47 protein-coding genes, 14 tRNA genes and 2 rRNA genes (2 of these 63 cut by a window edge) are annotated in these 57671 nt (G+C 41.1%); 53 read left to right on the forward strand and 10 right to left on the reverse strand.

Annotated elements, in window-relative coordinates:
* The 17 genes from MHB58_RS01165 to MHB58_RS01245 all read left to right on the forward strand — a co-directional run.
* Nucleotides 1-1709, forward strand: a 23S ribosomal RNA gene (locus tag MHB58_RS01165); it begins 1220 nt to the left of the window's first position.
* 63 nt (nt 1710-1772) lie between these two features.
* Nucleotides 1773-1888, forward strand: a 5S ribosomal RNA gene (gene rrf / locus MHB58_RS01170).
* 9 nt (nt 1889-1897) lie between these two features.
* Nucleotides 1898-1973: transfer RNA gene (locus MHB58_RS01175), tRNA-Val, on the forward strand.
* A gap of 9 nt (nt 1974-1982) precedes the next feature.
* Nucleotides 1983-2058, forward strand: a tRNA-Thr gene (locus MHB58_RS01180).
* Nucleotides 2059-2064: 6 nt separating this feature from the next.
* Nucleotides 2065-2140: transfer RNA gene (locus tag MHB58_RS01185), tRNA-Lys, on the forward strand.
* Nucleotides 2141-2190: 50 nt separating this feature from the next.
* Nucleotides 2191-2265, forward strand: a tRNA-Gly gene (locus tag MHB58_RS01190).
* Nucleotides 2266-2269: 4 nt separating this feature from the next.
* Nucleotides 2270-2358, forward strand: a tRNA-Leu gene (locus MHB58_RS01195).
* Nucleotides 2359-2385: 27 nt separating this feature from the next.
* Nucleotides 2386-2462 (forward strand) — tRNA-Arg (locus MHB58_RS01200).
* Between the two features lie 23 nt (nt 2463-2485).
* Nucleotides 2486-2562 (forward strand) — tRNA-Pro (locus MHB58_RS01205).
* 8 nt (nt 2563-2570) lie between these two features.
* Nucleotides 2571-2646: transfer RNA gene (locus tag MHB58_RS01210), tRNA-Ala, on the forward strand.
* 19 nt (nt 2647-2665) lie between these two features.
* Nucleotides 2666-2758, forward strand: a tRNA-Ser gene (locus tag MHB58_RS01215).
* 26 nt (nt 2759-2784) lie between these two features.
* Nucleotides 2785-2860: transfer RNA gene (locus MHB58_RS01220), tRNA-Asp, on the forward strand.
* Between the two features lie 10 nt (nt 2861-2870).
* Nucleotides 2871-2946 (forward strand) — tRNA-Phe (locus MHB58_RS01225).
* A gap of 6 nt (nt 2947-2952) precedes the next feature.
* Nucleotides 2953-3029 (forward strand) — tRNA-Ile (locus MHB58_RS01230).
* 9 nt (nt 3030-3038) lie between these two features.
* Nucleotides 3039-3114, forward strand: a tRNA-Asn gene (locus MHB58_RS01235).
* A gap of 2 nt (nt 3115-3116) precedes the next feature.
* Nucleotides 3117-3188 (forward strand) — tRNA-Glu (locus tag MHB58_RS01240).
* Nucleotides 3189-3302: 114 nt separating this feature from the next.
* Nucleotides 3303-3725, forward strand: coding sequence for a hypothetical protein (locus tag MHB58_RS01245; protein WP_014824988.1), 423 nt, complete (start codon nt 3303-3305; stop codon nt 3723-3725).
* Between the two features lie 414 nt (nt 3726-4139).
* Here the strand turns inward: MHB58_RS01245 and MHB58_RS01250 are convergent, their stop codons facing one another.
* Both MHB58_RS01250 and MHB58_RS01255 read right to left on the reverse strand, forming a co-directional pair.
* Nucleotides 4140-5264 (reverse strand): cupin domain-containing protein, encoded by a 1125-nt coding sequence (locus MHB58_RS01250; RefSeq protein WP_008407936.1) that lies wholly within the window; start codon nt 5262-5264, stop codon nt 4140-4142.
* Nucleotides 5265-5321: 57 nt separating this feature from the next.
* Nucleotides 5322-6272: a fumarylacetoacetate hydrolase family protein gene (locus MHB58_RS01255; RefSeq protein WP_008407937.1), complete on the reverse strand. Its 951-nt coding sequence runs from the start codon at nt 6270-6272 to the stop codon at nt 5322-5324.
* A 239-nt stretch (nt 6273-6511) separates the two neighbouring features.
* On the opposite strand from MHB58_RS01255, the gene MHB58_RS01260 reads away from it, so the two are divergent.
* The gene (locus MHB58_RS01260) at nt 6512-7726 is read left to right on the forward strand and encodes an FAD-dependent monooxygenase (protein ID WP_014824987.1); all 1215 of its coding nucleotides are present in this window, start codon (nt 6512-6514) and stop codon (nt 7724-7726) included.
* Nucleotides 7727-7755: 29 nt separating this feature from the next.
* Here MHB58_RS01260 and MHB58_RS01265 read toward each other — a convergent pair whose 3' ends face one another.
* Nucleotides 7756-8517, reverse strand: coding sequence for an IclR family transcriptional regulator (locus MHB58_RS01265; RefSeq protein ID WP_014824986.1), 762 nt, complete (start codon nt 8515-8517; stop codon nt 7756-7758).
* A gap of 52 nt (nt 8518-8569) precedes the next feature.
* On the opposite strand from MHB58_RS01265, the gene MHB58_RS01270 reads away from it, so the two are divergent.
* Nucleotides 8570-9079 (forward strand): DinB family protein, encoded by a 510-nt coding sequence (locus MHB58_RS01270; protein ID WP_065217556.1) that lies wholly within the window; start codon nt 8570-8572, stop codon nt 9077-9079.
* Nucleotides 9080-9206: 127 nt separating this feature from the next.
* Nucleotides 9207-10202 (forward strand): MBL fold metallo-hydrolase, encoded by a 996-nt coding sequence (locus MHB58_RS01275; RefSeq protein ID WP_014824984.1) that lies wholly within the window; start codon nt 9207-9209, stop codon nt 10200-10202.
* Between the two features lie 42 nt (nt 10203-10244).
* Here the strand turns inward: MHB58_RS01275 and MHB58_RS01280 are convergent, their stop codons facing one another.
* Both MHB58_RS01280 and MHB58_RS01285 read right to left on the reverse strand, forming a co-directional pair.
* Nucleotides 10245-12398, reverse strand: a complete 2154-nt coding sequence (locus tag MHB58_RS01280) for a leucine-rich repeat domain-containing protein (protein ID WP_340734525.1) — start codon at nt 12396-12398, stop codon at nt 10245-10247.
* 141 nt (nt 12399-12539) lie between these two features.
* Nucleotides 12540-13601 (reverse strand): S-layer homology domain-containing protein, encoded by a 1062-nt coding sequence (locus MHB58_RS01285; RefSeq protein WP_014824982.1) that lies wholly within the window; start codon nt 13599-13601, stop codon nt 12540-12542.
* A gap of 137 nt (nt 13602-13738) precedes the next feature.
* Here MHB58_RS01285 and MHB58_RS01290 point away from each other — a divergent pair, with 137 nt between their 5' ends.
* From MHB58_RS01290 to MHB58_RS01300, 3 genes are all read left to right on the forward strand, one after another.
* A complete protein-coding gene (locus tag MHB58_RS01290; protein WP_014824981.1) occupies nt 13739-13912 on the forward strand; it encodes a hypothetical protein in 174 nt (57 codons plus the stop codon).
* 134 nt (nt 13913-14046) lie between these two features.
* A complete protein-coding gene (locus tag MHB58_RS01295; RefSeq protein ID WP_041865806.1) occupies nt 14047-15492 on the forward strand; it encodes an S-layer homology domain-containing protein in 1446 nt (481 codons plus the stop codon).
* 233 nt (nt 15493-15725) lie between these two features.
* Complete coding sequence (locus tag MHB58_RS01300; protein ID WP_008407946.1) at nt 15726-16655, forward strand: AEC family transporter; 930 nt, start codon at nt 15726-15728, stop codon at nt 16653-16655.
* A gap of 290 nt (nt 16656-16945) precedes the next feature.
* On the opposite strand, the gene MHB58_RS01305 is transcribed toward MHB58_RS01300, so the two are convergent.
* Complete coding sequence (locus tag MHB58_RS01305; protein ID WP_014824979.1) at nt 16946-18436, reverse strand: catalase; 1491 nt, start codon at nt 18434-18436, stop codon at nt 16946-16948.
* Between the two features lie 318 nt (nt 18437-18754).
* Here MHB58_RS01305 and MHB58_RS01310 point away from each other — a divergent pair, with 318 nt between their 5' ends.
* Nucleotides 18755-20602, forward strand: coding sequence for an SLC13 family permease (locus MHB58_RS01310; protein WP_340734526.1), 1848 nt, complete (start codon nt 18755-18757; stop codon nt 20600-20602).
* A gap of 47 nt (nt 20603-20649) precedes the next feature.
* Here the strand turns inward: MHB58_RS01310 and MHB58_RS01315 are convergent, their stop codons facing one another.
* From MHB58_RS01315 to MHB58_RS01325, 3 genes are all read right to left on the reverse strand, one after another.
* Complete coding sequence (locus MHB58_RS01315) at nt 20650-21612, reverse strand: fumarylacetoacetate hydrolase family protein (RefSeq protein WP_014824977.1); 963 nt, start codon at nt 21610-21612, stop codon at nt 20650-20652.
* Between the two features lie 169 nt (nt 21613-21781).
* A complete protein-coding gene (locus MHB58_RS01320) occupies nt 21782-22990 on the reverse strand; it encodes an MFS transporter (RefSeq protein ID WP_340734527.1) in 1209 nt (402 codons plus the stop codon).
* Nucleotides 22991-23263: 273 nt separating this feature from the next.
* The gene (locus MHB58_RS01325) at nt 23264-25090 is read right to left on the reverse strand and encodes a helix-turn-helix domain-containing protein (protein ID WP_014824976.1); all 1827 of its coding nucleotides are present in this window, start codon (nt 25088-25090) and stop codon (nt 23264-23266) included.
* 449 nt (nt 25091-25539) lie between these two features.
* Between MHB58_RS01325 and MHB58_RS01330 the strand changes: the two genes are divergently transcribed.
* From MHB58_RS01330 to MHB58_RS01425, 20 genes are all read left to right on the forward strand, one after another.
* Nucleotides 25540-26739 (forward strand): acyl-CoA dehydrogenase family protein, encoded by a 1200-nt coding sequence (locus MHB58_RS01330; protein WP_340734528.1) that lies wholly within the window; start codon nt 25540-25542, stop codon nt 26737-26739.
* 101 nt (nt 26740-26840) lie between these two features.
* Complete coding sequence (locus MHB58_RS01335) at nt 26841-27833, forward strand: VOC family protein (RefSeq protein ID WP_014824974.1); 993 nt, start codon at nt 26841-26843, stop codon at nt 27831-27833.
* An 11-nt stretch (nt 27834-27844) separates the two neighbouring features.
* Nucleotides 27845-28699, forward strand: a complete 855-nt coding sequence (locus MHB58_RS01340) for an alpha/beta fold hydrolase (RefSeq protein WP_340734529.1) — start codon at nt 27845-27847, stop codon at nt 28697-28699.
* 68 nt (nt 28700-28767) lie between these two features.
* Entirely contained in the window at nt 28768-30252 is a 1485-nt protein-coding gene (gene tcuA, locus MHB58_RS01345; RefSeq protein WP_014824972.1) for an FAD-dependent tricarballylate dehydrogenase TcuA, read from the forward strand.
* Nucleotides 30253-30265: 13 nt separating this feature from the next.
* Nucleotides 30266-31123, forward strand: a complete 858-nt coding sequence (locus tag MHB58_RS01350; protein ID WP_014824971.1) for an alpha/beta fold hydrolase — start codon at nt 30266-30268, stop codon at nt 31121-31123.
* A 20-nt stretch (nt 31124-31143) separates the two neighbouring features.
* Nucleotides 31144-32352, forward strand: a complete 1209-nt coding sequence (locus MHB58_RS01355) for an acyl-CoA dehydrogenase family protein (RefSeq protein ID WP_014824970.1) — start codon at nt 31144-31146, stop codon at nt 32350-32352.
* A 32-nt stretch (nt 32353-32384) separates the two neighbouring features.
* Complete coding sequence (locus tag MHB58_RS01360) at nt 32385-33338, forward strand: VOC family protein (RefSeq protein WP_008407963.1); 954 nt, start codon at nt 32385-32387, stop codon at nt 33336-33338.
* 70 nt (nt 33339-33408) lie between these two features.
* A complete protein-coding gene (locus tag MHB58_RS01365; RefSeq protein ID WP_173364567.1) occupies nt 33409-33885 on the forward strand; it encodes a flavin reductase family protein in 477 nt (158 codons plus the stop codon).
* Between the two features lie 14 nt (nt 33886-33899).
* A complete protein-coding gene (locus MHB58_RS01370) occupies nt 33900-34670 on the forward strand; it encodes a 2-keto-4-pentenoate hydratase (protein ID WP_014824968.1) in 771 nt (256 codons plus the stop codon).
* Nucleotides 34671-34687: 17 nt separating this feature from the next.
* On the forward strand, nt 34688-35575 hold the full coding sequence (locus MHB58_RS01375) for an acetaldehyde dehydrogenase (acetylating) (RefSeq protein ID WP_014824967.1): 888 nt from the start codon (nt 34688-34690) through the stop codon (nt 35573-35575).
* Entirely contained in the window at nt 35572-36567 is a 996-nt protein-coding gene (gene dmpG, locus MHB58_RS01380) for a 4-hydroxy-2-oxovalerate aldolase (RefSeq protein WP_014824966.1), read from the forward strand. Before MHB58_RS01375 ends, dmpG begins: the two co-directional genes overlap by 4 nt.
* A gap of 133 nt (nt 36568-36700) precedes the next feature.
* The gene (locus MHB58_RS01385) at nt 36701-37651 is read left to right on the forward strand and encodes an SMP-30/gluconolactonase/LRE family protein (protein ID WP_014824965.1); all 951 of its coding nucleotides are present in this window, start codon (nt 36701-36703) and stop codon (nt 37649-37651) included.
* A gap of 132 nt (nt 37652-37783) precedes the next feature.
* Nucleotides 37784-38734, forward strand: coding sequence for a VOC family protein (locus MHB58_RS01390; protein WP_014824964.1), 951 nt, complete (start codon nt 37784-37786; stop codon nt 38732-38734).
* 56 nt (nt 38735-38790) lie between these two features.
* Complete coding sequence (locus MHB58_RS01395) at nt 38791-39576, forward strand: FAD synthetase family protein (protein ID WP_014824963.1); 786 nt, start codon at nt 38791-38793, stop codon at nt 39574-39576.
* A gap of 14 nt (nt 39577-39590) precedes the next feature.
* Complete coding sequence (locus MHB58_RS01400) at nt 39591-40454, forward strand: isocitrate lyase/PEP mutase family protein (protein ID WP_340734530.1); 864 nt, start codon at nt 39591-39593, stop codon at nt 40452-40454.
* Between the two features lie 22 nt (nt 40455-40476).
* Nucleotides 40477-41895 (forward strand): FAD-dependent oxidoreductase, encoded by a 1419-nt coding sequence (locus MHB58_RS01405; protein ID WP_014824961.1) that lies wholly within the window; start codon nt 40477-40479, stop codon nt 41893-41895.
* A gap of 10 nt (nt 41896-41905) precedes the next feature.
* Complete coding sequence (locus MHB58_RS01410; protein ID WP_014824960.1) at nt 41906-42640, forward strand: SDR family NAD(P)-dependent oxidoreductase; 735 nt, start codon at nt 41906-41908, stop codon at nt 42638-42640.
* Nucleotides 42641-42661: 21 nt separating this feature from the next.
* Nucleotides 42662-43108, forward strand: a complete 447-nt coding sequence (locus MHB58_RS01415) for a GlcG/HbpS family heme-binding protein (RefSeq protein ID WP_008407978.1) — start codon at nt 42662-42664, stop codon at nt 43106-43108.
* Between the two features lie 5 nt (nt 43109-43113).
* Nucleotides 43114-44493, forward strand: coding sequence for an FAD-dependent oxidoreductase (locus tag MHB58_RS01420; protein WP_014824959.1), 1380 nt, complete (start codon nt 43114-43116; stop codon nt 44491-44493).
* A complete protein-coding gene (locus MHB58_RS01425) occupies nt 44490-45335 on the forward strand; it encodes an aspartate/glutamate racemase family protein (RefSeq protein ID WP_340734531.1) in 846 nt (281 codons plus the stop codon). The genes MHB58_RS01420 and MHB58_RS01425 overlap by 4 nt, the downstream gene beginning before the upstream one ends.
* 325 nt (nt 45336-45660) lie before the next feature.
* Here MHB58_RS01425 and MHB58_RS01430 read toward each other — a convergent pair whose 3' ends face one another.
* Nucleotides 45661-47133 (reverse strand): response regulator transcription factor, encoded by a 1473-nt coding sequence (locus MHB58_RS01430; protein WP_340734532.1) that lies wholly within the window; start codon nt 47131-47133, stop codon nt 45661-45663.
* Between the two features lie 157 nt (nt 47134-47290).
* Here MHB58_RS01430 and MHB58_RS01435 point away from each other — a divergent pair, with 157 nt between their 5' ends.
* From MHB58_RS01435 to MHB58_RS01475, 9 genes are all read left to right on the forward strand, one after another.
* Nucleotides 47291-48625: a YjiH family protein gene (locus MHB58_RS01435; protein ID WP_014824956.1), complete on the forward strand. Its 1335-nt coding sequence runs from the start codon at nt 47291-47293 to the stop codon at nt 48623-48625.
* Between the two features lie 25 nt (nt 48626-48650).
* Nucleotides 48651-50312: a urocanate hydratase gene (gene hutU, locus MHB58_RS01440; RefSeq protein ID WP_340734533.1), complete on the forward strand. Its 1662-nt coding sequence runs from the start codon at nt 48651-48653 to the stop codon at nt 50310-50312.
* Nucleotides 50313-50357: 45 nt separating this feature from the next.
* Entirely contained in the window at nt 50358-51587 is a 1230-nt protein-coding gene (gene hutI, locus MHB58_RS01445; RefSeq protein WP_231918741.1) for an imidazolonepropionase, read from the forward strand.
* Nucleotides 51584-52552, forward strand: coding sequence for an agmatinase family protein (locus MHB58_RS01450; protein ID WP_014824953.1), 969 nt, complete (start codon nt 51584-51586; stop codon nt 52550-52552). Before hutI ends, MHB58_RS01450 begins: the two co-directional genes overlap by 4 nt.
* Nucleotides 52553-52894: 342 nt before the next feature.
* A complete protein-coding gene (locus MHB58_RS01455; RefSeq protein WP_014824952.1) occupies nt 52895-53161 on the forward strand; it encodes a hypothetical protein in 267 nt (88 codons plus the stop codon).
* Entirely contained in the window at nt 53154-54359 is a 1206-nt protein-coding gene (locus MHB58_RS01460; RefSeq protein ID WP_014824951.1) for an RNA-splicing ligase RtcB, read from the forward strand. The genes MHB58_RS01455 and MHB58_RS01460 overlap by 8 nt, the downstream gene beginning before the upstream one ends.
* A gap of 223 nt (nt 54360-54582) precedes the next feature.
* A complete protein-coding gene (locus tag MHB58_RS01465; protein ID WP_008407991.1) occupies nt 54583-56166 on the forward strand; it encodes an ATP-binding protein in 1584 nt (527 codons plus the stop codon).
* 5 nt (nt 56167-56171) lie between these two features.
* Nucleotides 56172-56861, forward strand: coding sequence for a response regulator (locus tag MHB58_RS01470; RefSeq protein ID WP_014824949.1), 690 nt, complete (start codon nt 56172-56174; stop codon nt 56859-56861).
* Between the two features lie 176 nt (nt 56862-57037).
* On the forward strand, nt 57038-57671 hold the 5' portion of the coding sequence (locus tag MHB58_RS01475) for a tripartite tricarboxylate transporter substrate binding protein (protein WP_340734534.1). 386 nt of this gene lie beyond the right edge of the window; only the first 634 of its 1020 coding nucleotides appear in the window; its start codon is at nt 57038-57040; its stop codon lies beyond the right edge, outside the window.

Below are 57671 nucleotides of genomic sequence, written 5' to 3' on the forward strand. Positions count from 1 at the left end.
GAGTATGCGTGGTAGGAGAGCGTTCTAACAGCGTTGAAGTCAGACCGGAAGGACTGGTGGAGCGGTTAGAAGTGAGAATGCCGGTATGAGTAGCGAAACATGGGTGAGAATCCCATGCACCGTATGACTAAGGTTTCCTGAGGAAGGCTCGTCCGCTCAGGGTTAGTCGGGACCTAAGCCGAGGCCGATAGGCGTAGGCGATGGACAACAGGTTGATATTCCTGTACCACCTCCTCACCGTTTGAGAAATGGGGGGACGCAGTAGGATAGGGTAAGCACGCCGTTGGTTGCGCGTGTTCAAGCAGTAAGGCGTGTATGTAGGCAAATCCGCATACTATAACGTTGAGCTGTGATGACGAGCTCGTATGAGCGAAGTTCCTGATTTCACACTGCCAAGAAAAGCCTCTATCGAGGTGAGAGGTGCCCGTACCGCAAACCGACACAGGTAGTCGAGGAGAGAATCCTAAGGTGTGCGAGAGAACTCTCGTTAAGGAACTCGGCAAAATGACCCCGTAACTTCGGGAGAAGGGGTGCTTCTTTGGGTGCATAGCCTAGAGAAGCCGCAGTGAATAGGCCCAGGCGACTGTTTAGCAAAAACACAGGTCTCTGCAAAACCGTAAGGTGACGTATAGGGGCTGACGCCTGCCCGGTGCTGGAAGGTTAAGAGGAGCGGTTAGCGCAAGCGAAGCTGTGAATTGAAGCCCCAGTAAACGGCGGCCGTAACTATAACGGTCCTAAGGTAGCGAAATTCCTTGTCGGGTAAGTTCCGACCCGCACGAAAGGCGTAACGATCTGGGCACTGTCTCAACGAGAGACTCGGTGAAATTATAGTACCTGTGAAGATGCAGGTTACCCGCGACAGGACGGAAAGACCCCGTGGAGCTTTACTGTAGCCTGATATTGAATTTTGGTACAACTTGTACAGGATAGGTAGGAGCCAGAGATCTCGGAGCGCCAGCTTCGAAGGAGGCGTCGGTGGGATACTACCCTGGTTGTATTGAACTTCTAACCCATGCCCCTTAGCGGGGTAGGAGACAGTGTCAGGCGGACAGTTTGACTGGGGCGGTCGCCTCCTAAAGAGTAACGGAGGCGCCCAAAGGTTCCCTCAGAATGGTTGGAAATCATTCGTAGAGTGTAAAGGCATAAGGGAGCTTGACTGCGAGACCTACAAGTCGAGCAGGGTCGAAAGACGGGCTTAGTGATCCGGTGGTTCCGCATGGAAGGGCCATCGCTCAACGGATAAAAGCTACCCCGGGGATAACAGGCTTATCTCCCCCAAGAGTCCACATCGACGGGGAGGTTTGGCACCTCGATGTCGGCTCATCGCATCCTGGGGCTGTAGTCGGTCCCAAGGGTTGGGCTGTTCGCCCATTAAAGCGGTACGCGAGCTGGGTTCAGAACGTCGTGAGACAGTTCGGTCCCTATCCGTCGTGGGCGTAGGAAATTTGAGAGGAGCTGTCCTTAGTACGAGAGGACCGGGATGGACATACCGCTGGTGTACCAGTTGTCTTGCCAAAGGCATCGCTGGGTAGCTATGTATGGACGGGATAAGTGCTGAAAGCATCTAAGCATGAAGCCCCCCTCAAGATGAGATTTCCCATTACGCAAGTAAGTAAGACCCCTGAAAGACGATCAGGTAGATAGGTTCGAGGTGGAAGTGCGGTGACGCATGCAGCTGACGAATACTAATCGGTCGAGGACTTAACCACATTTTATTGCGCAATTCAATGAAACGTTTATCCAGTTTTGAAAGAATGAAATTCTTTCAATAGTGAAGTGATGATGGCAAAGAGGTCACACCCGTTCCCATACCGAACACGGAAGTTAAGCTCTTTAGCGCCGATGGTAGTTGGGGGCTTCCCCCTGTGAGAGTAGGACGTCGCTTCGCTAGAATATTGGAGGATTAGCTCAGCTGGGAGAGCACCTGCCTTACAAGCAGGGGGTCGGCGGTTCGAGCCCGTCATCCTCCACCATTTCTAAATGCCGGTGTAGCTCAGTTGGTAGAGCAACTGACTTGTAATCAGTAGGTCGAGGGTTCGACTCCTTTCGCCGGCACCATTTAGAGAGCCATTAGCTCAGTTGGTAGAGCATCTGACTTTTAATCAGAGGGTCGAAGGTTCGAGTCCTTCATGGCTCACCAGTTTTATAAAATTATACATACTGTCAGAATAAATAGATCTTAAGCATTTTGCGGAAGTAGTTCAGTGGTAGAACACCACCTTGCCAAGGTGGGGGTCGCGAGTTCGAACCTCGTCTTCCGCTCCAAAATGCCGGGGTGGCGGAACTGGCAGACGCACAGGACTTAAAATCCTGCGGTGAGTGATCACCGTGCCGGTTCGATTCCGGCCCTCGGCACCATTTTATAATTCTTATCTCTAATAATGCGCGCCCGTAGCTCAATTGGATAGAGCGTCTGACTACGGATCAGAAGGTTGTGGGTTCGACTCCTGCCGGGCGCGCCATAATATATTTTTACTGACATATTCGGAATGTAGCTCAGCTTGGTAGAGCACTTGGTTTGGGACCAAGGGGTCGTAGGTTCGAATCCTGTCATTCCGACCATTATTTATGGGGCCTTAGCTCAGCTGGGAGAGCGCCTGCCTTGCACGCAGGAGGTCAGCGGTTCGATCCCGCTAGGCTCCACCATTTATATTTTATTCCCTTTGGAGGTATACCCAAGTCTGGCTGAAGGGATCGGTCTTGAAAACCGACAGGCGGGTAACACCGCGCGGGGGTTCGAATCCCTCTACCTCCTCCATTTTTAATATTTTTACTTTAGATGTTGGTCCCGTGGTGTAGCGGTTAACATGCCTGCCTGTCACGCAGGAGATCGCCGGTTCGATCCCGGTCGGGACCGCCATTTTTTTTATGGGTTTGTAGCTCAGTTGGTAGAGCATTAGATTGAAGCTCTAAGTGTCGGCGGTTCGATTCCGTCCAAACCCACCATACTATGGGCCTATAGCTCAGCTGGTTAGAGCGCACGCCTGATAAGCGTGAGGTCGATGGTTCGAGTCCATTTAGGCCCACCATAGTATTATTCCGAAGTAGCTCAGTTGGTAGAGCATCCGGCTGTTAACCGGCAGGTCGCAGGTTCGAGTCCTGCCTTCGGAGCCATTGGCCCGTTGGTCAAGTGGTTAAGACACCGCCCTTTCACGGCGGTAACACGGGTTCGAATCCCGTACGGGTCATATACACTTGAAAGAAAACACATTGCAGATTTTGCAATGTGTTTTTTGTTATTTTAAAAATGAATTCAACATAGGGAATTATTTGAAATACTGAATGTTAAGGAGTTTGAAGAAATGAGTATGATAGCCTATATAGGCTTTAATTTTCCGATAAAACGAAATGAAGGTGATGTAGAACATGAATATGAAGTTGACTATGTTTGCCCCGATGCAGAACATCTTAACATAGTTAAACAAAAGCATTTTACGACACCCTATATCTTTGAGATTTTACAATTTGCAAATCCTATTTGGGAATTGACGGACTATAATAAGGCTTATTCTCCACATAACTATGAAAAATCTAAAAAAAATTTTCTCGATTTATGTCATTCTCTAAAAGAATTGCTCCCGAAGGGTGATATTTGTGAAATATACATCTGCTGGGATGGAGAAGAAAATGAAGACCTTGAAGTTGAATTGAAGATTAATTTAAATGATTTACAAATTGAAGCCATTGAAATATATGAAAAGTGCTTTATTCGTGTAGAAAACTAAAGGTTAAATTAGAGTATGAGTATTGTCATGAAAGGAAAATAATTAGAGGAACTTAATTTGCTGAGCTCCTCTAATTATTTATTTCAAAATCAACAATTAAATTTAACAGAGCCTTTTGTTTAGTAAAGGGAGGGCCATCAATAAAAATGAAGGTTACCTGGTAGACTGTCCAGCTGTAATGAGCGATACAAATAGTAAATCATACAGCTATTACAAATTTATACTTTAATAAAAAACATCCTACAGACAAATCGCTTTCGGCATGGACGATTTATCGATGTAGGATGTTTTTTGAGATATATTATAAAAGGGATGCGTGGAAAATTGTTCAAAGTTCAATTGTTATACTATGTGATTAAAAATGAAGAGTTTTACGTTCTATAAAAATTGGGCAGAATTTTTATAGATGCTGCATTAACGGAATGCAGCTTTAAATTCTCCAGTCACTTCCTGGTGACCATTATTCGACTCATACGCTTGCTCGATCTCTAATTCAAAACGATCCATAATTGGAATATCATTTACAGAGAATAAGTACGAATCTTTTGAAGCATAGTGCTCATACCAAGCCCAGTTTGGAACGACAAAGTAATCGCCTTTTTTCCAGTCAAAGCGTGTACCGTTAATAACTGTATAGCCTTCACCTCTATGCACTTGATAAACAGTAGAATGCGTATGGCGTAAAGCTTTTGTATGCATGCCAGCTGGTAAGTGCTGCATACGTGTACCTAATGTCGGGTTGGCTGCTTTACCTGTAGAAGGATTAATATATTCAACAGCAAAACCATGATGCGGGTCTGGATCAAATGACATTAAGCCTTTAATTCCTTCAACCGTACGATCCCATTTATAGTTGGCAAGTGGTGCTACTGTATACTTGTCATCTCCGACAGGGCGTACCATTCCTCCACGATAACGCTTTTCCGTGAAGTTATCCGGAATATTCGGCTCTTGTAAACCGCCTTCATAAGGATCGAAGAAAGTACCGCCGATTCCGTATAAAGTCGGGATATCCAGCGCGTCTGTCCATAACATCGGCTCATCGCCAACATGTTCATGCCCGTGCCATAAACCTTTAGGTGTAATTAAAAAGTCGCCTTCCTCCATGAAAATACGTTCGCCTTGTACGATTGTGTAGGCGCCTTGTCCTTCAGAAATAAAGCGCAATGCTGATTGAGAGTGACGGTGAGAGGGGGCTTTTTCACCCGGTAACAGCATTTGTACCGCTACGTAAATCGTTTGTGTAGTAGATGCCCAACCCCATGGCTGACGATATGTTAATCCTGGATTTTGGAAATAGATTGCACGACGTTCTCCACCACGATCTGGTGTAAAGATTTGTGCTGCTTCGCCCATTTTCTTTTTAATTAGTTCATCACTCCAAAGGTAAGCTTGTGCTTGTGGCTTTGGTGTATGATTCATAATTTCCGGAATGGCTTCCCAAAGTGGACCTAAATGATATTGTTCAATATCTTTTGTAAAATCTTTTACCGTATCACTTTTCATAAACTCTTTTACTTCTTCTGATACTCCTGCCATACATCTTCACTCCTTTAATAGTAATTGTGCATAAAGAATACTAGACCGTATTGAAGGTTATACACTAACTGGCACATTTGCAGCTGCTACTTTGTTTTCCAGAGCACCAACTTTATCAATTTCGATGCGGACAACATCGCCGTCTTTCAAGAAAGTCGGAGGATTCATTGCAACCCCAACACCACCTGGAGTACCTGTTAAAATTACATCACCCGGCTCTAATGTCATTAAGTTAGAAAGGAAAGCAACTAGCTTTTGTACAGAAAATACTAAGTTAGCCGTGTTCGTTTGCTGGCGTACTTCGCCATTCACTGTCAATACAACAGATAACCCTGATGGATCCGGTAATTCATCAGCTGTTAATAAATAAGGTCCCATCGGTGCAGAACCGTCTACTGTTTTACCTTGCAGCCATTGTAATGTACGACGTTGGATATCACGATAAGTCACATCGTTCGTAATTGTATAGCCGGCTACGTAATCCAGGGCGTCTTCTTCTGAAACATTACGGGCTTGTTTGCCAATAACAAATGTAAACTCTGCTTCATAATCAAGCTGTTCAGAAATCGGATAGAATGGAATATCATCATCAGGCCCTAAAAGTGTATTTGCAAATTTAGCGAAAATAACTGGATGTGTTGGTAACTCACGGCCCATTTCCAGAATATGCTCACGGTAATTGTGACCTACACAAATGATCTTTCCTGGATTTAATACTGGTGCTCCAACATGTACTTCGTTACGATCAAAAACCGCTTTTGTAATAGAAGCATTTGGATTCTCTAAAATGAAGTCGACAGCTTGTTGCGCCAATTCAATAGATTTTTTCCCGCCTTCATAAATACCATCTGTAGTTGCCGGCACATAAGCATGGGCAATCTCCTTATAACGATATTCACCTTCTGCTTGAAGTTTTGCTTCAAAAGCATGGTTTAAATCGATTACTTGTTCCTTCACAATCGCTCCAGCACGTGTAATACCGTTCACTGTATAGTTGACTAATTTCATAGTTATCCTCCTTTATCGAAATAGAATACAAAGTTCTCTATTTAAAGAAAATATAAAGTACTTTAGGTAGTAAAGTCAATATTTTTCAGAAAAATCTTTTAAATAAGTGATTTAGGACCTATTAAAATCAATTAATTATCAGTAAATTTAGAAATATTATTGACAAATGTTTCTCTTTTACGTTACATTTTCATTATAAGTAAACAAAGTTCTCTATTTATAGAATTGGAGGTAATGATATGACAAATATTAGTGATGTAATTGTAGTTGGTGGGGGAATTGGCGGTTTAGCGACAGCGCTTTCAATAGTACAACGCACAGATAAAACGGTAGCAGTATTAGAACAAGCACCTGCATTCGGAGAAATAGGAGCAGGTATACAATTAGCACCTAACGCACTGCATGTATTGGACCAATTAGGTGTTAAAGAAGAAATATTGAATGTAGCGGTCGTACCGAAGCGCTTAGTGCTAAAAGATATTTATACGGCAAAGGAATTAGCTGTACTTGATTTGACTGACGGTTTCCAGGAGCGTTTCAAGCAGCCGTACGTTGTATTGCACCGCTCGGATCTACACCGTGTTTTATATGAAGCATGTTTGAAAAATAACCGTATTTCATTTAAAAACGATGAGCAAATCCAAACAGTATCACAAACGCCAGATCAAGTAACGATTACAAACCAACGTGGTGAGTCCTATACAGCAGAAGCAGCAATCGGGGCAGATGGTATTAAATCAAATGTACGTAAGCTATTTTCTCAAGACGAAATGATCTGTTCGGAATATGTAGCATACCGTGGGACATTACCGATTGAAGAGATTACTGCTGAAGGCGATATTGCAATGGATGATGTGATTATGTGGATTGGACCGAACTTACACTTAGTACAATATCCTGTTCGTCGCGGTGAGTTATATAATCAAGTTGTTGTTTTCAAAACATATGACTATAAACCGGAAGGCGACTGGGGGACTCCGGAAGAAATGCAACAACGCTTTGAAGGTGCACATCCGGATGTAGAGCGTGCGTTAAAGTATATTTCGACTCAATTCCGCTGGCCGATGTTCCACCGTCTGCCAATAGAAAACTGGACAGATGAAAATGTAACACTATTGGGAGATGCAGCTCACCCGATGCTCCAATATTTAGCACAAGGCGGTGCACAGGCACTTGAAGATGCATATGTATTAGGAGAAGCTTTAGAAAATGAAGCAACGTACAATGAAGCATTTTTACGTTATCAAAAAGAGCGCCAACCGCGTTCAGCAATGGTACAAAATTCAGCACGTCGCTGGGGTGAAATTATTCATGCAGATACAGCTGACGACCTTGACCGTGCGCTTGTGTTATTACGTGATCATTTATTCGGCAGTCACAAGGAAACAAACTATGATGTAGCAGACTTTTTATATAATTACTTCAACACACGCAAAAGTGAAGTTAAGAGCTGAATAACGGAAAATTAAAAAGAGAAAGGGGATTAGTTCCCTTTCTCTTTAAAGCCATATACAGTCGACATTTCTTTACTCATATCAATAATTTGCTGCATCATTTCAGATGAAGTGTCTGTAGGTACGTCCTCTTCAAAGCCAACAACTGTGATGGCACCGACAAGCTCATTTTTGTAATTGAGTATTGGTAAACCGATAGAGGAAACATGACGGACAAGAGGCTCATGTGCAAACGAAAACCCGTTTTTGCGAATTCCTTTCAGCTCGCGTTGAAAAGCCGCAACATCAAAATTGGCAAGTTCATTTTGCTGAGCTTCAATCCAGTTCGTAATTTCCAAGGAATTAGCATAGGCCGCAAAAATTTTTCCTGTAGATGAATTAATCGGCAGTTTCGTACCGACTTGCGCACCGATACTTAAGCCAAAATTCGTATTCCAAATATTTGTGATTACAGGGGAATCATTTACCCAAAGCGATAGCAATGTCGTCATATTTGTGAGATTGCTAAGTTCTTTAAAATAGGGTGTAAGGCGTTCGATAAAATCGTCGTTTTGCATGGCAGCATTCCCGTATTCCAAAAATTTATAGCCGAGTGAATAGCTACCGGTCTTTTGATCACGATAAAGCAAATCTAACTGGATAAGTGTATTTAAATATTTATAGAGATTACTTTTAGAAATGCCTGTTTGTTCCTGAATATCGGAAAAACGTAGTGGGTGGTCGCTTTGCGCAACGACATCGATAATTTGAATACCTAATGCTAATGATCCGATTGTAGTACTGCTTGACATAGTATTCTATTCACCTTTCTTAAAAAGTCATTCAAAATAAGGAGATTATATCATGAAAACTAATGTTATGGAAAAGAAGTTTGAAAGTTTCGAGAAAAGCATCAATAGTATGGTTGATCTAATAAGTATAACAGAGACGGGAGTGCTGTATAAAAAACCATCCGAAGAAAAATGGTCGGTTATGCAAATCGCTACACACATCATCGAAGCAATCGAGTTTTGGGTAGCCGACTTAGAGGCACTCCTAGTCGTACCAGGAGCGAAATGGGGACGTAACCATGAACATGTCCGTCGTTTAGCTGCGGTAGATGAAAATTATGTAGCGACTGTTTCAAAGGAAAAAGCGATTGCAAGGCTCAATGCGCTCATTCCTTTAGTGAACGAAAGCTTTGCAAAAGTGCAACAGGAAGATTTAGAAAAAACTGCACCTAGCTACAACCCGAATTTTGATGGCAAGCCGTTATCATTTTTAATCAACCATCTAATTATTTTGCATACTGAAAGTCACGTAGGGCAAATGCAGCGCCATTTAGAATTGGTACAGCCGCAAAAGGTAGAGTAATAATGGAAGTATCCACTGTTTGATGTGCGTATAGTAAGGTATTATAAAGATACAATAGAGGGGCTGTCTGGAATGAATTTCGGGGCATGCCCTTTCTGCGTATAAAACAGTGGAAGCAGGTGGAAAAGTGGATGCAATAATAAAAACAGGGAATAAAGCAGTCTATCCGATTATTTTCCCTTCTGACTATAGTGGATTGGGGAGTATTAACTGTTATGTCTACCAAAATGGAGAAGACTATACATTAATCGATGCGGGCATCAAAAATGAGGAATTTGAGCAGTTTTTTTATCGGAAATTGAAAGAATATAATATAGAAATTAATCAAATTACCCGGATTATTTTAACTCATTTTCATAATGATCATATCGGAGTAGTCAATCAAATTGCGAATGAATACCCGATTCCTGTCTATGCAAGTGAAATCGCCATTCCCCGTTTGAAGTGTGAGGATGATTATTTACAGCAGAAGCTTAGCTTTTACTATGAGTTGTATGAGCAATACGGCGTACCGGAATTTGCCCGTGAACGAATGGCAAAAATGGAGAATACCCTTCAAAATAAAGAACATGTGATGATCTATCCGCCGATTCTGAAACTGGAAGACGGGCAAGCAATCGGAGGATTACGCGTAATGACTGCTCCCGGGCATTCACCGGATTCAATTTGTTTGTTTGATGAGGAGACAGGATGGCTATTCGCGGGGGACTTTTTATTGGCTACTGGTATGACGAATGCTTTAATCGATCATGACGAATCAGGAGACATAACGAACCCGATTAGCCAATATATAGACTCGATTGAGAAAATGAAAGCATACAATGTGCGCACCGTATTTGCCGGACATAAAGAGATTTATGAAAACTTGAATGAAGTGATGGAGAAAAGCTTAAGTAAAATAGAATACAAGCTGCAAAAGGTTGTATCCAAAATTAGTGAAGGAAATCATACGGCGAAACAATTAGGAGATGCAATCTATGGTGCCCGTTTTGCGAAGTATTTTACATTTATAATTTCAGAAATTATCGGATTAACGCTCCTGGCAGAACAGCGCGGTTTAATTGTGCGTGAGTTGCGGGGCGAGGATTGGTGTTTTTCAGTTACAAGTTTGATTGATCAATGAAAACAGCTGCCCGGGAGAGGCAGCTGTTTTTGTTATAGCGTATTATTTCCATCTCACATAAAGTGTCGTCGGAGTCGTTTGAGGTTGATTCCATTTTGCGAAAGCTTTTGTATACTTACTCGTTGTATAAAGATTGTTCAGCGGTTTTGTATTGATACCAAATTCATATTTAGCAGATGCTTTATTAATGTCGGCCGATTTAATAATCGTTGTTTTCTTACCTTGTAATGTAATGGTTTTCAGCGGATTCATAAGCACTGAACTGAACTCTACTGACTGGACATTTGCAGGAACTGTCAGCTTTGTTAGCTTGTTATTGAAAAAAGCACCATTGCTGATTGTCGTTACTTTCGAAGGGATCGTAATCGAATTCAGCGCATTGTTCGCAAACGCAGCTTCTTTCAATACTTTTATATTTTTAGAAATTTGGACTGATTTTAATTTGTTATTAGCAAATACATACGGTCCCATCGCTGTTACACTGTCCGGTATGATGATGGAAGTTAACCTGTTCATATCAAAGGCATGCTGGCCAATTGATGTTAACCCGTATTTTAATGAAACAGATGTTAAAGCATTGTCTATGAATGCATATTGTTCGATAACTTTAATGTTTTTAGGAATCGTCACTTTAGTTAACTTATTATCCGCAAACACAAAGCTTTCAATCTCAGTTAGCTTTGACGGAATGGTGATTTTAGTCAATTTATTATCGCTAAAGGCTCCGTACTTAATACTTTGCACATTTTCTGGGAGTGTTAGCGATGTTAATTCGTTTGTTTCAAAAGCTTGGTCACCAATTAGCTTTAATGTTGCCGGGAATTTCACAGATTTAAGTTTATTTGTATGAAAAGCGAAACTTTCAATGGCCACGACTGATTTTGGAATCGTTACATCTGTTAGTTTATTGTTCGCAAATGCATTGGCCGAAATAGTTTTTAATCCATCTGACAACGTTAATGCAGTCAAACTATTAAAGGCAAATGCATACTGTCCTATATTTGTTACGCTGTTCGGTAATGATAGGCGCGGCAGCTTATTGTACTGGAATGCACTTTGGCCAATTGTCTGTAATGAATTGGGTAAAGTTAAACTTGTAATTGCATTGTTTGCAAAAGCAAAGTCTGGAATGGTTTTAATGCCATTGCCGACTTTTACTTGTGACAAGCGGTTTGCGTAAAAGGCCTTTTTGCCAAGGTGCGTAACAGAGTCCGGGATCGAGACGCCGGCAATTTTATTCCTGCTGAATGCTTCCTTACCGATTTTTTTCAAGTTGTTCGGTAGTACAAGAGTTTTCCCTCCGAATATGTTTTCACTGAAGCTGAACGCATTGTTGCCGATTACTTCCAAACTGGCAGGAAGTTGAAGCGGCTTATTTTTATCGTAATTAACGGATGCAAATGCATAAGGTCCGATAACACGAATTGTATTTGGCAAAGTTACACTAAATTGCTCTTTACTCATTGCTTTGTTAGTAGCCGGAATGATGGAGTGTTTAGTTGTAAAGGCAAATGGTGCGATTTCGGTAACCGGAATGCCATTGATGGCAGCCGGAATATTGAACGACTCAGCGCCTGCATTTTCGTCAAAGCCGGTAATTTTAATTTCCTGCTTCCCGTTATGTTCCGTAATGGCATAATATAAATTTTCATATTGGTGGTCCTGATTACTTTGTAAATGAGCAGGTAAAATCAACTCTACATTACGCTCACTATATAGAGTGCCGACGATTGATGAACCAATTGTTGTGACTGAATCTGGAACAGTAAGGGATGAAATGGAATTCCCCATAAAAGCTTCTGTCCCGATTTCTTCAAGTCCGGCTGGTAATGTAACGTTTTGAAGGGAGTTGTTTATAAATGCTCCATCACCGATTCGTTTCAACGTTTTCGGAAAACTAACGGTATGGACGATTCTCTCTTCATAATCAGGCGCATCATAATTAAACCATTCTGTATCAATCGCAAAAGCATTATCCGCAATTTCCGTTACAGGAAAGCCGACGATTGTTTCGGGAATAGTTAAGTTTTTTGGTGCAGAAGAGCCAATAATTCGTACCTCTTGTTTTCCATTTTCAGCTGTAAAAATTACATAATAGAAATTCTTGTATGTCTCATATGGTGCAGCAGTTGCAGAACTGCAAAATCCGATAATAGAAACGAGCATTAACGCACAGGTAATAATGATTTTTTTCATAGGTTAAATCCTTTCTTTATTTTGGAATTAACGTACAGACGGATTAATTGGAAATAAGTTTCAAAATTAAATAAATATTTTTTAGTGGTAAATTACAACTTGAAAAGGTTCCTGCCACCTTATTAGACAAGAACCTTTTTGCTACTCTAAAGTGAGCGTTCCACTATATGTCGTTCCTTGATCACGGCCGGCTTCACAATAAAACTCGGTTGTTTTAATTGTCTTATTAGTAAGCCGTTCGAATTCAATAACACATCGATCACCATCCGCTGTTTTGGATAACCGCGCTTTTGTATCGGTTGTGAATGTCGCTGTTCCTTCAATCGTGCCGGATTCCCAGCCGTCATACGTATAATAGGTCAATTGGAAACCGGTTTTCGTACTATTAGAGATTGTTAATACACGCCCTTTTGAATCAAGGTCCCCTTTACCGTAAGTATGAAAATACGTATACTCGCCATTCCAAGATTTATTTGGCTTCTTGTCGGCGGTAGGGGACCAGTTTGAACCTGTGCGCAATGATTTATCAAGCATACTGCGGGCGGAGGAAGCACGTTCATAAAGCGGGCTATTACTAGCAAAGCTTTCTTCTGCCATGTCAGAACGATAAAAGAAGTTTTTATTTTGCATGTTATAGAAAAACAGAACGAGCTGTGCACGTGTTAAATTATTTGTTGTACCAAAAAAATGCTGTAAATTAGTTTGCTCATACTTTGCGTTTTGTCCGTTAGAAATATCATGATCCAGTAAAAAACGGATTGCTTTATTTAAAGTCGTTTGTCCATCCGCTATATAGGCAATCGCCTGTGCAACAGTTCCCCGTTTTACAGCTGCACCTCGAATACTGTTATGGAAATAGCCGTTTAAAGGTACTTGATAGGTGGCAAGCGTATTATAGTTAGCATCGGATGGAATCTCTTTCTTTGTGAACTTATCCAGTTCTTCCGAGACAGGTTCCAAATCAAAATAGCTAACTAAAATTTGAGCAAATTGTTGTTCAGTGACGGGTTGGTTTGGACGGAATGTACCGTTAGCATAGCCGTTTATAATATTAAAATCATATGCCCATTTAATTGCGTCATACGCATAATGGTTTGTCGGGACATCTTTAAACACTTGCTTCGCTGCCACCGAGTTGGTTGGAGAAATAAAAAAAGACAGCCCTACAATAATAGAGATAATTGTGAAGTAGAAGCGTTTCATAAAAAAACCTCCTCTTTATAATTGGATTATTTTTACTTTACCATGACTACCTCCAGTTTCCACTTACTTTTTATTCTAAAATATGTGATAAGAGCCGATATAATAGATATGGTATATAAAATGAGGTAGTGATACATATGAATAAATCAAAGTTAATGCTAGCTGCATTGGCCGCAATCCCGGTAAGTATTGGGATGATAGGGGAAGTAGAGGCAGAGGGGGCAGCTGCGCCTGATATTGTCGCAGCAGATAAAGTCAGAGAAATGATTCAAACGTTAAAGACGAGTCGACGCCTACTGAAATCAGTGTAGCACGTAAAGCATATGATGCATTAAACAGCGAGTCGAAAAAGCTAATTGAGAAAAAAGTAGTTGCAAACCTTGAATACTTCGAAAGCAGGTTAGCTGTTCAAAAGGCACAAACTGAAAAAGAAGCGAAAGTCGTGATGGACCGCATTAATCGAATCGACAAATTGGAATATACAGAAGTTCAAATTAAAAGTATACGTATGGCGTACAATGCGCTGAGTGATCTTGCGAAGTCGTCTGTAACAAACCTCCACATTTTAATTGACGGCGAGAATTATATTATTTATCAAAATACTGTTGTGAAACAGGCAAAGCTTGATGCCAACGCATTTGATATATATATGAACGATATTAGCCGCAGCTCGACGACACATGAAATTGCGAGAGCCCGGTCACTATACAACAACTTATCGGCAGAAGCGAAAAGACATGTAACAGCGTTGGAAAAGCTTGTTCGTCTTGAAACAACGTGGAGAGATCCGTATTATATTGAGCTTGTGTATCCGTATTATCCTGATTATATTCATGAAATAAAGCCGGGCGGAGTAGTCATTGAGAAGCCGGCATATGATTCGCTTTACATTCCGGATGATTCAAATACAGTTGCGACAACGATTCCGAAAACGCCAACTTGGTCACAATATGAAACGATGATCTATCAAAATGGCCGTTATACAACACAAATTACCACTTCTCAAGTGAAAAATATTACAGACCGGAATATGCGTTTAAAAGCGGGAGATATTGAAATCGTTATTCCTACATCGGAAATAAAGTCTTCTACAGCTAATGTTGGTGTGTCAGTAAATGTGGCGAATAATCAGCTGAACATCCAATTTACAGAAGGAAGTCGTGCAAAAACTTTTGAAAATACAGTAGAAGTTCATGTTCCGGTCTCTAAATTAAAGGCGAATACTTCACAAGTAATTCAACGTGTTCTATCAACTGGTACATCACCGGCATCATTTAAGGTAGATGGCTCGAAATTCATTATCCGTACAGCCACAGGTGGTACATTTAAAGCAGCGAATAGCAGCGTTATTTATACGGATATTCCAAACAATGACCAAGGACGTGCAATTCGAGAGCTGGCAAAGCGCGGCATTCTATTTAATACGAAAAGCCGTCTAGTTCAAACCTATAAACTAGTAAGCAAACTCGATGCAGCGGTAATGATTGCATCGGCACTGGATTTATCAAGTAACGCCAAATCGAAATATCTGGATATAGCAAATGCGCAGCAATTAAAACTAGTCCAGGGGTTATTGGAAGCAGGCATCATGAGTGGTGCAACATCGAGCCGTTTTACACCTAATGCTTCGGTGACAAAGCAAGAAGCAGCCATTATTATTGCCAACATGTACCGCTATTTAAATCAGGATTTGGCAAAAGTATACAATGAATTAAACATTAGCTATACGGATATTGCAAACCTGACATTTGAAGCGCGTCAAAGCATTGCAATTCTAGAGCTGTTTGGTGTTGTCGATGGGCAAGGTCCATTTAGTCCTGAGAAAACATTATCACGCGGCGAGTTTGCCGAACTTATTTACAATGCGTTAATAGCAATCGACTATTTATAAAATTGATTGGTCCTGGAGTGGAAATCAATTTTTACGTACATCGAAAAAACCCCCTTTTTCTCACAAAGAAAAAGGGGGTTTTTGGGGTATGTCTCGCACAGAGTGGAAAATTAGCAATAATAGGTTTGACTGCTAAGCTGAAAACAGAAAAATCCGTAGGAACTTCTGACAATTCCTTTACAAATACGCTATAATTAACTACTACAGCACACATGCACAAAAGGAGTTTTCGCATGGTCTATTTATCGATGATTTTCTTCAAAATTGTTGCACCGATTTTAATTTTACTTATTATAGGTGCTATTTTACAGCGCAAGTTTCAGTTTAACCTTAAAGCATTATCCCACCTCATTACATACTGTTTCATGCCGGCTGCGGTATTTATCAATATTTATGAAACATCCATTGAAATGAGCGTGCTTGGACAAATTACGATTTTTATTATTTTGTTTATCGGTGCGCAAATGCTGTTAAGTCAGCTGCTCACAAAGTTGTTAAAACTTGATAAAAAGGAAGCGGCTGTTTTTAAAAACAGTGTTGTCCTTATAAACTCCGGTAACTATGGGATCCCGGTTGCACAAATGATTTTCGCAACCCAGCCGATCGGGGTAGCGATTCAAGTTATTCTTGTTATTTTTCAAAATATGACGACGTATACATATGGCTTGTATAATTTAATCTCATCAACAAAATCAGGATTAGCGATTGTCCGGGACTTTTTGAAAATGCCGATCGTTCATGCGCTAATTATTGGTGCGGCATTAAATTATTTTAGTGTACCGATCCCGGAAACGTTTAGTATTCCGCTGGAGCATATTGCAGACGGATTTGTGGCGGTTGCACTTATAACATTAGGTGCGCAGCTTTCTACAATCGAAATGCGCTCGATGTTCAATAAAACGATTTTTGTCAGCTGCTTTACACGATTAATAGTCGGCCCTGCAACAGCACTAGTTATTATTTTTGCATTGGGTCTGGACGGAGTAGTGGCACAATCGCTATTTATCGCAAGTGCATTCCCGACATCAAGAAACAGTTCCAGCTTAGCACTGGAGTATGATATTGAATCGGCAACAGCTGCCCAGACAGTACTGTTTTCAACGATTATCAGCTGTTTAACCGTGACGTTTGTTATTTATTTATCGACGATTTTATTTGCTTAGAAAAGGGAATCAAATAGAATTAAAAGTTTGATTGGAAAAGGTTAAAACGAAACGGATATTTTTACGCACAGCTAAAAAACCCATTTTTCTCATAGAGGAAAATGGGTTTTTGGGTTATGTGGCAGCCCTTTTTGTATATAAAAAACCGCAAGTATCCCCTCAGATACTTGCGGCTGTAAGCGATTATAGTTGGATATCAATAACGCTTTCGTAATCTAGTAAACACTAAATCAATGAAAAGCTAGTGAATTTAACAATTTGAGCAAGAAGCTAAATTCATAGAGTACTTCTTAGTACATACTTACCGTATTAGAGTATGGGTTTGAAAGGTCCATACCATCTAATGAAAGACCCATTGCCTTCGCTACACCTTCACCATATGCTGGATCAGCTAAGTAGCAGTGTAAAATGTGACGACGTTTGATGAATTCTTCAACACCGTTCATTTCTGCAGCAGTTGTTTCGAATAAACGTTGTTGCTGTTCCGGCGTTTGAAGACGGAATAATTTACCTGGTTGCTCGAAGTAGTTGTTGTCATCTTCACGGAAGTCGTAGATGTCAGCTGGACCATCAAGAGCTAATGCAGGGTCTTTATATTGTGTTTGACCTTGTAATGCGCCATAGCTATTTGGATAGTAAGTAATTGCAGAACCACGGTTTCCATCAGCACGACCTTGACCATCACGGTGATATACCATGAATGGGCATTTTGGTGTGTTTACTGGAATTTGGTGGTGGTTAACACCTAAACGGTAACGAGTTGCATCTTGGTATGCGAATAAACGAGCTTGCAGCATACGGTCTGGTGAGAATGAAATACCAGGTACAACGTTTGATGGAGCGAATGCAGCTTGCTCAACATCAGCGAAGTAGTTTTCCGGGTTACGGTTTAATTCGAACTCTCCAACTTCTATTAATGGGTACTCAGATTTGTACCAAACTTTTGTTAAGTCGAATGGGTTGTCCTTAGAGTTGCGAGCTTGCTCTTCAGTCATCACTTGAATGTACATTTTCCATTTCGGGAAATCGCCTTTTTCGATTGAATCGAATAGGTCACGTTGTGAAGATTCACGGTCTTTACCGATAATTTCAGCAGCTTCTGCACCAGTCAGGTTTTTAATACCTTGTTGTGTACGGAAGTGGAATTTCACGTATACACGTTCGCCAGCTTCGTTGATCATTGAGTAAGTGTGAGATCCGAAACCGTGCATGTTGCGGTAACCTGCCGGAATACCACGGTCAGACATTACGATTGTTACTTGATGTAAAGCTTCTGGTAATGAAGTCCAGAAATCCCAGTTCGAGTTGCCGTTATGCATGTTTGTTTTTGGATCACGCTTAACTACGTGGTTTAAATCCGGGAAGTGTAATGGGTCACGGAAGAAGAATACAGGTGTGTTGTTACCAACCATATCCCAGTTACCTTCTTCAGTGTAGAATTTTAATGCGAAACCGCGAATATCACGCTCAGCATCAGCCGCACCGCGCTCACCTGCTACAGTTGAGAAACGTGCGAACATTTCTGTTTTCTTACCAACTTCAGAGAAAATTTTTGCTTTTGTATATTTTGTGATGTCATGCGTTACAGTAAATGTACCGAATGCACCAGAACCTTTTGCGTGCATCCGACGCTCAGGAATTACTTCACGGTTAAAATTCGCTAATTTCTCAATTAGGAATACGTCTTGTAATAAGATCGGGCCACGGCGACCAGCTGTTTGCGAATCATCGTTCGATACTACTGGAGCACCAGTAATTGTTGTTAAACGTTCGTTTGTCATGTATAGTTCCTCCTAAATCTTTTTGAAAAACTCTTCATAAATAATATAACAAATCTAAATGATAATTTCTACTAGATTATAATAATTCTTTTTAAGGAATCTTTGTATTAAAGAACTGGTTATTATATATGGATATTAATGAAAATTCCGATAATATAGTTTTCTAGTAAATTATACCTTTTTCCAGCTTAGAAAGATAAAGATTGCTCCACAATTTTTGGTCAATAACCACTTTTTACTTGTTTATCGACAAATATGGGTAGTTCTTCTATTATTACCTATATAGTAGAGGCAATTACTTTACGAAAGGACATAAGCATGCAACTAACATTAACTTTTATTATTTTAGCAGTTACGATACTTCTATTTACGACGAATCGATTGCGGGCAGATCTTGTCGCAGTAATGGCGTTATTATCATTTGTCATATTAAATATTTTGACTCCCGCTGAAGCGCTGGCAGGGTTTTCGAATTCTGTCGTCATTATGATAGCAGGACTATTTGTTGTCGGGGCAGGTATTTTAAGGACGGGTCTTGCAGGAATGGCAGGAAACCTTCTCTTGAAATGGTCGGGGGATAATGAGCTCCGTCTCTTCATTTTACTTCTTGTCATTGTCGCAATTGTCGGGGCGTTTATGAGCAATACAGGTACGGTTGCATTAATGCTGCCGATTGTAGTTTCGATAGCAATCAGCATCAAAGTAAGCCCGTCCAAATTTTTAATGCCGCTTTCGTACATTGCGAGCATGTCGGGGCTGATGACATTAATTGCATCGCCGACAAACCTGATTGCTTCGCAAACACTCGTTGATCACGGCTTTGAAAAACTAGGATTTTTTACGATAACTCCAATCGGAATTATCGCAACGATTACCGTCATTATTTATTTAGTATTAGTACGCAATGTGCTGTTGCCGAATGAGGATAACCGTTCGCAATCAAGTGCGGGGTATAAGCTTTCTCCCAAAAAAATTGCCAAGGAATATGATTTACATGATAAATTGTTCCGCGTTGTCGTAAGCGAGCATTCGACCATTTCGGAACAAAAGCTTGCTGATTTGAAACTTCCGGCAACCTATCATATTTACATTATGAAAATAAAACATGGCGCTGTGCAGGAAGGGCTTAATTTACGACCGATGACGTACCAGGAACTTGCGGGTCCGAATAGTGTTATTCATGTAGGAGATGAATTGTATGTTCAAGGTTTTGCCGATGATGTAGCACGGTTTGCCCATGATTTTGCGTTGACGGTTCAGCCGTTTGAAGATCATGCAAAAGAGCTCGTCACGAAAAAAATTGGTGTAGCGGAAGTATTGCTAACACCGCAGTCACGTCTTATCAAGGAATCTGTCAGTAAAATCGGGTTCCGTGAAAAGTACAATTTAAATATTCTGGGAATCAACCGTAAAGGTGATTACTTATTGAAAAACATGGCCGACCAAAAGCTGCGTTTTGGGGATGCGATTTTAGTGCAGGGAACATGGGATGAAATCGAGCTGTTGTCCCGAGAAACGCATGATGTTGTCGTAGTGGGGCAGCCGCGAGAGTTAGCGGGAGCAATTGCAGCAAACGGAAAGGCTCCGATTGCTGGTATCATCATGCTGCTGATGATCGGACTCATGGTATTTGAAGTGTTTGACGCCGTTATTGCTGTATTAATCGGAGCCGTTCTTATGATTATTACAGGCTGTCTGCGCAATATGGATGATGCTTACAGCAAAATGAACTTTGAAAGTATTGTGCTCGTAGCGGCAATGCTTCCGATGGCGACAGCACTCGAGAAGACAGGGGGAATGACGATTCTCGCGGAAGGGATTATCAGTTTGCTTGGAGATTTCGGATCATATGGTGTATTGATGGGGATTTATTTATTAACAGTTGTTTTCGGGCAATTTGTTAGTAATACTGCGACAGCGGTACTGTTTTCGCCGATTGCCATTACTGCAGCACTTGCTATGAATGCAAACCCGTATACATTTATGATAGGGGTAGCAACTGCTGCGAGTATGGCATTTGCGACACCGATTGCATCTCCGACAAACTCTCTTGTATTAACAGCGGGCGGCTATAAATTTATGGATTTCGTCAAAGTCGGTGTTCCATTACAGATTATTATGTTTATCGTCATGATGATTGCAGTACCGTTGCTGTTCCCATTTTAGTCGGTATAAAGGAGGTATTTGAATGGGATTGTCATTCAAATACCTCTTTATTTTATTGTAACAGCCTGTACAATTTTATTTTCCTGTACGCCTAAATCAATGACACCATCTTCACTTTTAATTTCAAGGCGCATCACATCACCAGGCTGTAAATAGCCGTTATCTTTTTGAGAATTGTAGAACGCCTCTATTTTTTCTTCAAAAGGGATGGAGTTATCATAAATGATTCCTAAAATCTCAGCATTCAGACGTAGACCTACACCAGCAGGAGTACCTGTTAAAACAAGGTCACCAGTTTTCAAATCAAAAATACTCGACATTTCGGTTAATGTTTCAGTCGGTTTAAACAATAGCTGATCTGTTTTCACCTGTTGACGCGTTTCACCATTTACAGATAAATGGAGCTCTAGCCTTTCTAAATAATCAATTTCGCCGTCTTCCAGTAAATATATATACGGTCCAGTAGGGCAGAAGCCGCGGTAGCTTTTTCCTTTAAACCATTGTTGTTCAACGATTTGTACATCCCGTGCGGAAACGTCATTCGTAATAACGAAACCTGCTATATAATCTTTTAAATTATGCTCCTTCACTACAACCGCTTCCGTTACATCCTGCTTCATAATAATGCCTAGCTCAATTTCATAGTCGAGTAAGCGAACATGTGCAGGGCATACGATATTTGCTGTTGCAGAAGTTAACGTACTAGGTGCCTTAGTAAATAGTAGATTATATGGCGGCTTTTGCTGTGAAAAACCGGCTTCCACACGGTGTGCGCTGTAGTTTGTACCCTGACAGTAAATATTTGCATCATCTGTTACAGGCGAAAGAATGGTAATGTCAGATTGATTGACGATTTGACCTGTTTGTTTGGCAGTAACAACATCCTCCATACCCGTTGTTAAAATATCCCGTAATGTTTGGTAAGAACCGTTGACTACATAAAGTTCATCCTCTAATACACCCCATTGATTCGCATCATCTTGCTGAAAGCGTACTAATTTAATTCCCATTGAAACCCCTCCTAAAATAGTGAAGTACCGTAATTGTAATTAAAAAAGTAAAAAATAGTTAGTTGTTAATTAATGGATTTATATGGGGAAATCAATAAAAACTTATGAAAAAATAAAACAAAGGCTGTTCAACTATGAGGTAAACTCATAGGAACAGCCTTTTAATAGGCTAAGCAACTTCAGTCTGACCTTCACTTTCATGAGTGGGAAGGGGTGATTTTCTTGTTGCAATAACCGCCCAGACAATGGCTAAAATAAACAGACCGATAGAAGATACAAGTAAAGTAGAACGCCCGCCTTCTAAGCCAAAAATACCTAAAAGAGTGGCAAACATGTAAGGGCTCACAATACCGCCCAAACCTTGACCGGCAGCAGCGATACCGACATAGGAAATCCCTTTTGCCAAGTTAGATAACTCCGATACACGTGCTAATACGCCGGGTAGAACGATTCCCAAGCCCATGCCTCCAAGTACACTTGCTACAAAGATCATCGTTAGACTACCTACTGCAGAACACCATAAAATACCCGTAGCTGTTAACAGTACACCTAGTGGTACGATCATGTTTGGCAACATAGAACGCAATCTGCCGAAGATGAAGCCTGTTATTAATGTACCTGTTGTAAAGAGCGATATTGCCAAACCAGCTTCCGTCGCATTTCCTAAACCTTCAGTTTGAATAATGATTGATATATTTGTTACATAGCCAAAAATGAATGCTGAAAAAATGATCTGTCCAATTGTAAAGCCGTAAACTGTTTTAGGTGCTTTAAATAAAACATCTTTAATTGACGCGTTTGGTACATCCTGTTTTTTCGGTTCCGGTAAAAACATGAACGTAATAGCTAAAATCCAAATAGGGAATAAGTACACTAGGAATCCATAATTCCAACCATAAGAGTCTGCCAGCATACCACCAACTACTTGGAAGAAGATTGCACCAACACATGCGATTGTCGATGTACCGAATCCGATCAGGAAATCACGTTCACGGCCATCAAAGAAACCAGTAATAATATCGATGGATAAAGGTAGAGTGATACCAACACCAAGGCCTAAAATACCACGGAAAACAATAATTGCGAATAGATTGCTTAAGAAGAATGGCATGATTCCGCCAATTATGAATAAGATTAACCCGGTCGTTAATAATGCACGTTTTGAAAATTTATTCGCTAGCTTACCATAGAAAAGGGAAGGGAAAATTTGAAGCAACCCGGGTATTGTCGCAATTAACATAACAGTAGTAGGGCTGAACTCCGGGAAGGCTACAATAAGGTCTGCCATAATCGATCCAGCTACACCAGCAGCTACGTCTTGGAAGGCAATCAGGACAATTAAAAACTTTAAAAAACCTCTGTTGGATGTTGGAAACATGAAATACCCCCTAATTTTTTATTTATTTGGAACTTAAAAACACAGCATGTTGTGCAAAATACCCCCTCAATCGATTGAATATTCAGATATTATCATGTAAGCCCTTTCACGGGAACGATAATAATTTACGGAAAAGTATTTTCTAATTAAACAAAAATTGTTAAATACCGGAAAAATATTGTTGACCGAATCAGCTTTTGGCGTATGAAATTAACAATTAATAAAAAAAGTACAAAACTACGGAAATTCCGCTGTTTTGTACTAGAAATTCGGTTATTCTATTTCAATTTCACCTAGAACGATTAACGACTCAATTAAAAGAATTAATTCAAAAAGGTTTTTTGAGCTCCGCAGGTTCCGGTCAAGCAGTTCCTCAATTTTTTGAATACGGTAAACAAGCCCGCTCATCGATAAATTCAAGTCAACCATTGTCAGATTAAGGTTTCCGTTATGATTTAAAAATGTGTATAAAGTCTTCAAAAATTCGTCTCTTTTATTTGGTTTTAATGACAAAATAGGATCCAGCTCACGTTGGGCCAATTTCACAATAATATCGCTGTTTTGATGGTTAATTAATGAGCCAAGTATATTCGTATTTTCAAAATATACGATTGTATCCCGCTTATTGATATTTAACGACGAAATAGCCTGGCGATGTGCTTCCGCAATGTCATCAATATCATTAATTACGCGGCTTAAGCCAATGCGGAAATCATGATTTCTGAATTTACGCTGTAAGTGCTTCAATATATTTTGATAAATATCCTCGGTATCATCCTTTTTAGGGAACAGAAATACAATTTCATCCTGGAATTCTGTAATGAAAATCGATGTTTGATGCATTTCCAAATAGACAATGACGGACTGAATAATTTTAGAAATAGTGGAAGCTTCATGAACAGGTATCCCCTTTTTGGAGACGCCAAGATTGCCGATATAAAAATCTTCATTTAGATCAATTTGTAGGAGGTAACTGCGGCTGATCATACTTTTCTTAGAAGTATACTGCTGCTGCAGTAACTGTTCAAAAAAGTATGCTTTAATATTTTCAGTCGCTTCCAGACTCGATTTTTCATTTAAATAGCAGAGGGAGATGGAAACGGCTGAGCGTTGTAAATAATGCATTTCTTCTTTATAATTTGTATCCTTCGAAAAATAGATGAAGGAAATATAGCCAATAATTTGCTTCTGTACGATAATCGGACTAATTAGCCGCGTATGATTCGGACAATCTACCTGACTTGGCTGCATAGGGTCGATTGGCTGAATTAAAATTTTTCCTGACTTTGTTTGGGGCATTTGCTGAATAAAATCCTCTTTAATAAATTCCAGCTGTTCCTGTGTCATCCCAATCGAGTGATGTGTATTAAAGCTTAAGTCCTGTACGATAGCAGGTATGTTCAGCGTATTGTAAATTGTTTCTAAAATCTGGTCGATGTGCATTCCTTGTGAAATACCAAGTGTTAGGTTGTTATGGAAAGTTGATACTTTTTCTGTATGTTTCTTCTCTTCGAAAAGCTCCATATATGTTTTGTTCAAATCATCAATCATACGTGTCTGACTAATTTTCCTTAAGTCGGCTTGAGTTTCGGGATCCCAGTGCTCCAACATGCGCATTTCAAATGCACAATGTTCATCGCCCTTGGCACGGCACGTCATTTCTACAATATATACTTCTTTTTTCGTTAAATAAGAGGTATAGCCACTTGAATAACCGGCCAGTGTATGGCAAATACAGGAATCACTTTGACTGAAATGTTTCAGGTGTTCTTCAACTTCATAAGAATTTACCCAAATTCCTTTAGCGTACATATACTTCACCGTATCATCAGGGTTTAAGTGTAAGACTCTTTCTGAAAGAAGATCTGTAATTTGCCCGGATGCAAGGTGGTATCCGACAGCACTATTTAATTTTTCGGTTAATGTGAGTGGTAAATAATCAACTTCTTTGGCATGAGTAATACCGATATTCCAGCCATAACGCTGTAAAAAAAATTTTGCGTATTCCAGGCCTAAGCTTTCAATCAGTTCCTTTCTTAAAATTCCAAATGTATTAGTAGTAGTATACAACGCTTTATCTACATAAGATGAGCCAGCCATTTTAAACCTCCTGAATATTCGGAATATTATCTATTTTAAAATGAAACATACCATACTTTACATAGAAATGAGAAGATACTTTTTAATATTTATTAAAAATTAGTAAAGAAATTACTATTTTCAACTTAATATTATTTTCTATAAAAAACTTAAATTTGGTCTGTTATTCCTGCTTTTTGTAATATAACTAAAGGGAATTATTATGTTGGAAAGTGGCTTTATACAGAAAAACGTTTATTTTAATTTGAAAATCGTTTTCCATAAAAATGAAACAAAAAGATTTGCACAATCCATAAAAACCGTATTTTTTATACGAGTGGACGTTTGCTGTCTGATCAAGATTCGTTAATTTTTACTTATATTTGATTGTAAATTCCATAGATATTCACCATATTATTCGAAATTTAAAACCGTAATATTGGATTTAACAAATATAAGGAGTTGAAATGATGACGACAGCGCTTACAGAAAGACAAATTGAAGTAATGAATAAAATGCAGGAGATTGCAGCGAATGTTCGTAAACGTGTTAAGGAAACAGAGGAGATTAGAAGAATACCAGAAGCGACAATGCAGGAATTGAAAGATTCTGGCTTAATGTATATTTTACGTCCGGAACAATACGGCGGTTTGCAGGCAAGTGTCGAAACTTACAGCCAGGTCATTATTGAACTATCGAAAGCATGTGCTTCAACTGGATGGATTGCTTCTCTATGTGCGATACGCGATATTATGGTGGCGGAATCATTCAATGAAAAGGCACACTTGGAAATTTTCTCTGACAATCCGCAAGATGTATTATTTGCGGGTGTTTACGAACCACGATCTTGTACGGTCCGTAAAGTGGAAGGCGGTTACCTTGTAGAGGAAGGTCACTGGATGTTCTGTTCTGGTTCACTGCATGCGACGTGGGGTTACTTTGGCATGTATACAAAAGATGAGAACGACAACATTTTAGAGCAGCTGTTAATGACAGTGCCGTTTGATGTACTGGAAATTGAAGATGACTGGCACACACTAGGTCTTCGTGGAACGGGCAGTAATGCTGTGAGAATGAAAAACGTTTTCGTACCGGAACACCGTGTTACATCATTTGTGAAAATTTTAGACGGAGATTTCCAGTCACCGCATTTACGCGATATTCCGTTATATAATTCTGCATTATTCCCATGTTTAATTTTATCTTTAGGTTTACCAGGTCTAGGTGTTGTAAAAGAGATGCTCGATAATTTTAAACAATCATTGCCTTATCGTACCGCTCAGCATATGGGTGTGAAAATGATTAAAGATGCGGCGAGCACACATCATTTATTAGCAACAGCCGAGTTAAAAGTAGAAACTGCTGAACTTTACTTTATGAATTTAGCAAAATCGATTGATGAGTGGGCAGCAAAAGGGGAGATTATGCCAAAAGATTTACGTCTGAAAGCGTTGGCGGATATTGGCTACGCAAATGAAATGCTGAATGACGCGGTTCAGGCAATTTTAAGAGCGAGCGGATCCGGCTTTGTGTATGATGCGAGCCCGATGCAACGTCTCCTTCGTGATTTCTTAACATTAAACTCCCACCGTTCATTGTCACCGGTTATTACGAGAGAAAACTATGGCAGACAATTAGCAGGTTTACAGCCAAATCAAATTCGTTATTAAGTAAATATTTACGGATTTTTCAGAAAAAACAAAAAAGTTTTCTTGTAGTTTGATAGTTGTGAAGTAAAGTACAGTTACTTTTAAGTAAGGGGGCTAAGTGAATGAAACAAGCAATAGCAAAATTAGGGTATGTCGCATTACAGTCTTCGAATGTGGAAGCATCATTGCATTTTTTCCAAGATGTTATCGGCCTTGAGCTAACAGAACAGATTGGAGATACGTATTATTTACGGGCGTGGGGAGACTTCCAACACCATACACTGTCCATTGCGCCAGGTGAAGCAGGTCGAGTAACCCATATCGGTTTCCGTACAAAGCGCAGAGAGGATGTTGCTTTATTTGCGGATCAATTAGGCGGCAAAGGTTATGAAATTGAGCATATCGCCGCTTGGACAACACCAGGAATCGGTGAAGCAATCCGTTTTACGGCACCATCGGGTCATCGGCTGGAGCTTTACTATGATATTGAAAAACCGGTTGTGGAAGAAAGCCGTCGCTCTGTTCTGAAAAACCAAACTTATAAATCATACAACAAGGGCGCTTCTCCTCGACGTCTTGACCACGTTAATATTCATACGGATGCGGATTCAAGTGTCACTTATAAATTCTTCACGGAAGAACTTGGTTTCCGGATCAATGAATGCGTTGAAACAGAAGAAGGGGATATTTTAGCCGGCTGGATGAGTGTAACACCATTAGTACATGATGTCGCTTTAGTATCTCATGAAAAACTTGAAACAACAGCGCGATTCCATCACATTTCTTACTGGCAAGATAACTCAGGCGATTTACTGCGAGCTGCGGATATTTGCAAGGAGCACGGACTGCAAATTATAGGACCTGGAAAACATAGTATTTCACAAGCAATTTACTTATATGTAATTGATCCTGGAAGTGGTTGCAGAGTGGAACTGTTTACAGGTGGTTATTTAATTTTCGAGCCGGACTGGGAAACAATCGTATGGCGTCCCGAAGAACGTGCATTTGGAAACACTTATTGGGGGGATAGCATTACAGGTAATCCGCTTATCGTGCCAACAATTGATGCCACAGGGATTAAAGAGACAAAAGCAGTTCCAGCATTAGAAGTATAGGAGGATGGAAAATGACAGTAGCAAATGAAGTGAAAATTAAATCAGGTCACGTGAAAACAGGTAAATATACATCATTTGTCCATGAGGCAGGTTCAAAGACAAATGAAACGATCTTATTTTTACACGGTTCAGGTCCTGGTGTAACGTCAATCGCCAACTGGAGTTATGCTTTAAATGACTGTGGGAATGACTTCCACTGTTTAGCACCTGACCTATACGGCTTTGCCGATAGTGATCATCCGGATGAACCGCTTAAGAATCGCCAATTGTGGATGGATTGCTGGGTAGAGCAATTAATTGAGCTGCTAGATTACTATGAAATCGAAAAAGCCCATGTAGTAGGGAACTCGTTAGGCTGTTCCATTGCGCTAGAACTGTTGCTTGAATATCCTGAACGTTTTGACCGCGTTGTATTAATGGGTCCAGGCGGCACACCTAATACGAAACTAAGCTTAGAGTTGGCACGCGCAAAATCGTTCTATGACAATCCTTCTAAAAAACGCCTACAGCAAATTATGGGCTGGTTCGTTTACGACAAGGATGCGATGCAACCGGCTATTGACGGTTTAACAGATGCACGCTATGCCAATGCGATGCGAGAAGAAGTAAAGCGCTCAAATAACTCGATTTTCTCGACGGCAGCTGTACCGATTCCAGTCGTAGCGTTAAACCGCATCGGCAATCAGATTTTATTAATCCATGGTCAAAACGATAAAGTATGCTCAATCGAATCAAGCTATTATTTAGCAGAACATATTCCAAACGCACAATTGCATGTATTCCCTCAATGCGGTCACTGGACACAAATCGAGAAAAAAGAGTCGTTCAATTATTTAATTCAACAATTCTTCAACCGTAAAATTTAAGTCTTTCTGAGTGTTTTCCGCTGAATGATAATAAAGCGCTTACAAAATGAAGTGGAAGTGATTTGAAAATGTTAAATGAACAAGCAGATATCGTCGTAGTAGGTGCCGGAAATGCCGCGTTATGCGCGGCCATTTCGGCAGCAGAACATGGCGCGAAAGTAACGGTACTGGAAATTTCCTCTGAAGAAGAAAAAGGTGGCAATACGACATATACGCACGGATCAATTCGCTTTGCTTTTAAAGATGGTGAAGAGGTTAGGCAATTGCTACCGGATATGACGGATGAGGAATTTGCGATGACGGATTTCGGCAGCTATCCAAGCGAACAGTTTTTTGATGACGTATGCACAATGTCGAACTTTCGTACAGATTACGATTTAACATCGGTCATGACCGACAAAAGCTTTGAAACGATGCAATGGTTACTCAATCACAATATTAAATTCATCCCGATCTATGGTCGGCAGGCATATAAAATAGACGGAAAATTCAAATTTTGGGGCAACATGGTCATCGAAGCAGTCGGCGGCGGAAAAGGCTTAGTTGATGCGTTACATAATGAAGCCAATCGTTTAGGTATTACAATCCATTACAATACGGCGGCTGTTGATCTCGTAACGGAACAGCGCAAAGTAAAAGGGATTATCGTCCGTCATGCCGGTGAAGAACGCCAGATTGATTGTCAGGCGATTGTACTGGCAAGCGGCGGCTTCCATGCAAATGTGGAAATGCGAACGAAATATTTAGGACCTGGTTGGGATACTGTTCATACGCGCGGATGTAAATATAACGTGGGAGACGGCTTGCGAATGGCAATGCAGCTCGGAGCCCGCACAACAGGAAACTGGTCTGGTGCACACGCGGTTGGAGGCGACCGTTATTTGCCGGATTATAAAGAAGGCTTCCAAAAATTAAGCTATCCATTTGGCATCCTAGTCAATAATGAAGGCAAACGCTTTATAGATGAAGGCTCCGATTTCCGAAATTATACGTACGCCAAACTTGGACGTGAAATATTAAAGCAGCCGGGGCAATGTGCATGGCAAATTTTCGATGCAAAAACAAAACCTTTCCTTCGGGAAGAATATGAAGGGCGTCACGTGTCAAAAGTGTCCGCGCCAACGCTGGAACAATTAGCGGAAAAGATGGACGGTATCAACAAAGACCGTTTCCTGCAGGAAGTTGATGCTTTTAATGCAGCGGTAAGCCGCGACACAGCATTCAATCCGAATATATTGGACGGCAAAGCAACTAGTGGTTTGGACGTTCCAAAATCCAATTGGGCAAACCCGATTGAAGAAGGTCCATTTGAAGCGTATGCCATCGGGTGCGGTATTACATTTACGTACGGCGGTTTGAAAATCTCGAAAAAAGCGGAAGTCATTCATAATGATTTCACAACGATAGATGGCTTATATGCAGCAGGTGAAATTGTCGGCGGTTTGTATTATGACAATTATCCGGGTGGTGCCGGCTTGACTTCCGGTGCAGTATTTGGACGCATTGCTGGGGAACATGCCGCAAAGTATAGCCAACAAAAAATGACGGTTTAGGGAGGAAGTTATTATGACTATTATTGAGCGCAAAGTAAAAACAGGCGATTACGAAACATTTATTTTAGAGGGCGGTATCGGGAATAAAGATGCGGTAATTTTAATTCACGGATCTGGCCCTGGAGCAAATGGTAAAGCGAACTGGCAATTTGTCATTGATGATTATGCGGAAGATTTCCATGTTATCGCCCTTGATCTCTTCGGTTTCGGCAACACGGACCATCCGGAAGAATATCCGGAAAACGGTGTGCAATGGATGTCGGTACGCGTGAAGCAAGTACTCGACTTAATGGATGCGCTGAACATTGAAAAAGCAAATCTGATCGGGAACTCTTTAGGCGGCGTTGTAGCAACATATTTGAACATGGCTGCTCCAGAGCGCTTCAATAAAATTGTTCTGATGGGTGCAGGTGTCTCGTTATCACAGCCAACACCGGAACTGTCAAAACTGGCAAACTTCCATTTAGACCCGACAAAAGAAAACTTGCGCAACTTACTGAGCTGGTTCGTCTATGACCTGAATCGTATGCAGGACTTTGTAGACCAAGTAGTAGAGGCGCGTTGGGAAGCATTCCAACGTCCGGAGATCCAACGTTCATACCGTGAAAACTTTACACGTTCAACAATGATAGAATTCCAAATTCCGCAAACGGCACTGGAGCGTATGCAAAATGAATTTTTACTAATCCATGGCTACCACGATCGTTTCGTGCCAGTACAAAGCAGTCTTTATGCGCTGGAACATTTACCAAATGCAGAGCTGCACATCTTAAAAAGATGCGGTCACTGGGCAATGATCGAACAGCGTGAAGAATTTTTACACGCGACAAAGCACTTTTTCACAAAGGATAAAAAAGAAGTACATTCTTAATCATATAAGGGGGCTATATCATGGGAGAATCAGTAGTAAGTACATTATCTGTAAGCGAAATGCTTGTTGAGAACGCTCGCCAGCTCATACCGAAATTACGTGAAGCAACATTGGAAATTGATAAAAACAGTCAAATTCCAGATGAAATCATTCAGGAAATGCGTGAAAAAGGATTATTGAAAGTTTTACGACCAAAAATTTTCGGTGGACATGAAACAAGCATGCAAAACTATTTTGATGTCGTAACTGAAATCAGTCGCGGAAATCCGTCTGCCGGATGGTTCACAGCGTTAAGCAATATTCGCGATTACATGATTTCCTATGTATACGGCGAAAAAGCGCTAGCAGAGATTTTTGGGCCAAACCGTGATAATGATGTGATTTTAGCAGGTAACTTCAAACCGATCCGTATCGATATTGAAAAAGTTGATGGCGGTTACTTCATTAAAGACGCACAGTGGCCATTCGTATCGGGTGCTCCGTATGCAGACTGGTTCTACTGTGGCGCACCGGTTGACGATGGCAATGGCGGAATCGAAATGGCGATTTTAATCGTACCTCGTGAGGATGTTACAGTTTTGGACGACTGGGATGTAGTCGGTTTAAAAGGGTCCGGCAGTAACAGTATTGTCATTAAGGAAGTGTTTGTCCCGGATCACCGTATTTCATTAGACCGCTTAGCTCAGCAGCGTCATTATATGATCGATGAATTAAAAGACAATCCGTTATACCGTACACCATTCGTACCGTCACTGACATTATCAATTGCAGCACCGGTATTAGGCACAGCTCTTGGCGGATTTGATGTCCATATGGAACGTGTGAATAAAGCAGGGATCGGCAATACATTCTACAACAAAATGTCAGATGCCCCGCTGACACATTTACAAATAGCGGAAATCGATCTGAAGTTGGAGTGCGCAAAATCGTTATTCGAAAATGCGATTAAAATTTTGGACGATTACTCAACGAGCGGCAAGGAATTCACGCAAAAAGTAAGTATTCGCATTAAGGCACAGTACGGCTATGCCAACCAATTATGTAAGGAAGCGTATGATTTGATGCTTGCGGGATCAGGTTCGGTATTTGCTTACAATAGCAACGTATTCCAGGCGTTTTACCGCGACTTTATTACGATGCATTTACACGCATTCATTACACCGTCAAGCTTACTTGAAACACATGGACGTTTAATGGTCAATCTTGAGCCAAACACGTATTTCGCGTAAATAAATTAATAATGAAAAAAGGGGAATGCACTATGACAAATCCGGAAATTTCAAAACTCGGCCACTTTGGTTTAGTAAGTACAGATTTAGAAAAATCACTTTGGTTTTTTAAAGAAGTAATTGGTCTTGAAGAAACAGAAGAAGCAGACGGTGTTCACTATTTACGTGCATGGGGTGACTTCGAGCACCATACATTAACGCTTCGTGCTGGTGAAGAGTCTCGCCTTGATCATATTGCATGGCGTACAAAACGTCCTGAAGATGTAGATGCTTTTGCTGAAAATCTGCAAAAAGAAGGAATCGAAATCAATTGGGTAGAGGAAGGCACGGAAAGAGGTCAAGGAAAAGCATTCCGCTTCCAGCTTCCTAGTAAACATACATTTGAAATCTATTTTGATATGGAAAAAACATTAGCTGCACCGGAAACACGTTCTGTATTAAAAAATCAGACGCATAAATCATGGAATAGAGGAGTATCACCGCGTCGTATTGACCATGTGAATCTATTAAGCTCTATACCGGCAAATGAATTTTCAGATTTTATGATACAACACTTAGGCTTTAACTTACGTGAATATGTGGAAGCACCGGACGGCAGCTATTTAGGCGCATGGTTAAGTGTAACACCACTTGTACACGACATTGCATTTAGCTTTGATCCGCATTCCGCATCTACACACGAAGTACACCATATTTCATACTGGCTGGATAATGCACAGGATTTATTACGTGCAGCGGATATTTTAAAGGAAAACGGTATTGAGTTTAAAGGTCCAGGAAAACACGGTATTTCACAGGCAATGTACATTTATGCAATTGACCCTGGTAGTGGAGTTCGTCTGGAAATCTTCACAAACGGCTATTTAATTTTCGAGCCGGATTGGGAGCCAATTCGTTGGACGTTAGATGAGATGAGCTTAGGTTTCACTTATTGGGGTGATCAAATGGACAATAACCCTGAAAATAACCCGACAATTAAAGCGTAAAAGTGTCTCGCACCAAAGCGGATAGTTTACGAAGTGAAAATAAAATATTTACAGAGGGGGCTTCATTATGATGGATGATCGTTTATTTAGAAATGCGATGGGGAAGTTTGCGACAGGTGTTACCGTCATTACAACAGAGCACGATAAACAAGAGCATGGTATGACAGCGAATGCATTCATGTCTGTTTCTTTAGAGCCGAAACTGGTTGTAATTTCAATCGGAGAAAAGGCACGCTGCCTTCCAAAAATTAAAGAGAGCGGCATTTTCGGTGTAAATATTTTAGCTGAAGATCAACAAGATCATTCAATGGTTTTTGCCGGTCAAAAGAAAGATGAAGTAGTAGAGGTAACTTTCGAGCGTTTAGCAGGGGTACCGGTTTTACAAGGGGCCATCGCACAGATCAGCTGTGATGTTGTATCGGAGTATGTCGAAGGTGATCACACATTATTCATCGGCAAAGTACGGGATATTAAGCTAGATGATTCGAAAGAGCCATTATTATTCTACGCGGGCAAATACCGTTCATTAGAAACAATAACTGTATAACAGGGGGATTCAAATTGGATATTCAACAAGCTGCAAGTGCCTTATTAACTGCTGAACGTTCGAAACAGCCAATTAAACCTTTCACGTCGTCAACTGATATTTCAGTTGACGACGCTTATCATATTCAGCTGTTACAAATTAAAGAGAAATTGAAGGAAGCTGAACTGGTAGGCATGAAGGTTGGATTGACGAGCGAAGTCATGCAAAAGATGTTCAATGTAGACACACCTGATTTCGGGCACATTTTGAGCACGATGGTTTATGAAAATAACAGTACAATTTCGAAATCGCAGTTTATTCAACCGAAAGTAGAATTCGAAATTGCTTTTTTATTAAAAGAAGATTTAAAGGGACCGAATGTGACAGTTGAACAAGTATTACAGGCAACAAAAGCGATTGCACCGGCAATTGAAATTATCGATAGTCGCATTATGGACTGGAAATTTAAATTTGAGGATACGGTTGCAGATAACGGTTCATCTGCCGGCGCAATTATTGGTACACCATCTGATTTACCATCTTTTGAAGAACTCGCGAACATTCCGATTGTCGTGAAGAAAAATGGCGAAGTGATCGATCAAGGTGTGAGCAGTGCAGTAATGGGGAACCCAGCGAGAGCAATTGCCTGGCTTGCCAATATGTTAAGTGAATATGATATCTCACTTAAAGCAGGTCAATTCATTTTAGCAGGCGCAATTACAGCAGCAGTATTTTTCGAAGTGAATGACGAGTTTGAAATTGATTTCGGTAAGTATGGACAGCTAAAAGTACGATTTACAGATTAAGGATTGAGGTGAGCAAATTGACGAAATTAAAAGTAGGCATTATCGGTTCAGGGAATATCGGTACGGATTTAATGTATAAAATTGAGCGTTGTGATGCACTGGAGATGGCGGTCATGGTAGGTATTGATCCGCAATCAGAAGGTTTGGCACGTGCACGCGACCGTGGCTATATTGCAATCGAAAATGGTATTGAAGGATTTAAATCGCAGTTAGATCTAGTTGATATCGTTTTTGATGCGACGAGTGCCTATGCTCACAAAGAGAATTATGAGGTTATAAAAGCTGCAGGTAAAAAGATGATTGATTTAACTCCGGCAGCAATAGGACCATTCACTGTTCCGCCAGTAAATTTGAGTGAGCACTTTGAAAAAGACAATGTCAACATGGTAACGTGCGGCGGTCAGGCAACGATTCCGGTTGTGGCAGCGATTTCCCGTGTTGTGCCTGTGGACTACGCAGAAATCGTGGCAACGGTTGCAAGTAAAAGTGCAGGCCCGGGAACACGCGCAAATATCGATGAATTTACACGGACAACGGCAAATGCAATCGAAGCAGTCGGCGGTGCGAAAAAAGGGAAAGCAATTATCATTTTAAACCCGGCAGAACCGCCTATTATGATGCGTGATACAGTGCATGCGCTCGTAGCGGAGACAGGGAAAGAAGATGAAATTCGCGCTTCTATTAAAGAGATGATTGAGGAAGTAAAAACATACGTCCCGGGTTACCGTCTATGTGGTGAACCGATTTTTGAAGGTAATAAAGTATCAGTTTTATTAGAAGTGGAAGGGATTGGCGATTTCTTCCCGCCTTATTCAGGAAATTTGGACATTATGACGGCAGCTGCTGCACGTGTAGCAAATGAATTAGCCAAAAATCTAATAGCGCAAGGAGCGGTTGTGCGATGAGAGACATTCATATTTTAGATGTATCGTTACGAGACGGCAGTCACTCCATGAAGCATCAATATTCCGAGCAACAAGTACGAGATATTGCCAGAGGATTAAATCAGGCAGGTGTAGAGTATTTTGAAGTCGCACATGGTGATGGGTTAGGCGGATCGAGCTTGCAGTACGGTCTATCTGCTGTAGACGAACTGAAGTTAATCGAAGCAGCTGCCAATGAATGTACCGATTCAAAAGTAGCTGTCTTACTTATTCCCGGCATCGGGATTAAGGATGATTTAAAAAATGCCGTGAATGCAGGCGCAAAAATGGCACGTGTTGCAACACATGTGACAGAAGCCGATATTTCAGCACAGCATATTGCCTATAGTCGTGAATTGGAACTGAAAACTGCCGGATTTTTGATGATGGCACATATGGCGCCGACAAGCGTCATTGTCGAGCAGGCTAAATTATTTGAAAGTTACGGTGCAGAAATCGTGTATGTGACGGATTCTGCAGGTTACCTTTTACCAGATCAAGTGACGGAACGCATTCGGGCACTGAAAGAAAATATCGGCTGTGAAATCGGATTCCACGCACATAATAATATGTCACTGGCGATGGCGAACTCTTTAGCGGCAATTGAAGCGGGCGCTACTTATATTGACGGCTCATTGCGTGCACTGGGGGCAGGCAGCGGCAATACGCAAACCGAAGTATTGGTTGCTGTACTGCAGCGGATGGGCATTCAAACAGGTGTTGATTTATATAATATTATCGATGTCGCAAATGACATCGTCGCACCAATTTTACCTCGCCCTCAGGAAATATCAGGTTCGAGCCTAATTATGGGATATGCAGGCGTGTATTCAAGCTTCCTACTACATACAGAAAAAGCTTCCAAGCAATTCGGTGTAGATGAACGCGATATTTTAGTTGAGCTGGGCCGCCGTAAAACAGTCGGCGGACAAGAAGATTTAATTTACGAAGTGGCACAGAGTTTGCGGAAATAATGAAAAGCGCTGTTGATATTACGATGATAAATGAAATAAACCGATAATGTTGAATGCTACCTTAATATAAATGAGGTAGCTTTTTATTCATCAACTATTTTTAAATACTTTTATAGATAAAGAAGGTGAGCGCATGAAGATTTGTGGGAAATACCGCGCGAAATTTGCAGATGGCCCAATCTGGCATCGGGCATACGGTGTGATTTGGCTCGATATTGCGAATAAAAAAATCATAACTTTCAACCCGGAAACGGAAAAAGAAGATGTGTATGATGCAATGGGCTGGATTCAATCAATCATCCCGACAGCAGATGGTCAGTTTATTGGAGTTTATAAAGACGGCCTCTATTTAATCAATTTTAAATTGGGCCTGAAAAAACCGTTTGTTTTGCCGCCAGATCTGTCTGAATTACATTTTTTAAATGATTCTAAATGTGGACCAGATGGACGACTATGGGTGGGCTCTTCAGACGGTTTTTTTAAAAAGTTTAAAGAAACACCGCAAACTGCATTTTCTAACTATCCATTCGAAAATGCGAAATTAATTTCCGTTGATGCAGAAGGCGAAATTCAGACGCATTTATCGAAAGTAGCGATATCAAATGGTTTGGAATGGGATCGCAAAACAAATAAATTTTATCACATTGATTCGTCGAAGCATGCAATCTTTCAATATGAATTAACAGAAAGGGGACAGCTGCTTTTTGAAAAAGTTGTTTACACGTTCAAAATGGTCGAAGGATATCCGGCCGGTATGACGATCGATAGTGAAGGTAATTTGTATGTAACATTATTTAAAAGCGGTCTTATGGCAAAAACAAGTAAGGAACAAACCCGTGTGGTATGTATCAATCCACAAGACCAGCAGATCAAAGAAGAATTTATCATACCCGTCTCCCATGTCACTTCCTGCACAATCGGCGGGAAAAATTTGGACAACTTATTTGTAACAACAGCTTATGAATCTTTGCCGGAAGCGCGTATAAAAGAAGAGCCGCTAGCAGGCTATTTACTGCAGTTTCCGTTAAAAATGACAGGTGTATTACCTTACGAGTTTATGTTGGCGAGCAGCGGAAACGATTAGTAAAATTCAATAATTTTTTACTAAAAGTTAGATTTTTCTGAATAAAAGTTTCCTAGATATCAAAAAGTACATTTTGTAACATTGAAAACAATAAGAAGTTATTCATATCCATCATTTTGAGGGGGAATTACAGTGGCACCAGAAATCGCTAAATTAGGCCATGTTGCTTTAGTGTCAACAGATTTGGAAAAGTCATTAGTTTTCTTTAAAGAGATTATTGGTTTGGAAGAAACAACGGAAATTGACGGTGTTCACTATCTACGTGCTTACAGTGATTTCCAGCACCATACATTGAGCATTGAAGCCGGTGAAAATGCTCACGTAAAGCATATTGGCTGGCGTACAAAAACAGCTGACTGTGTTCTAGGATTCAAAGGACTTTTAGACGAGCAAGGGATAGCTGTTCAGGAATATCCAAAAGGCACAACACCGGGCATCGGTGATTCGATCCGTTTTCAATTACCAAGCGGACATACATTTGAACTTTATTATGAGGTTGAAAAATCTAAGGCTGCATCAGATAAAGCTTCGATTCTAAAAAACCAAGTATATAAATCATGGAATAAAGGGATTTCACCTCGTCGATTTGATCATGTAAACATTCATACGACGACAGATGTAGATGAATCCTATGAATTTTTAATGGAAGTGCTCGGTTTCAATATGCGTGAATATGTACGTGGCGATGACGGTATATTGGCGGGCTGGATGAGTGTGACACCACTTGTGCATGATGTGGCGATGATAAAAAAGGAAACGCTTCCAACACCAGCCCGACTCCATCATATTTCTTACTGGCTGGATGATACACAGGATATTTTACGTGCTGCAGATATTTTAAAAGAAAATAATCTGCCATTTATCGGTCCAGGCAAACACGGTGTATCTCAGGCGATCTATTTATATGTAATGGATCCGGGAAGTGGTTGCCGTGTGGAATTATTTTCGGGGGGTTACCTGATTTTCGAACCAGATTGGGAACCGGTTGAGTGGACATTGGAAGAACGTGCCTTAAGCAATACATATTGGGGCGACAGTGTGCAGGATAAAGAATTAAACAATATTACGATTGAAGCAAGGTAAGGAATAAAGAGCATAAACCATTAAATTACGCCATCTTAGAGAGGTTGTGAAGAAGCATGAAAATAATTATCGTAAATGAAAATAATCTACCGATTGTCCAGCAAAATAGCGAACCGGCAGTAATTGCATTAGGATTTTTTGATGGTGTGCATAAAGGCCATCAGGAAGTGATTTTAGCAGCCCGAAAAAAAGCCCGAAAAAATGGCTTGAAATTGGCTGTGATGAGTTTTTTCCCCCATCCGAAAACGGTCTTTTCAAATGAAGAAGTGGACTATTTAATGCCGATGGAGAAAAAGGCCGAACGCTTTCAGTCCTTAGGTGTCGATCTGTTCTATATTGTGGATTTTACGAAATTGTTTGCTGCTCTTCAGCCGAAGCAATTTGTACAGCAATATTTAGTGGGGCTTCAAGTGCAGTATGCTGTAGCAGGTTTTGACTATACGTACGGAGCTAAAGGAGCCGGTACGACTGCTACGATTCACTCTGACAGCGACTGCAAAATTATCGTCGACATTGTGAAGCGTTTTTCCATTTCAGGTAAAAAGGTGAGCTCGACATGCATTCGGGAAAAATTGAAACGGGGCTATGTCGAAGAAGTAACAGCGTTACTAGGAAAGCCGTATAGCGTCCAATACTCGATGGAAAATGGATTGCACGATTACTATACACTACCTCAATGCGGAGAATACTATGTCACGATTTTATCAGGCAATCGCGCTATCTCGCAAAAAGTGTATGTGAAGAATACCGAGGACATTATTTTTTACCATGATTTAAATATTGATGATTGTTCGATTTACTTTCATCAACGCGCAACCCAAAAATACCAAGAAATTAGTTGAGAGGCTGGTTAAACTTGAAAAAAACAGAGATGTTTCAACAGTTATTAGCAAGTAAAGACACATTTATATTACCAGGCGCCTTTGATGCAATGACGGCCCGCATTATCGAAGAAACCGGGTTTAAAGCCATTTATGCAACAGGAGCCGGCATTTCAAATGCGCAGCTTGGCTGGGCGGATGTCGGACTGGCGACTTTAACGGAAATCGCCCAGGTTGTTTCCTGGATGAGTGAAGTGACAACGGTTCCGATTGTCGTTGATGCCGATACAGGCTTCGGCAACGCCATCAACATGCAGCGAACAGTAAAGGTACTTGAAAAAGCGGGTGCAGCTGCATTGCAGATTGAAGACCAGGTCATGCCGAAAAAATGCGGTCATTTCAACGGGAAAGAAGTAATATCAAAGGATGAAATGGTCGGCAAAATTAAAGCTGCTCTTGATGCACGTACAGATGATCAGCTAGCGATCATTGCACGTACGGATGCGTTAGGTGTCCTTGGTTTCGATGAAGCAATTGAACGAGCAAATGCTTATAAAGAGGCAGGTGCACATGCAATTTTTGTGGAAGCGCCAACTACGTATGAGCAATTGTCCCGTATTACAAAAGAGGTATCTGGTATCCCGCATATTATTAATCTTGTAGAAGGTGGTAAAACGCCTTTAGTATCACGTCAGGAAGCGCAAAATTTAGGCTTCCAGATTATGCTGTGTGCCAACTCGGCTTTACGCGGTGCGATTAAAGGTGCTACCGATGCAATGCAAATTTTAATGCGGGATGAAAGTCAGGAAAACATTCATGATGTCATTTGCACATGGGAACAACGCCAAGAATTGTTTAAGTTAAAAGAAATTCAACAACTGGAAAAACAATATTCTTAATATTCGGAAAGATGGTGTGGATATGAGTGGAGTGGACTATGATTTAGTCATTGTTGGTTGCGGTGCAGCTGGAACAGCGTCTGCATTAGCTGCAGCTGAACAAGCGAAGGAACAAAATGAAAACTTAACGATTGCTATTTTAGAGCGTGCACCTTTTGAACAGCGTGGTGGAAATACACGCTGGACGGCTGCTTATATGCGGATGGAAAATATCGATAAGCCGGCAGATGGCATCGTTGAAGATATGGTCACATTTTCTGATTCATTTATGGATCGTGCATATGCCGAAACATTACGTGATGAAGCGGGAGAAACATTACGTTGGGTAGAGTCGAAAGGTGTTGATTTTGATTTTCTTCCCACAATGTTTTTGACTGCATCCAAACCGCGCCTGTTACCGGTTGGTGGAGGACGTGCCATTATCGATGCCCTCACTTTACGAGCACGTGCTTTAGGTGTGGAAATCATTTATGAAACAACAGCATGGGATTTAACGCTCGATGGTGATGGGGCGATCAATGGCATCAAAGTACGTATGGCTGACGGGACATCCATCGTTCTGAAAACAAATGCGGTCATTTTAGGTGCAGGTGGTTTCCAAGGGAACAAAGAAATGATGGCACAGTATATCGGACGGGATGCACATAAAATTCCGCCGGTCTCTGAAGGTGGCCTGTTTAATAAAGGCGAGGCAATCCGCATGGCGTTAAATATCGGTGCTGCCGGAAAAGGGCAGTTTGATGCTTTCCATGCTGAAACAGTAGACCCGCGCAGTAAACGCGAAGAAGCGGGCGTCATGTTGTTCCCGTATGCCATCCTCGTGAATAAGCAGGGGAAACGCTTTACAGATGAAGGGGTTACAACAATTGATGAACAGTATGAAGAAGTAGCACGCAAAATTTTTTACGAATGTGAAGACCATATTGCTTACATGATTACCGATCAAAAAATGTATAACATCCCGAATTATGAAGAGGCACTGCAAACCGATATTCCGGCAATCATCGGAGAAACGATTGAAGATATCGCAAATCAGATCGGTGTGAATGCAGAAAACTTAAAGCACACAATTGATGAATTTAATGCAGCTTGCCCGACAGGTGAATTTATCTACAACCGGGTCGATGGGCTTGCAACAACTGGCTTGGCATTAAACAAATCGAACTGGTCTATTCCGATTAACGAAGGTCCGTTTATTGCGTATCCGATTATTTGCTGCAACGTATTTACGAATGGCGGGTTAGCTACAGATTTAAATGGGCGTGTCCTAACGGGTGATGAAGTAGCGATTCCGGGTCTATATGCTGTAGGCGAAACTTCGGGTGTTTACTACGGCAAATATCCGGGTGGTACATCGGTACTGCGTTGCTTAGTCTTCGGTCGCCGAGCAGGGCATGATGCAGTGCGGTATATCGGGGAAAAAGAAAAGTCGTATCAATAGGGAGGTTCATATGGAATTACTAGGTAAAGTAGCGCTTGTGACAGGCGGCGGTCGGGGAATCGGTAAAGAATCTGCCTTATTGCTAGCTTCAAAAGGTGCGAAAGTTGCTGTATGTGCGCGCAATGAACAAGAGTGCGCAGAAGTGCAGCAGCTGATTGAAACAAAATATAATGTCCCATCAATCGGAATTAAATGCGATGTTTCCGATTATGCACAAGTCCAGGAAGCTGTAGCAGTTGTCGCAAAGGAGCTTGGACCAATCGATATATTGATCAATAATGCAGGAGCGATGGCATTAAAGTCGTTTACGGAAACGACGCCCGAAGAATGGATCAAAATGCACGATATTAATGTACATGGCCCTTATTACTTCTGCTATGAAACGGTTCCTTCGATGATTGAAAGACGTACAGGTGCGATCATCAATATTTCTTCAATATGGGGGACGAAAGGTGGTCCGAACCGTAGTGCCTACATCTCGTCCAAACATGCGGTAATCGGTTTTTCAAAAGCATTGGGTGAAGAGTTAAAGCCATACGGTATACGAGTAAATGCCGTTTGCCCAGGCCCGGTTGATACACAGATGACCAATGAACTTGGAGCAAACTTGAATAAAGACGGCTGGTTGGATGCCATTGATATTGCCAATGTCATCGTGGATCTTGTACTGCCGAAGAGCCGCGCGATTACTGCCACTTCAGTAGAGGCATTCGGATTCGGTGCACCAGTTGGATTAGCTAAATAATAATTAAAAGGGGATATTAAAATGACAGAATTAACGTACTCATTCCAGCAAAACACAGTGACTTTAGATTTAGCGAAGAAAATGTTAGAGAAAGCAGAGGAAAAAGGGAAAGAGCTAGGCATGAAGTTCGCAATTTCAATCGTGGACAAAGCCGGAAATTTAAAAGCATTTTCAGCTATGGACGGTGCACCGGTATTAGCGTTGGAAATTGCACAAAATAAAGCATTCTCAGCGGCAGCATATAATCGTGCTACACATGAATGGTACGACCGTTTAAAAGATGATCCGCCACTAATGGAAGGTCTTGTTCATACAAATCGCCTCGTTATTTTCGGAGGGGGTTATCCAATTCAATTAAATGGTGAATGCATCGGAGGAATCGGTGTAAGCGGCGGTCACTATACACATGATATGCAAGTTTGTGAAGCCGCTCTTGAACTATTGGCCGAAACAGTTAAGGAGGCGTAGTGCGGATGAGCCGTGACCATCTTATAATTGTTGGTGCGGGTATGGCAGGACTTTGTGCAGCAGTGGAGGCTTCTGCTGCTGGCGCAAAGGTCATCGTCCTGGAAAAACAAGCTGAACTTGGCGGCAGTTCCTTATTAAGCGGCTGTTTTATGGCCTTTGCCGAGACGGATTTTCAGAAGAAGCTCGGTATTGAAGATACGACAGAAAGCTTAATGGAAGATTTCCTTGCTGTAGGTCAATATAAAAACAAACGTACACTCATTGAAGCATACGGTAAACATCAGCTTGCTACATACAACTGGCTTGTCGAACAGGGTGTCCAATTCCAAACATGCCAAGCTGTAAGCGGACATTCCAACCCGCGCGGACATACGATCATTCCTAGTCAGGCAATTGGCCAATTACGTGCAAATGCTGAAGCAAATGGCGTAATAATTAAAACCAATGCACCCGTTGTACGTTTAGTAAAAAATAATGAGCAAGTAGTTGGTGTTGTATACGAAGAGAACGGTGAACAGATCGAACTTACTACGGATTATGGTGTCCTATTAACAGCGGGCGGTTTTTCTCAAAGTGAAGAGCTGCTGGCACAATTTGCTCCGCAGTTAGCGAATACGGTTCGTCTCGGTGGGGCGGGTAATAAAGGCGACGGGATAAAACTTGCTGCTTCGGCAGGTGCATGGCTCGAAGATTTTACTTATTTGAAGGGCACATACGGCTTCCACCCAACATCGACAAATGATAAGAAACGTCAGGCCCATACGTTTTATAAAGGCGGCATCATTGTGAACGAGCTCGGTAAGCGCTTCGTGAATGAATCCATTTCGTATAAGCTGCTTGGTGATGCAGCACTACAACAACCGAATTGCCGGACATATCAAGTATGGGATCAGACGGTCATGGACAAAGGTGTCGCAAATGATGCGCTTTATGACTTTGATTTACTTTACAGAGAAGGTTTAATTGAAAGCTTTGACACAATTGAACAGTTAGCAGAGAAAGCAGGTCTATCGGTAGACGTGCTACAGCAAACGATTTCCACGTATAATTCCGATGTGATAAAAGGGCAGGATACAGCATTTGGCCGTACATCGCTCACACATAAATTCGGTACACCAACGGCAATCGAAACAGCTCCGTTTTATATAATGGACACTGCAACAGCGATGCTTGCTACGTATGCAGGTGTCCAAGTTGATGAACATACACATGTGCTCAATCCATTCGGTGAAACAATCCAAGGTTTATATGCAGCCGGCGAAATGGTCGGAGGTTTCCACGGAGCGGGTTATATGACGGGCAGTTCTTTAGGGAAAGCCGCAATTTTCGGCCGCATAGCTGCAAGAACAGCAATACAAGCAAAAAAGCAGGAGGTACTTAAATGAAAATTTGGCACCAAAGCTTAACATCAATTGAAGATATTCCGGAATATCGCGATGCGGTCATTCAGCATATTTTAAAAATAGCGCATCCAGATGTAGATGTCGTCCTTCACGGTATGACGAATGATACGTACCCGGAAAATTATCCCGGTCACTATATTACGTACAACTATTTACAAAGCCTGCATAAGGAGCAGTTTATCCGCAATGCATTAATCGCGGAAAAAGCTGGCTATGATGCAGTGTTTATTGGCACGATTCCGGACGTTGGCTTAATCGAGGCACGTGCGCTTGTTGATATTCCGGTAATCGGTTACGGTCAAGCGTCGATGCATATGGCATCAATGCTTGGATCGAAAATAGGGATTGTTAACTTCCTGGCACCGTTAGCCGATCAGCTGCGTCTCAATGCACAGCAATACGGGTTGGCACAAAAGCTTGGACCGATCGTACAGGCGGATATCGGCTTCTACGATATTATGGAAGGCTATAAAAACCCTCAGCCAATTATCGATAAATTTATTGCTGCTGCTGAAATAGCTATTGCGCAAGGTGCGGATGTTATTATTCCTGGTGAAGGGCCGATGAATATTTTCTTGGCAACCCATCATATTCACCATGTCGGCAATGTCCCGATTATCGATTCTTTTGGTACAGGAATTAAAATGTGTGAATCGCTTGTTGATCTGCAGAAGATAAGCGGTATGACGGTGACACGTGTAGGCTATTACAACGAAAAACCCCCAACGGAAATTGTTGAAAAGTTAAGAGACTATTATAATTTGAAACAAGCAGCAGCCGACATGGATTTTGGGCTATCTGTCCGCGCTACGGCGTCTGTATAAATTCTTTTATTTCTCAATAGTATTCAATTAAATTATTGAAAACCGGAGAAATCAATTGCTATAAGGATTGATTTCTTTTTGTATGAGGGAGAAAGAAAAAAACTGATTGAATAAAGAAAAAAACTGATTGAATAAAGAAAAAAACTATAAGTAAGAAACGGATATTAAAATTGATTGGAATGGAGGGGCGACTCCTTGGGGATAAGCGTGATGCCTGAGACTTAGGAACAAAAGCTAAAAGCGCCACGTCCTGTGGCAACGCTTTTGTGACCAACATCGTGTTGGCCTCAGGCCACGCCCCCGGAAAGCGTCCCCGGGATGGAAATCAATTTTTGGCTGAGCCGACTGTTTTCCTCACCTGCAGACGGTAGCGGTAGGGGGTTAACTGATAGTATTCCCGAAATACTTTAGTGAAGTAATTGCCGTCCGTGAAACCGACCATTTCCGCGATTGTCCCTATCCCTAAACTCGTTTCTATTAATAGCTTTTCGGCTTGCTGTACGCGGTACTGCTGTAAATATTTGCGGAACGGAATACCTCGTTTTTTTGAGAATACATTGCTCAAATAGTTGGTGCTTATATTTAATTTATTCGCTGCATGCTGTAATGTCAGTTTAGCATTTTCATAGTCGCGCTCAATTATTTCGACAGCCAATTCCGTATAGTCAGCAATTTGCTGTAGCTGTAAATTTTTTCGCGCATCGATCAACCGCTGTGTAAACAAAATAAACTCCTGTACAATCGCATATAAAATCGGATGCTCTAATATAAAGTGGAACAGTGCGCGGTATTGCTGTTCGATTTTTGCTTGCTGCTGCAGATGATACTTCATCATGAACCGGCGGATTTGCGCTAAAATACTCGTCAAATGGATACGCACATCATCCTGGTGGTAATAGGTAGAACTCGTTGTCAGCATATATAAAAAAGTCTTAATTGCTTTTAAATCACCGTTTTCAAGACTCGTAATCCAAAGTTGCTGTTCTTCAGGGGTTAAAAGCGGATCAAGCCTTGTCACATGAAGTGTTTGTGAGCTTTTAAAAATATGGGAATACCCTTTATAAAAGCGCTGAGCCAATGTTTTTTTACATTCCTGATACATTGTCAGCAAAGTTGTCTCCTCGCCGTCATAAACAGCAATATTCAGCGATTCACCGCTAAATTTCTCCCATTCCTGGCTCATGATTCTAAGCTGCCTGAATAGATTGGTAAAAACATCGATTTCAGCAATACAAATCACACGGTTTTGCAGCGGTAGGGCTAACAGATTATGAAAAATAGGCAATTCAATGAGCCACTCATACAGCATTAAGTTATGCTCGTATTCTGCACACTCAATTAAGAAGAAAGACTTTCCATCTAATGAGAAATTCCCAGGCTTATTTAAAAATAAATCCGAATATAATTGCATTTCGACTGGAATGGTACTGCTTGAAGTTTCTGCCCGCTTAGTCGAAGGGATTTTCAACAATGCAGACTTTAGCTGCTCCAATGGAACGGGCTTCACAAAAAGATCGATTGCCTTTAAGCGGATTGCTTTCATTGCCTGCTGAAAAATAGGCTCCGCTGTTATTCCGATAACAGGAATCGCCTGCTTTTGTAAAAATTGCTCTATAGAAGGAGAAACAAGTTCCATTTCAATAAGAAGTACTTCCGGCCTCGCTTCTTCAAATGCTTCAATTATTCTACTGCCATCTATTACGCCAATTACTTCAATATCCCGCATAAAATAGTTTTTTAAATACCACTCAATTCCTGCAATTTCCTCAAAATCCCGCTCAACAATTAAGATTTTCAATCGAACACCACCTTTAATAATTACTATTTAATATATAAATTCTAAAAATCATTCAAAATAAGTTTACTTTATTCAAATATTACTATAACTGATGTTTTTATTCTATTTATTCGGAATTGAAAGAAAATTAAACTGAAAATAACAAAGGGGTGGTTGAATGACAAAGTATCAGGAAGAACATGAACTGCCGAAAATTGGACAGTTTGAAATGAGCATTTTTATTAAAATGGTGATTTGCAGTTTAATCGGAATTTTTAGTTTTTTTATTACATTTGAATGGAATGGAAAAACGTCGATTTTAATCGACCATATCGTAAGTGCATTCACAACATTCACACCAGCATTAGTAAACGGGTATGTGTTGATTCTTTTAGTACTCGGAGCATTTTATCCATTTGTCAGGAAAAAGTGGAATACTTCAAAAGTAAATATGGTGCTATCAATTTTTAAAATAGGCGGACTGGTCGCAGGGGTAATGCTTATTTTTGGATTTGGTCCTGCATGGTTGTTTAATCCGGATATCGGTCCATTTTTATTAGAAAAACTTATTAAGCCGGTGGGGCTGGTCATTCCGATTGGTTCGGTTTTCTTAGCATTGCTCGTTTGCTATGGCTTGCTTGAATTTATAGGGGTACTTATGCAACCGGTAATGAAGCCGATTTTCAAAACACCGGGCCGTTCAGCAGTCGATGCGGTAGCTTCATTTGTTGGCAGCTATTCGGTTGGTTTAATATTGACGAACCGTGTGTATAAGGAAGGGAAATATACAGCGAGAGAATCAGCCATTATTGCGACAGGCTTCTCTACAGTGTCAGCTACTTTTATGGTAGTCGTTGCGAAAACACTGGATTTAATGGAATACTGGAACTTATTTTTCTGGGTGACATTAGTTGTGACATTCGTCGTTACAGCGATTACAGCCCGAATTTATCCGTTAAATAAAATTAAAGATGAATATTATGAAGGTTCAACTCCTCAGCCTGAAAAGATTATAAAAAATGACCGTCTAAAAGTAGCCTGGACAGAAGCGGTGGAAGCAACAAAATCAAACCCGTCTTTGTCTAGAAACTTATACATTCATTTAAAAGACGGTTTTATTATGGCGATGGGTGTTATTCCTTCCATATTATCAATTGGTTTATTAGGAATGGTATTGGCAATTTATACGCCGCTATTTGATTGGTTGGCATACATCTTCGCGCCATTTACGTATTTACTGCAAATTCCGGATCCGATGCTGACAGCAAAAGCATTGTCATTATCGATTGCGGAAATGTTTTTACCGGCGATGATTGTAACGGAGGCGGTTCTTGTAACGAAGTTTATTGTAGCCGTTGTTTCAATTTCAGCTATTTTATTCTTCTCAGCTGTGATTCCCGTAATTCTATCGACAGACATTCCGTTATCAATACGCCAAATGATTATTATCTGGTTTGAGCGCGTTGTCTTAACACTCATTTTCGTCACACCAATAGCATTTATCTTATTCTAACTTCAAATTAAAGGAGAGATTTCTTATGGTATATAAAACAAACATCCGTGCACCACGTGGTTCAGAGCTTTCATGTAAAGGTTGGACACAGGAAGCGGCAATGCGCATGCTGATGAACAATCTGGATCCGGAAGTAGCGGAAAATCCGGATGAGCTAGTTGTATATGGCGGTATCGGGAAAGCAGCGCGTGATTGGGAAAGCTACGAAAAGCTCATTGCGACATTAAAAGAACTGGAAAATGACGAAACGATGATTGTGCAGTCCGGAAAACCGGTTGCAGTATTTAGAACACATGAAAATGCACCTCGCGTACTGATCGCCAACTCGAATCTAGTGCCTGGCTGGGCAAACTGGGACCATTTCTATGAACTGGAAGAACGCAATTTAATGATGTACGGGCAAATGACGGCGGGCTCATGGATCTATATTGGGGCACAGGGAATTCTCCAAGGAACATATTTAAGTTTTGTGGAAGCAGGGAAAAAGAAGTTTGGAACAGCCGACCTTCGTGGTAAGTGGATACTAACTGGTGGTATGGGCGGCATGAGTGGTGCCCAGCCATTAGCAGGAAAAATGGCGGGTGCGGTCATTTTAGTTGTTGAAGTGGACCGTGCGCGAATCGAACGAAAAATAAATGAAGGCTACTGTGATTACCTTGTCGAAACAGTAGATGAGGCGATAGAGCTTGTAAATAAGTTAACAGCCGCTAAAGAACCTGCGTCAATTGGTTTAGTAGGAAACTGTGCGGATATTAACCGTGAGCTGTTGAATCGTGGTTTGATTCCGGATTTTGTTACAGACCAGACATCTGCCCACGACCCGATTAACGGCTATATTCCAAACGGGATGACGTTGGAAGAAGCACTTCAACTGCGCAAAACGGATGTGAAAACATACGAACGCCGTGCAAAGGAAACGATGGCAGAGCATGTGCGAACAATGCTTGAATTCCAGCAGGCAGGAGCGGAAACATTCGATTACGGAAACAATATCCGCGCCTACGCAAAGGAAATGGGTGTGGAAAATGCTTTTGACTTCCCGGGATTTGTACCGGCATATATCCGCCCGTTATTCTGTGAAGGAAAAGGACCGTTCCGCTGGGCAGCACTGTCAGGTGACCCGGAGGATATTTACAAAACAGATGCTTTGGCAAAAGAAATGTTTGCTGAGGACACAGCATTAGTAAACTGGATTGATATGGCACAGAAAATGGTGAAATGGCAAGGATTACCTGCCCGTATTTGCTGGCTGGGGTATGGTGACCGCCACCGATTTGCACTAAGAGTGAACGAGATGGTTGCAAACGGTGAATTGAAAGCGCCGATTGTATTCGGCCGTGACCATTTGGACTCCGGATCAGTCGCTTCACCAAACCGTGAAACAGAGGGGATGCAGGACGGATCAGATGCTGTATCAGACTGGCCGTTATTGAATGCGCTCGTCAATACAGCAGGCGGTGCGAGCTGGGTGAGCATTCATCATGGCGGCGGTGTAGGAATGGGGTATTCCCAACATGCCGGCCAAGTACTTGTTGCTGACGGCACAAAGCTAGCAGCAGAAAAAATCAATCGCGTGCTTATTTCAGACCCGGGTATGGGGGTTGTACGCCATGCCGATGCAGGCTACGACATTGCAGTTCGCACAGCAAAAGAAAAAGGTATCAATATGCCGATGCTAAAAGGATGATGAACTTTGGCTATTTTAATAAACAATGCAAATGAAGTATTAACAATGGAAAGTGATATAAAATTACCTCGCCGTCGTGAGCAGATGAGCGAGCTCGGCCTGAAAACAGAGGTAAGTGTACTAATCGAAGGAGATCGCATCGCAATGATTGCGCCTCTTGATGAAATAAAACAGGAATATCCGCATCTAGTAGGTAGTGCCGAGGTAATTGATGCACGAGGGAAGATTGTGATGCCTGGACTTGTTGACTGCCATACACATTTAGTGCATGGGGGAACACGTGAACATGAGCTGAATATGCGTCTTGCCGGAAGGTCCTATATGGATATTATGAATGAAGGTGGCGGGATTCACTATACAACGACAAAAACACGTGAAGCGAGTTTTGATGGTTTATATAATAAAACCGTTCAGCACTTAAACGAGTTTTTGCGCCATGGCGTTACGACGGTTGAAGCGAAATCTGGCTATGGTCTTGATCTTGAAAACGAAATCAAACAGCTGTATGTTGTGAAAAAGCTGCAGGAAGAACATGCGGTGGATATTGTCTCGACTTTTATGGGCGCACATGCCGTTCCGAAAGAATATAAAGGCAATGAAGATGAATTCGTGAAAATTATAATAGAGCAGATGATTCCAAAAGTGGCGGAGTTAGGGCTAGCAGAATTCAATGATGTCTTTTGCGAAAAAGGAGTGTTCACACCTGCACAATCCCGTCTTATTTTGGAAGCAGGCAAAGCATACGGACTGACACCGAAAATCCATGCAGATGAAATCGAGCCATATGAAGGGGCGGAACTCGCTGCAGAAGTCGGTGCCATCTCCGCAGAGCATTTACTCGTCGCATCGGATGAAGGGATTGCTGCAATGGCAAAGGCAGGGACAATTGCAGTACTCTTGCCGGGAACCGCATTCTTTTTACGCGCACCGTATGCAAGAGGTCGCCTCATGGTTGATAGTGGTGTACCTGTAGCCATTTCAACGGACTTTAATCCAGGTTCGTCTCCGACAATCAGCTTGCCGTTCATTCAAAATCTGGCGTGCATGAACATGGGAATGACGATGGAAGAAGTGCTTTGTGCAACAACGATCAATGCTGCTCATGCGATAAAACGAGCAGATGAAGTCGGTACACTAGAAAAGGGTAAACAGGCAGATGTACTGATTTTAGACGTCCCGAATTATAAGCAGCTTCAATATTTTTACGGAATGAATCATACAGATACTGTAATTAAAGCAGGAGATGTCGTTGTGAAAGGTGGCAGCTTACTGTGAGCGAGTTTCTTGTAAGTCCGGCAACTACTTGGAATCGAGTGGAATCTGAAGACATGAAGGTAAAAGACTGGGTTGAACCAAGTTATGGGGAGCTTTCGGAATCCTTTGATGTAGTCCTTACCGGTGTCCCGCTGTCCCGTTCGTCAATCAGTGCTTCAGCAGCTTCGGAATATCCGGATTTTTTCCGCAAAACCTGGAATCTGTTCACAACGTATTCGATTGATGAAGATGTAGATATTCGAGCACTTCGGATTGCTGATGTCGGCGATGTGAAAATGCACGGGACGAATATTTTGCAATGTCATGACAATATCGAACAGGCGATGACGGATGTATTGAATGGCTGTCCTGAAAGCTTCTATGTACAAATTGGCGGGGATCATTCGATTACTGCGCCTGTTGTGAGAGCATTTGCCAATTCTTCCGGGCAACGAGTCGGTATTTTACAGTTCGATACCCATCTGGATGTACGGACAACAGAATCGGATGGCCCGACAAACGGTACACCAATCCGCCAGTTGCTTGATGCTGGTGTAGTGAAGGGCGAAGATGTGTACAACATCGGGCTGCACGGTTTTTACAATGCCCCGAGTCTCATACGTGCTGCAGATCATTATGGTGTAAACCGCATTACATTAAAAGATTTCCGTCGTCGTGGCGCGGAGTCGGTAATAGCAAATGTAATGAAGGAGCTTTCTGAAAAAGTAGATGTAGTGTATGTGACAGTAGATATGGATGTACTTGATATCGCATATGCACCTGGAGTCCCTGCCTCTACACCAGGTGGCATGCGGACAGATGAGCTGTTTGATTTGTTGTATGAAGTAGGGAAATACGAAATTGTAAAAGGAATGGATTTTGTCTGTGTTGACCCGCATCGTGATACGAAGGAACTGCAGACAGTAAAAGCCGGCGTATACGCGTTTTTAACAATGATGGTGTCGAGGTATGTTCATTTGCTATAGTAATAAATTGGGCTGTTTGAAAAGTTTACACGCTTTTCGAACGGTCCATTTTTTATTAAGGTTGGCTTGAGTTTTCTAATAAGTTTGCGATTCTTTCTAATATCCGTGCCCAAGTGTCGAATAAAATGGTTATTTTCTAATAAAGCATACGGATTTTCTAATACTGATCCCCGATTTTCAAATATATGGTCTGAATTTTCAAATATCGTCTACCAGTTTTCTAATATATTCCGCTTTCTTCTAATAAAAGTTGACTGCCTCTGCAATACAGGAAAATTTATGAAACTTCTCCTTGCCCCAATCGTAAATAGTAACAATTATGTTCGCAAAAGGAGGTTCGGTATGAAACGTAAAATCCTGTTCGCATTCATCGGGGCACTAATGTTACATATTCTATATTTTGCCGCACAGCTGTTAATCGGATTGATTCAAACTTTATTCTACAAACCGCAATTTGCACCGGATACAGTTGTGCTGCAAAACGAAATGGCATTCGGATTTATTAACCAAGGTTCCCCGACATTTCTGCTTGGCAGCTACATTGGGGTAGCGCTTCTTATATACGCTGTACTCAGTTTAAAAAGGAAAGGCGTGAACAGCAGTGATTGAAATTAACGGAAAGTATACAAACGCTAAAATTTATACGAATACACCACAGGAAGCAGCGATTCAGCAAATTGATGAACTCGTCAATCAGTCATTTATGGTAGGGACAAAAGTTCGAATAATGCCTGACTATCATGCCGGGAAAGGCTGTGTAATCGGCACAACGATTCAGCTGAATGACCGTGTCGTACCGAATCTCGTCGGTGTTGATGTAGGGTGTGGGGTGCTCGTTTCGGAAATCGGCAAAGACGCAATTGACTTTAATGAACTCGATACAGTAATCCGACGTTTCGTACCAAGTGGCAATGAAATCCATGAAACGGTGCTAAAAATAAAGGACGCAGAGCGTTTTGAGAACGAAAACTTCATCGCACGCGGCTTGCAAAACGAGTATACAGGACGCTCGCTCGGTACATTGGGCGGGGGCAATCATTTTATCGAGCTAGCAAAAGATGTTACCGGTATTCATTATTTATTGATCCATACGGGCTCGCGCTATGTCGGGGCAAAGGTGGCGAACTGGCATCAGAAGCGTGCATTCGAATCGTTGCAACGCGAAGATTTAACCGAAAGAATTGCAGCACTGAAAGAAGCCGGTAACAGCAAGGACATTCAGAAAATGATTAAAGCATATAAGAACGAAAATCCGGTTGTGCCAAAGGACTTAGCTTATTTAGAAGGTGATCTGTTCCAGGATTATATTGCCGACATGAAACTGGCGCAGCGTTTTGCACATGAAAATCGTATGCATATTGCCAAGACAATCGCCGAACATATGAAGTGGGAGTTCGCAGAGCAGTTTGATTCCGTACACAACTACATTGATACGGATGCCATGATTTTACGTAAAGGGGCAGTGCGTGCGGCAAAAGATGAAAAACTCGTCATTCCGATGAATATGCGGGACGGTTCGCTTATTTGTATCGGAAAAGGGAATGTCGACTGGAATGAATCCGCCCCACATGGAGCAGGCCGCATTTACTCACGGACAGCCGCAATGAAAAACCTGTCGATGGATGATTTCAAACAGACGATGCAAGGAATTTGGACCACTTCGGTAAGTGAGGAAACGCTCGACGAAGCACCAATGGCCTATAAGCCGATGCAGGAAATTGTTGAGCAAATCGGAGAAACGGTGACAATCCAAAAGCACGTGACTCCGGTCTATAATTTCAAAGCTAGCGATAAATGGAAGAGATAGTGTATTGATCACTATATTAAATAGATAACTTTTAAAACGACAATGTAGCCACTTGGCGCCTTAATTATTCGGCGTCAAGTGGCTATTCGCTTTTGGCAGCATTCCGTATAACCTGAGCTCATTTTGCATATATTGCAGGAGTTTGCCAATTGTTAGAATTAAGAGAAAATTCTTATGCTATAATCATCTAAAGTAATAACTGCCAAAATAGGGGTAATAGCATATGGAAAGAAGCTCATTAAATTTTCGTTTTTTCAAGTACAATACGATTCTGGCCGCCATGATCTTATTAGTAAGTTTAGTTTCAACCTATTTTATTATTGGGGAAATCGTGGAAAAAGAAATAGGTGAGCGTGCACTTGGCGTAGCACAAGTCGCTGCGAAGCACCCGGATATTATAGAGGGACTGAAGCAACCCCAAACATCAGCAGAAATTCAAAAAATTGCATTGCAAATTCAGCAAAGTGTTAATGCCGAATATGTGGTCATTGGGGATGAAAAGGAAATCCGGTATGCCCACCCAGTAAAAGAACGAATCGGTCAAAAAATGGTTGGTGACGATAATGCTAAAGCGCTTATCGATGGAGAAGCTTACATATCAAATGCGGAAGGTACTTTAGGTAAAGCATTACGCGGCAAGGCACCTGTAAAAGATGAAAATGGGGAAATCATTGGTGTCGTTTCAGTTGGCTTTTTATTTGCCGATATCTTTTCAGCAAATATCATTTATTCCAAGTATTTAATCATAATATTTTTCATTACGATTGTTTTATCTATTATTCTTTCCACTTATTTTTCCAATAAAACAAAAGCACAATTATTGGATTACGAACCTCAGGAAATCGTTAAAATATTGTCCGAGCGAAATGCGATATTGGAATCGATTCGAGAAGGAATTATTATGGTTGATCGAGAAGGGACCATTACATTGATTAATCATTCTGCGAAGGCGATTTTAAGGAGCGGGGATTCTGAAATAGGCGAAAATATTAGTAAAGTTATTCCGAATACACATTTAATTAAAGTGATGGAATCCGGTCATGAACAATTAGACCGAATGATGACCATTAATGGTGTTAAAACATTAGTAAACCGTGTTCCGATTGTTAATAATGGCGAAGTAACCGGTGCGGTGTCCAGTTTTAGACCGTTTGAAGAAATTGATTTAGTTGCCAATGAGCTGTCACAAGTAAAACAGTATATCGAATCGTTACGGGCACAGACACATGAATACAATAACTTTTTATATACGATTTCAGGGTTGATTCAACTGAAGGAATATGATGAAGCCCTCTACTTGATTCATTCTGAGCGACTTGGGAATCATGCGTTAATATCCTTTTTAAACGAAAAAATACAAGATACGTTTATTTGCGGTCTTATCATCGGGTTTTATAATAGAGCGAAAGAATTAAAGGTTACGTTATTACTAGATGAAGATAGTTTTTGTGGGAAACTGGGTCAACATCTTGAAAAGCATTTACTTATTTCAGTCCTAGGGAACTTGGTAACAAATGCCTTTGAAGCAGTAGAGCATTTAGATGAAGAAGAACGTATCGTACGAATTTATATTTACGAGGATGAAAAAGAAGTCATTTGTGAAATTGAAGATTCAGGGAATGGAATCGATCAACAAGTGATCAACAATATATTTGAAAAAAAGCAGTCAACAAAAGACAAAGAGCATCGGGGTTATGGCTTGTTTATCGTCGATGAAAACCTGAGAAAATTAAATGGATCAATTGCAATTGAGAGTGGAGAATTGGGTGGGGCACTATTCATTTTTTCAATTCCAAAAGAGGGGTGAGTCGTATGGGGAATACAATTGAAGTACTAATCGTTGAAGATGATATGCGGATTGCTCAAATACATGAAAAGTTTCTTGAGCAAATTGATGGTTTTAAAACGATAGGAATGTCCCATACAATTGAAGAAGCAAAAATTTGGCTGGATACAATAAAGCCGGAATTGATTTTGCTGGATATTTACTTTGCCGATAACTTGGGGACAGAACTAATCGATTATATTAAGCAAAAGGATATGGATACCGATATTATTTTAATTACGGCAGCAGCGGAGGTTGAAATTGTAAAAAAGGCATATGCGAGCGGTGTGATTGATTTTTTATTAAAGCCTTTAACACTACAGCGTTTTAAAGAATGCCTTCTCAAATATAAAGAGAAAAAAACAATACTTAGCTCAACCGACCGCTTACAGGCTGAGGATATAAAAAAACTGTGGAATAACCTTACATATGCGGGTGAACTGGAAAAGGGAAGCAACCCTAAAGGCATTGATTCTGTTACAAAAGAAAAAGTGGTGACCTATATTCAAAATTGCGATGAAGGAATTACTGCTGAAAAACTTGGCAAAGAAATAGGGATAAGCAGAACTACAGCGAGGCGTTATTTGGAGCATCTAATGGATGAAAAAGTAATTTTTGTTGAGCATATTTATGGCTACGTCGGCAGACCAGAGCGCCGGTACTTTATAAAAAAATAACAAACAAGAGTATGTCGAATAGGGACATGCTCTTTTTTATGTCGTGAACAATATGAACAATATAGACACTATGAAAATAAAAGACAATAGTTTCGTTATATATAAAAAAGACACAATATCCTTTTTAATTAAGATAACGCTTACATAACGCGTGAGACAGAAGGGGGACTATTTTTATGACAATGAAAAAGAAGCTGTTAACTTTATTTTCAGCAGCGGCGTTAACACTGACATTGGCAGCGTGTACTGATAGTGAGGGGACATCATCAGGCGATAAAGACTATCCGACAAGTAACTTAACAATCGTAGCACCATCCGGGGCTGGCGGGGGATGGGATTTAACATCTCGTTCGATTGCAAAAGTTATGAATGAAACAAAATTAATCGAAAAACCGATAACAGTAGAAAACAAACCAGGTGGCGGTGGTGCCGTATTCATGGCATCTTACGCGACAAAAGAAGCTAAAAACGACCATATGTTAATGGTAAAATCACCACCGATTTTAATTAATAACTTAAAAGCTGAAGGGAATAGCCCTTACGGATATAAAGATACAACACCTTTAGCACAGCTAACGAAGGATTTTGGTGCAATTGTTGTTCGTGCTGACTCTCCTTACGAATCGTTAACCGATTTATTGGATGCTATTAAGGCAGATCCAACAGCGCTTACAATGGCTGGCGGTTCCGCTCCAGGTTCAATGGATCACTTAGTTACAATTTTACCTGCATATGAGTACGGCATTGATCCAAAAGCCGTAAAATATGTTTCTTATGACGGCGGCGGGGAAGCGATGGCCGCATTATTAG

The organism is Solibacillus sp. FSL K6-1554 (assembly GCF_038005185.1).
Taxonomy (GTDB): Bacteria; Bacillota; Bacilli; order Bacillales_A; family Planococcaceae; genus Solibacillus; species Solibacillus silvestris.

Excerpts from the sequence above, each read along its gene's own strand:
- MHB58_RS01455 (WP_014824952.1), top strand. The coding sequence starts at position 52,895 with ATGAAACGTAAAATCCTGTTCGCATTCATCGGGGCACTAATGTTACAT.
- MHB58_RS01255 (WP_008407937.1), bottom strand. The coding sequence starts at position 6,272 with ATGAAATTAGTCAACTATACAGTGAACGGTATTACACGTGCTGGAGCG.
- MHB58_RS01435 (WP_014824956.1), top strand. The coding sequence starts at position 47,291 with ATGACAAAGTATCAGGAAGAACATGAACTGCCGAAAATTGGACAGTTT.
- MHB58_RS01425 (WP_340734531.1), top strand. The coding sequence starts at position 44,490 with ATGAAAATTTGGCACCAAAGCTTAACATCAATTGAAGATATTCCGGAA.
- MHB58_RS01320 (WP_340734527.1), bottom strand. The coding sequence starts at position 22,990 with ATGTTTCCAACATCCAACAGAGGTTTTTTAAAGTTTTTAATTGTCCTG.
- MHB58_RS01305 (WP_014824979.1), bottom strand. The coding sequence starts at position 18,436 with ATGACAAACGAACGTTTAACAACAATTACTGGTGCTCCAGTAGTATCG.
- MHB58_RS01290 (WP_014824981.1), top strand. The coding sequence starts at position 13,739 with ATGAATAAATCAAAGTTAATGCTAGCTGCATTGGCCGCAATCCCGGTA.
- hutU (WP_340734533.1), top strand. The coding sequence starts at position 48,651 with ATGGTATATAAAACAAACATCCGTGCACCACGTGGTTCAGAGCTTTCA.
- tcuA (WP_014824972.1), top strand. The coding sequence starts at position 28,768 with ATGTTAAATGAACAAGCAGATATCGTCGTAGTAGGTGCCGGAAATGCC.
- hutI (WP_231918741.1), top strand. The coding sequence starts at position 50,358 with ATGGAAAGTGATATAAAATTACCTCGCCGTCGTGAGCAGATGAGCGAG.
- MHB58_RS01405 (WP_014824961.1), top strand. The coding sequence starts at position 40,477 with ATGAGTGGAGTGGACTATGATTTAGTCATTGTTGGTTGCGGTGCAGCT.
- MHB58_RS01465 (WP_008407991.1), top strand. The coding sequence starts at position 54,583 with ATGGAAAGAAGCTCATTAAATTTTCGTTTTTTCAAGTACAATACGATT.
- MHB58_RS01245 (WP_014824988.1), top strand. The coding sequence starts at position 3,303 with ATGAGTATGATAGCCTATATAGGCTTTAATTTTCCGATAAAACGAAAT.
- MHB58_RS01360 (WP_008407963.1), top strand. The coding sequence starts at position 32,385 with ATGACAAATCCGGAAATTTCAAAACTCGGCCACTTTGGTTTAGTAAGT.
- MHB58_RS01365 (WP_173364567.1), top strand. The coding sequence starts at position 33,409 with ATGGATGATCGTTTATTTAGAAATGCGATGGGGAAGTTTGCGACAGGT.
- MHB58_RS01260 (WP_014824987.1), top strand. The coding sequence starts at position 6,512 with ATGACAAATATTAGTGATGTAATTGTAGTTGGTGGGGGAATTGGCGGT.
- MHB58_RS01355 (WP_014824970.1), top strand. The coding sequence starts at position 31,144 with ATGGGAGAATCAGTAGTAAGTACATTATCTGTAAGCGAAATGCTTGTT.
- MHB58_RS01340 (WP_340734529.1), top strand. The coding sequence starts at position 27,845 with ATGACAGTAGCAAATGAAGTGAAAATTAAATCAGGTCACGTGAAAACA.
- MHB58_RS01330 (WP_340734528.1), top strand. The coding sequence starts at position 25,540 with ATGACGACAGCGCTTACAGAAAGACAAATTGAAGTAATGAATAAAATG.
- MHB58_RS01250 (WP_008407936.1), bottom strand. The coding sequence starts at position 5,264 with ATGGCAGGAGTATCAGAAGAAGTAAAAGAGTTTATGAAAAGTGATACG.
- MHB58_RS01420 (WP_014824959.1), top strand. The coding sequence starts at position 43,114 with ATGAGCCGTGACCATCTTATAATTGTTGGTGCGGGTATGGCAGGACTT.
- MHB58_RS01285 (WP_014824982.1), bottom strand. The coding sequence starts at position 13,601 with ATGAAACGCTTCTACTTCACAATTATCTCTATTATTGTAGGGCTGTCT.
- MHB58_RS01310 (WP_340734526.1), top strand. The coding sequence starts at position 18,755 with ATGCAACTAACATTAACTTTTATTATTTTAGCAGTTACGATACTTCTA.
- MHB58_RS01315 (WP_014824977.1), bottom strand. The coding sequence starts at position 21,612 with ATGGGAATTAAATTAGTACGCTTTCAGCAAGATGATGCGAATCAATGG.
- MHB58_RS01325 (WP_014824976.1), bottom strand. The coding sequence starts at position 25,090 with ATGGCTGGCTCATCTTATGTAGATAAAGCGTTGTATACTACTACTAAT.
- MHB58_RS01395 (WP_014824963.1), top strand. The coding sequence starts at position 38,791 with ATGAAAATAATTATCGTAAATGAAAATAATCTACCGATTGTCCAGCAA.
- MHB58_RS01265 (WP_014824986.1), bottom strand. The coding sequence starts at position 8,517 with ATGTCAAGCAGTACTACAATCGGATCATTAGCATTAGGTATTCAAATT.
- MHB58_RS01385 (WP_014824965.1), top strand. The coding sequence starts at position 36,701 with ATGAAGATTTGTGGGAAATACCGCGCGAAATTTGCAGATGGCCCAATC.
- MHB58_RS01300 (WP_008407946.1), top strand. The coding sequence starts at position 15,726 with ATGGTCTATTTATCGATGATTTTCTTCAAAATTGTTGCACCGATTTTA.
- MHB58_RS01415 (WP_008407978.1), top strand. The coding sequence starts at position 42,662 with ATGACAGAATTAACGTACTCATTCCAGCAAAACACAGTGACTTTAGAT.
- MHB58_RS01280 (WP_340734525.1), bottom strand. The coding sequence starts at position 12,398 with ATGAAAAAAATCATTATTACCTGTGCGTTAATGCTCGTTTCTATTATC.
- MHB58_RS01295 (WP_041865806.1), top strand. The coding sequence starts at position 14,047 with ATGGACCGCATTAATCGAATCGACAAATTGGAATATACAGAAGTTCAA.
- MHB58_RS01470 (WP_014824949.1), top strand. The coding sequence starts at position 56,172 with ATGGGGAATACAATTGAAGTACTAATCGTTGAAGATGATATGCGGATT.
- MHB58_RS01270 (WP_065217556.1), top strand. The coding sequence starts at position 8,570 with ATGAAAACTAATGTTATGGAAAAGAAGTTTGAAAGTTTCGAGAAAAGC.
- MHB58_RS01335 (WP_014824974.1), top strand. The coding sequence starts at position 26,841 with ATGAAACAAGCAATAGCAAAATTAGGGTATGTCGCATTACAGTCTTCG.
- MHB58_RS01410 (WP_014824960.1), top strand. The coding sequence starts at position 41,906 with ATGGAATTACTAGGTAAAGTAGCGCTTGTGACAGGCGGCGGTCGGGGA.
- dmpG (WP_014824966.1), top strand. The coding sequence starts at position 35,572 with ATGAGAGACATTCATATTTTAGATGTATCGTTACGAGACGGCAGTCAC.
- MHB58_RS01350 (WP_014824971.1), top strand. The coding sequence starts at position 30,266 with ATGACTATTATTGAGCGCAAAGTAAAAACAGGCGATTACGAAACATTT.